Raw genomic sequence first — 55291 nt, 5'->3', positions numbered from 1 at the left:
CCTCGGCCAACTGGTTCCGGCTCGACGTGCCCGGCTGGTTCGGCGGCTGATCGCGGGCGCGGGCGAGACCTCCGGGCCATCCTGCTGGGGTGGCCCGGACCGGGGGCGGGAACGCCTGCGGCTACCCGGCTGAGCGGACGGTCAGTGGGTGCGGGCCAGCTCGACGAAGGCCCGCCACGAGGCCGGGGTGAAGGTCAGCAAATCGCCGTCGCGGTCCTTGGAATCGCGGACGTGCACCCGGCCGGGCAGGTTGTCAGCGACCTCGACGCAGGCGCCAGCGTCATTGCCGCTCCGGGTGGACTTGTGCCAGCGGGCTCCGGTCAGATCCATGGCTTCACGATCTCCTCGAGCAGGTCGATCGACTGCTGCCGGGGCAGCGCGTCACTGCGCAGACTCTCCCACCTTCCGAGCAGCGTCGCCACCTCGTTGATGTCGTCCACGGCGGTGCCACCGGTCTGGTTGTCAAGGAAGCCAAGCCAACTGCCGTCGGCGGTGCGGCCGAGGATGAACGGCCCGAAGAGGCCGGCGTGCAGGCCCACACCCTGCGGCAGCACGTGCACCCTGATGTGCGGGCGGCGGGCGCACGTCACCAGGTGCCGCAGTTGCTCGGCCAGCACCCCGGCGCAGCCCTCCGCGAAGCGCTGCAACGCGGCCTCGTCGATCACGGCGGTGAGCTGCGGCGGGTGCTCCCTGTCGAGGATCGTCTGCCGCTCCAACCGGGCCGCCACCAACTCCTCCACCCGGTCGGCTGTCAGCCCCAGGTCGAGCCGGAACACCGCCCGGGCGTAGTCGGCGGTCTGCAACAGCCCGGGAATCATCGTCGCGCCGAAGCAGCGCAGTTGGGTGGCGACCCGCTCGACCTCCAGCCAGGGGCGGAACCAGACCGGCTCGCCGTCGCGCCGACCCAGCTCCCGCAGTGAGACCAGCAGGCCGCCGGTGTCGAGCACCTCGTCGGCCCGGATCAGGTACGCCTCGTTGGGCGCCGCCTGCCCCAGCTCGACGGCCGACACCATTGACGGCGAGTAGTGCGCGCGTTTGCCGTACTCCTCCTGAGTCAGCCCGGCCGCGAGCCGGGACCGCCGGAGCTGCTCCCGGATCAGCGCCGCCGTGGACACCACTGTGGTCACTGCATCCACCTTCCGCCGCGATCGTCGGGTCGCACGACCCACCTGCCGCACGGTAGCGAGCCCTCGACGCTGCGTCACCCCATGACGCGCATATCGCGGTAACGCGAGCTGCGACCCCGGCTCACCGGCGGCCACCACAAGATCCACCCGGGTTTCAGAAAGTCGCGGTGTCCCGGGCCGCAGGACACCCCGACTTCCTGGAAGCCGAGTGGATCAACGGCCGACCGGGCGCGGGACACCGCCATATCGCCGATCAGGACCGGGTCAAGCCCGGCAGACACATCTCACCGGGCCTGGCCGAACGGCGGGAAGCGGGCGCAGAGTGGCTTCATGTCGGACGCCTACGTCGTCGGCGACCCGGACGGGTTGTCGCCCCTGCTGGTCGAACTTCGTGACGCCGTCGCCCGGGAACTGCACGCCCAACTGGCGATGCGCGGTGAGCGGATCGAGCTGGCCGATCTACCGGAGGTGTCCTACCAGGTCACCATCCAGGTCGAGCGGGCGTTGCGGGCCTGGCAACCCACCCGGTGGACGCGGGCCGCTCACTGACGGAATCCGTGACCGGCCCGCACCGCGTTGCCAGGATCAGTCCAGCCCGCCGTACGAGTGCAGGCCGGTGAAGAAGATGTTCACGCCGAACAGGTTCATCAGCATGGTGAGGAAGCCGAGCACCGCGATCCAGGTGGCCACGTTCCGCTTGACGCTGGGCGTCGCGCGGGCGTGCAGGTAGCCGGCGTACACCACCCAGGAGATGAACGCCCAGGTCTCCTTCGGGTCCCAGCCCCACGGCCGGCCCCAGGCCGCCTCGGCCCAGATGGCACCGGCGATCACCGCGAAGGTGAAGATCGGGAAGGCGAAGGCGTGCAGCGCGAAGGTCAGCCGCTCCAGGCCCGCCGCGCCGGGCAGCCGCTTGGCCAGTGTGTACGGGAAGCTGCGCTTGCCCTGCTCGTACCCGTTGCGCATCAGGAAGCCGACCGCCGGCACCACACCGAGCAGGAAGATGCCGGACGCGAAGACGATCGTCGAGACGTGGATGATGAACCAGTACGAGTTCAGCGCCGGCACCAGCGGCACGATCGGCACGTACAGCACCAGCTCGGCGGTGGCGACCAGCAGCACCATCACCAGGGTGAGGAAGAGCCCGAGCTTGCGCAGCGACTGTCGCTTCCAGAGCACCACCAGCCAGGCGGCCACCCCGATGAACGTCACAGTGAGCACGAACTCGTACATGTTGCCCCAGGGCATCCGGTCCGCAGCGAGCCCACGGGTCACCAGCGCCGCCAGGTGCAGCGCGGCGGCGACAGCCGTGGCGCCCACCCCGATCAGGCCCGCGAGCCGGGCCCGCCCGGCGGAACGGTCGACCGTGGGCGGCGACGGGACCGGCGCGGGCGGCGTCGGGACGACACCGCCACCCGCACCGACCAACTCGCGCACCGGAGCCGCCGTGGCGACCCGGGTACGCACGTTGCCCAGCGCGTACTCGACGGCGTGGCCGATCATCGCGATCAGGTACGCCAGGATCGCGAATGTCACCAGATTGTCGGAGAGTGCGGACATCACTCGGCTCCTTCTCGCACGCCGGCCCGGTCAGCGGAGTCAGCGCCAGCACCAGCCCGTTCGGCACCGCTGACGGCGGCGACCAGCTGGGTGAACTCGTCGGCGAACCCTGGATAGTCGGTACGCGGCAACCCGCCGACCTCCATCAAGCTACTACCGCTCGTCGGAGATCCTTCCCCGGGGTCGGCCGGCACCACCCGGAAGAACACCCGGCGGCGTTTCCCGAACAGCGAACCCATCAACCCGACCAGCAGGACGCCGCAGCTGACCAGCAGCATCGTCGAGCCCGGATCGTGCCGGATGGAGAGGGTGACGTACCGCTCGGTGCCCAGGAACTCGACTGTCGTGCCGTCGTCCAGCTTCCAGGTCTCGCCCTTGCGGAGCAGTTTGGTGCCGACCTCCTTGACCTTGCCGGCCCGCACCTGCCGCTGGTCGAGTTGGTAGACCGAGCCGGGGATACCGGCGTCCAGGCCGAGGTTGCCCCGGTAGGCGACCAGGTTCAGCGCCGGGTTGCGCTCGGTCGGGTACTGCGAGCGGACGAACGGCGCCTGCTCGGGTGCCGTGGGCAGGTAGATGCCGGTGAACGCCATCTGCAGATCCGGTGCGCGCTGACCGGTCGCCGGGTCGACGTTCGCGTCCGGGAAGGCCGCCAACCCTTCGCTGGTCAGGCCCATGTCGCCGGTGGTCAGGAACGGTTCGTCACTGATCTGGCTGTTGCCGAACCGGTCGGTGTAGCGGATCACCGGGGCGTACCCGTGGCCGAGCAGGTAAACGCTCGCGTCGTTGAGGCGCAGCGGCGAGTTCACCGAGAAGTCGGCGCTGCGGGTCGGCTCGTCCGGGCCGTCGACTGTGACAGTGGCGTTGAAGAACTCCGGTTGGCCGGACGCCAGGAACCGGGCCTCGAAGTCGTCCAGCCGCAGGCAGAAGCCGGGCAGGTCGGCGCTGTCCACCTGAGGGCCGAGCTTCGCCTCGGCGTACTGCTGACGGGTGTTGCAGAACGCGTTGTCAGCGCCGGCCACCAGCAGCCGGTTGCCGCTCCAGCCGTACCAGGAGCCGAGCGCCACGCCGATCAGCACCGCGATCAGCGAGGTGTGGAACAGCAGGTTGCCGGTCTCCTTGAGGTAGCCCTTCTCGGCGGAGACCTCGTCGCCGCGCACCTCGACACGCCAGCGGCGCTTGCGCAGCGCCTCCGCGATGGCCGCCGCCCCACCGGGCGGGGCGGGCAGCACTGTGTGCTGCGGCAGCCGGGCCATCCGCTTCGGCGCGGCCGGCGGACGCGAGCGCAGCGTGCGGACGTGGTCACGCAGCCGGGGCGTGATGCAGCCGATCAGGGAGGTGAACAGCAGCAGGTAGATCGCGGAGAACCAGACCGACCCGAAGACCTCGAACGCGCCGATCCGGTCCAGCCGGGGGGCCCAGTCCGGGTGGTCGACGAAGTACTCGTTGACCTTCTCCGGGCTGATCCCGCGCTGCGGCAGCACCGAGCCGGGGATGGCGGCGATCGCGAGCAGGAAGAGCAGGATCAGCGCCGTACGCATGCTGGTGAGCTGCCGCCACGAGTTGCGCAGCAGGGCCAGCAGCCGGTTCGGCCGGCGGCGTGGCGCGGGCGCCGCGGTCTCCGGTCGGTCCTCGACGACAGTCATCAGATGCTCACCTCGCCCACCCCGACGGTGGTCTGCAGCCAGATCACGAAGCTCTGCCATCCGCCGGTGACCAGGGCCAGACCGATCAGGATGAGCAGGGCGCCACCGACCCGGGTGACCCAGCGGCTGTTGCGCCGAACGGCGCGGAAGACCCCGAGCAGGCGTTCGAAGCCCAGCCCGAAGACGATGAACGGTATCCCCAACCCGAGGCAGTACGCCACGGCGAGCACCACGGCTCGGTCGCTCTGGCCGCTTGCGGTGGCCATGCCCATCACCGCGCCGAGCGTGGGGCCGGTGCAGGGCACCCAACTGAGCGCGAAGACCGCCCCGAAGACCGGTGCGCCGAGCAGTCCGGCCGACGGCAACCGGGAGATCCGGAACTCCCGTTGCAGGGCCGGGATCATCCCGAGGTAGCTCAACCCCGCCACGATGATCAGCACGCCGACGCCGATCTGCAACTCGCGCTTGTAGTCGAAGAACACCCGGCCGATGCTGGCGAAGAGGATCGCGGTGGCCACGAAGACGACTGTGAAGCCGCCGATGAAGAGAAGCGTCCCGGCGAGTACCCGACCCTTGACCGCGCCGACCCGCGCGACCCGCTCCTTGACGGCGACACCCCCGCCGGCCGGCGCGGGATCGGCCTCCGGCCGCCGGCCCTCCAGGTCGGCGCCGGCCAGACCGGTCACGTACGACAGGTAACCGGGGACGAGCGGAAGCACGCACGGGGAGAGGAAACTGACCAGGCCGGCGAGCGCCGCCGCGCCGATGGCGAGCAGCAGCGGCCCGCGGAGGGCCAGTTGCTCGAAGGTCTCCCCCATCAGTTCGGGGCCGGCTTCTCGGCGGCGACCCGTTCGACGATCGGCAGCAGCTCGTCCTTCGTCACAGCGCGACGGATCACCACGGCGATCCGGCCGTCGCGGTCGAGGACAACAGTCGCCGGTGTCGAATTGGGCGGGATGTCGAAGTTCAGCGCCTGGCGGCTGGAGGGGTCGAAGATGCTCGGGTAGGTGGCCCGCCCCTGCTCGAAGGCGATCGCCTTGTCCTTGCTGTCCTGCACGTTGACCCCGAGGAAGGTCACCCCGGACGCCTTGGTGGCCTGGTAGGTGTCCTCCAGGTCGTCGGCCTCCGCACGGCAGGGAGCGCACCAGGAACCCCAGAAGTTGACCACCACCACCTGGCCGCGCGCCTGGGAGACGTCGTACTGGCCGCCGGTGAGCAGTTCGCCGATCACCTTGGGGGTCTTCGACCGCTGGTCCGGCGCACAGGTGATCGTGAGGCCATCACTTGTGCAGTCCTTCTCCCCGCCGCCCCCGGACGTGCAGCCGACCAACGCCACCGCGGCGACGGTGGCGAGCAGACCGGCGGTCCACCTCCGGGCGTTCATCAGGCCCCCTTGGCCGTCCGGGCGGTCGCGGAGAGAGCGATCAGGTGCGCGGCCGGCTCGCTGTAGCCGATGCCCGCCACCTTCGCGCCATCGAAGTGGAACGAGGTGAGACTCGCCAGCCCGCACTGCCGCTTGCGCGGGTCGTGCCAGAGCCGCTTGCGCTCGACGTAACGACGCAACGTCCAGATCGGGAGCTGGTGCGACACCAGCACCGCCTCGCGTCCCTCGGCGGCGACCCGGGCGGCGTGCACGGCAGCGAACATCCGCTCCGCGATCACCCGGTACGCCTCACCCCAGGACGGGGTCACCGGGTCGCGCAGCACCCACCAGTTGCGCGGGTCGCGGAACGACCCGTCACCCGGGGAGACCTTCTTGCCCTCGAACCAGTTGGCGCTCTCGATCAGCCGCTCGTCCACCCCCACCGGCAGCCCGAACTGGGCGGCGATCGGCTCGGCGGTCTGCTGGGCGCGCTCCAGCGGGCTCGCCACCACGTGCACGATCTCCCGCTCGGCCAGGCCCTGCGCGGCGGCCTTGGCCATCTGCACACCCAGCTCGGAGAGGCGGAACCCGGGCAGCCGGCCATAGAGGATCTGGTCGGGGTTGTACACCTCGCCGTGCCGAAGCACGTGGACCACCGTCTTGCTCAAGATCTTCTACCCCCCGTGACCGGCCGCTGCCGCCGCGTTCGCCGCCGTGGGCAGCGCGTCGGCGATGTGTTCCAGAGCGGCGTCGTCGAGCGCCGCCGACACGAACCACGACTCGAACGCGCTCGGCGGCAGGTAGACGCCAGCGGCGAGCATCGCGTGGAAGAACGCCTTGAACGCCGGCACCTGCTGGGTGCGCGCGCTGTCGTAGTCGACCACGTCGGCGTCGGTGAAGAAGACCGAGAACATGCTGCCCGCGTACGACAGTCGGTGCGGGACCCCGGCGGCGGCCAACGCGTCGGACGCGAGCTTGCCCACGACGGCGGCCGTCTCGTCGAGGCGCTGGTACAACGCGTCGTCGGCGAGCCGCAGGGTCGCCAGGCCGGCGGCGCAGGCCAGCGGGTTACCGGAGAGGGTGCCGGCCTGGTAGACCGGGCCTGCCGGCGCGAGACGCGCCATGATGTCCGCGCGCCCGCCGAACGCCGCGGCGGGCAGGCCACCCCCCATGACCTTGCCGTACGTCCACAGATCGGCGTCGGAGGCGTCGAGGCCGTGCCACCCGGCGCGGGAGACCCGGAACCCGGTCATCACCTCGTCCACCACCAGCAGGGCACCGTGTGCGTGCGCGATCCGGGCGAGCTGCTGGTTGAAGCCGTCGCGGGGGGCCACCACGCCCATGTTGCCGGCTGCGGCCTCGGTGATCACCGCGGCGATGTGCGGGCCCTCGGCGGCGAAGGCCTCCTCGACGGCCCGGATGTCGTTGTACGGAAGCACTATCGTCTCGCTGGCCGCCGCGCCGGTCACGCCGGGCGAGTCGGGCAGGCCCAGGGTGGCCACGCCGGAGCCGGCGGCGGCGAGCAACGCGTCGACGTGGCCGTGGTAGCAGCCGGCGAACTTGATGATCTTCGAGCGGCCGGTGAAGCCACGGGCCAGCCGGATCGCCGACATGGTCGCCTCGGTGCCGGAGTTGACCAGGCGGACCTGCTCGACCGGGGTCCGGGCGACGATCTCGTCGGCCAGCTCCACCTCACCGGGGGTGGGAGTGCCGAAGCTGGTGCCCCGTGCGGCGGCGGCCTGGACGGCCTCCACCACCTCCGGGTGGGCGTGCCCGAGGATCAACGGACCCCAGGAGCAGACCAGATCGACGTAGCGGCGACCGTCGGCGTCGTACAGCCACGGGCCCTCACCACGGACCATGAAACGTGGGGTGCCGCCGACCGCCTGGAAGGCGCGCACAGGGGAGTTCACCCCGCCCGGCACGATGGCGCGGGCGCGGTCGAACAGGGCCTCGGAGGCCGGCGCGTCGGCTGGGTAGCGGCCGGATCCGGCAGGAAAGATGTCGGTCACGATGCCGCCATTGTGACAGCGCCGGACGGTCAACCAGCAGCCACCCCGTGGCGGGGTTACCCGGCTCACCTGCGACCCGCCTCGGTCAACAGCGCCGAAACGGGGCTTGTGGCCTGGACGGCGACGGCTCGCGGCCTCGACAGGCCAGGTCGGTCGGATCGCGCTAGGCTGACCGGGTGGATCGTGCCGAACTGTCCATCACGCTACACCGGACGGGCGACGAAGCAGTCTTGCGCCTGGCCGGTGAGATCGACATGCTCACGGCGGCCCAGCTCTCCACCGTCGTCAACGAGGTGCTGGCCGACCCGCCGCCGAAGATCGTGCTCGACCTCGGCGGCGTCACCTTCTGCGACTCGCAGGGCCTGGGCACCCTTGTCGTGCTCAGCCGCAAGGCCAGCCACGCGCAGAGCCTGCTGATGCTGACGCACGTGGGCGACTTCCTGATCCGCGTGCTGGACATCACCGGCCTGCGCAGCGCCCTGATGATCCGCAACGACCAGCCCACCGGCTGAGCCGCCCCGCCGCCGTCAGGCGGTGTTGCCCCAACGGGCCTGTTCGAGCAGCCGTACCGCCCGGCCGCGGACCTCCGGGTCGTCCGAACGGAGCTGCGCGGTCGCCTCGTCAACCGCGTCGGTGAGCCGCCGCCACTGCGTGTCGCGCTCCCGGACCAGATCCGACTGGGTTGCGAGCTGCCGGGTCTTCACCCACAGCTCGACGAAGACCGACACCTTGGCCCGGAGCACCCACGGGTCGAACGGCTTGGTGAGGTAGTCCACCGCGCCCACCTGGTAACCCCGAAGGGCGAGCTGGGCGTCCCGGTCGGCGGCGGTGAGGAAGATGATCGGCACGTGCCGGGTCCGCTCGCGGCGCTTGATGTGACTCGCCGTCTCGAAGCCGTCCATGTCCGGCATCTGCGCGTCCAGCAGGATCACCGCGAAGTCGTCCACCAGCAGCTGCTTGAGCGCCGCCTCGCCGCTCTCCACCGCCACCGACTGGACCGGCAGCCCCTGGAGGATCGCCTCCAGGGCTGTCAGGTTCTGCCGCCGGTCGTCCACGAGCAGCGCTTTGGCCATCTGGGTCACGAAGTCTCCTCGGTCCGGCTGCCGTTGATCCAGGACGACATCAGTTCGATCAGGTCGTCCAGGTCGACCGGCTTGGTGATGTAGTCGCTGCCCCCGGCAGCGAGGGCCGACTCACGGTCACCCGGCATCGCCTTCGCGGTCAGGAAGACCACCGGAAGGTCGGCGAACCGGTGGTTGCGGCGAATCTGGCGGGTGGTCTCGTAACCATCCTGGTCGGGCATCATGGCGTCCATCAGCACGATGTCCACCTCCGGATGCTCGGCCAGCAGACGGACACCGTCCGCCCCGTTGTCCGAGTACAGCACGGTCATCCCGTGCAGCTCCAACGCGCTGGTCAAGGCGAAGACGTTGCGGACGTCGTCATCCACGATCAGCACCGTGGCACCGTCCAGTTGACGGGTGGCCGGCGCCTCCGGCCGTTCCGACAGCAGTTCCAGCGGCGGCATCAGCAGCGACGACGGCAGCCCGGCGCGCTGCGGCGACGGAGTCTGCGGCGCGACCACCGCGTCCGGGGCCAGCACCTGCGGCACGAACAGGGTGAAGGTCGAGCCCTGACCGGGCGCGGACGAGACGGTGATGGTGCCGCCGATCAGTCGGGCCAGATCGCGGCTGATCGACAGGCCCAGGCCGGTGCCGCCGTACCGGCGACTGGTAGTGCCGTCGGCCTGCTGGAACGCCTCGAAGATGATCGACAGCTTGTCGTCGGAGATGCCGATCCCGGTGTCGATCACGGTGAACGCGATCACCTGCTGGGCGTTCGTCAGCGCCGGCACGTCGAAGACCGCGTTCTCCGCGGCCGGGGCGATCCGCAACGTCACGGCCCCGTTGTCGGTGAACTTCACAGCATTGGAGAGCAGGTTGCGCAGGATCTGCTGCAACCGCTGCGCGTCGGTCACCAACGCCGGCGGCAGATCCTTGCTGACCCGTACCTGGAAGTCCAGGTTCTTCTCCTCGGCCTGCGGCGCGAACGCCTGCTCCACGTAGCCGCGCAGCTCGGTGAAGCGGATCTCGGTCGGCTCGACGTCCATCCGGCCCGCCTCGATCTTGGACAGGTCGAGGATGTCGTCGATCAGTCGCAGCAGGTCGGAGCCGGACCCGTGGATGGTCCGGGCGAACTCGATCTGCTTCGGGCTGAGGTTCTGCTCCGAGTTCTCGGCCAGCAGACGGGCCAGCAGCAGCAACGAGTTCAGCGGGGTCCGCAGCTCGTGGCTCATGTTGGCCAGGAACTCCGACTTGTACGCCGATGCCCGGGTCAGCTGCTGCGCCTTCTCCTCCAGGCCCAGCCGCGCCAGCTCGATCTCCCGGTTCTTCGTCTCGATGTTGCCCTTCTGCTCGGACAGCAGAGTGGCCTTCTCCTCCAGCTCGGCGTTGGTGCGCTGCAACTCCGCCGACTGCTCCTGCATCTCGTGGGCCAGCCGCTGCGACTGGGCCAGCAGCTCCTCCGTACGCCGGTTGGCCTGGATGGTGTTGACGGCGATGCCGATGGTGAGCACCAACCGCTCCAGGAACGACAGGTGCAGTTCGGAGAAGGCCGACACACTGGCGAACTCGATCACCCCGAGCAGCTCGCCCTCGAACAGGACGGGGAGCACCACCAGGTCGGACGGGGGTGTCTCGGCCAGGCCGGACCGCAGGGTGAGCCGACTGTTCGGGGAGGCGCTGACCCGGATCGTGCGACGGGAGAGCGCTGTCTGCCCGACCAGCCCCTCACCCGGCCCGAAGGTGACGTCGTGCCCCCGCGCCACGTACCCGTACGAGGAGGTCAGCCGCAGCCGCATGCTGCCGTCTGTGTCGTCGGCCAGGAAGAAGGCGCCGAGCTGGGCGTCGACCAGCGGGGTCACCTCCGTCATGATCATGCGGCAGACCTCGCCGAGGTCGCGCTGGCCCTGCAGGAGGCCGCCGATCCGGGCGAGGTTGGAGTCCAGCCAGCCCTGCTCGGCGTTCTTCTTTGTCGTCTCCCGAAGGGTGACGATCATCTGGTTGATGTTGTCCTTCAGCTCGGCGACCTCGCCCTGCGCCTTGACAGCGATCCGCTGGGTCAGGTCGCCCCGGGTCACCGAGGTGGACACCTGGGCGATGGCCCGCAACTGCGTGGTCAGCGTCGAGGCGAGCTGGTTGACGTTCTCGGTGAGGTCGCGCCAGGTGCCGGAGACGCCCTTCACCTGCGCCTGGCCGCCGAGCTTGCCCTCGATACCGACCTCGCGGGCCACCCGGGTCACCTCGTCGGCGAACGACGACAGCTGGTCGACCATCGTGTTGACAGTCGACTTCAGCTCCAGGATCTCGCCCTGGGCGTCCACGGTGATCTTCTGCGACAGGTCACCCTTCGCCACGGCGGTGGTCACCGAGGCGATGTTGCGGACCTGGCTGGTCAGGTTCGACGCCATCGAGTTCACGTTGTCGGTCAGATCCCGCCACGTGCCGGAAACGCCCTTCACCTGCGCCTGACCGCCGAGCTTGCCCTCGGTGCCCACCTCGCGCGCGACCCGGGTCACCTCGTCGGCGAACGACGACAACTGGTCGACCATCGTGTTGACAGTCGACTTCAATTCCAGGATCTCGCCCCGCGCGTCCACCGTGATCTTCTGCGACAGGTCACCCTTCGCCACAGCGGTGGAGACCTGGGCGATGTTGCGGACCTGGGCGGTCAGGTTCGACGCCATCGAGTTCACGTTGTCGGTCAGGTCCCGCCACGTGCCGGCGACCCCGCGCACCTGCGCCTGACCGCCCAACTTGCCCTCGGTGCCCACCTCACGCGCGACCCGGGTCACCTCGTCGGCGAACGACGACAACTGATCGACCATCGTGTTGACAGTCGACTTCAACTCCAGGATCTCGCCCCGCGCGTCCACCGTGATCTTCTGCGACAGGTCACCCTTCGCCACAGCGGTGGTCACCGAGGCGATGTTGCGGACCTGGCTGGTCAGGTTCGACGCCATCGAGTTCACGTTGTCGGTCAGATCCCGCCAGGTGCCCGAGACACCCTTCACCTGCGCCTGACCGCCCAGGTTGCCCTCGGTGCCCACCTCACGGGCCACCCGGGTCACCTCGTCGGCGAACGACGACAACTGGTCGACCATGGTGTTGACGGTGTTCTTCAGCTCCAGGATCTCGCCCTGGGCGTCCACGGTGATCTTCTGCGACAGGTCACCCTTCGCCACGGCGGTGGAGACCTGGGAGATGTTGCGGACCTGGCTGGTCAGGTTGCCGGCCAACTGGTTGACGTTCTCGGTGAGGTCCCGCCAGGTGCCGGAGACGCCGCGCACCTGGGCCTGACCACCCAACTTGCCCTCGATGCCCACCTCACGCGCGACCCGGGTCACCTCGTCGGCGAACGACGACAACTGGTCCACCATCGTGTTGACGGTGTCCTTCAGCTCCAGGATTTCGCCCTGCGCCGCCACCGTGATCTTCTGCGACAGGTCGCCGCGCGCCACAGCAGTGGAGACCTGGGCGATGTTACGGACCTGGGCGGTCAGGTTCGACGCCATCGAGTTGACGCTGTCGGTCAGGTCCTTCCAGGTGCCTGCCACGTTCGGCACCTCGGCCTGGCCGCCCAACTTGCCCTCGGTGCCCACCTCACGGGCCACCCGGGTCACCTGCTCGGCGAAGAGCCGCAGCGTGTCGGTGAGGTAGTTCATCGTGGCGGCCAGCTCGGCCACCTCACCACGCGCGCTGACCGTGATCTTCTGCGACAGGTCACCCTTGGCCACCGCCGTCGCCACCTGCGAGATCGACCGCACCTGGCCGGTCAGGTTCGACGCCATGGTGTTCACCGAGTCGGTGAGGTCCTTCCAGGTGCCGGCGACGCCCCGCACGTCGGCCTGGCCACCCAACTTGCCCTCGGTGCCCACCTCACGGGCCACCCGGGTCACCTCGTTGGAGAACGACGACAGCTGGTCCACCATCGTGTTCACAGTGCGCCCGATGCGCAGGTACTCACCGCGCAGCGGCCGACCGTCGATCTCCAACGCCATGTGCTGGGACAGGTCACCGTCGGCGACCGCCACGATCACCCGGGCGATCTCGGTGGTCGGTCGACCCAGGTCGTCGATCAGCGAGTTGATCGCCCGCTGCCCCTCCGCCCACGAGCCGTCCAACCCCTCGTCGTCGAGCCGCTCGGTGAGCCGGCCGTCGCGACCGACGATCCGGCTGATCCGCCGCAGGTCCAGGTACTGCCGCTCCTGGAGCGAGACCACCTCGTTGAAGGCGTCCGCCACCTCACCGGCCGCGCCGGCCCGGCGGGGAAGCCGGACCTTCAGGTCACCGCGCCCGATCCGTCGCAGTGCCTCGGCCAACTCACCGAGGAGCGCCTCGTGGTCGGACGCGGACGGATCCGCCACCGACTGCTTCGACGTGGTCATCATTCCTCGCTCAACTCGGGGGGCGCCGGTCCGTGCGGGCACACCGGCACCCCATATTGTGCCCGCGCGCGCCGTGGTGCCAGGGTGCGCGACCCGCCAGGTGGCATCGATCGCCCGTCGACCCGCCCGATCAGGGTCGAGCCGGCACGGCGCGCCGCAAACCTCGCCCGACTCCCGGACCGTTCGTTTCGACGCGTCGACCAGCCCCCTGCCGCCGGTGCCGCTGACCGACGCGACAGCCCGCGATCGGTGATCGGCTTGGCACCCGGCAGGGAGACGGTGGAGGATACGGGGGTGTCAGCCGAGGCGGGGCCCGCGACGGCCGGGGCCCGGGACGGGGCCGTCCGGCGTGTGCGGCTGCCCGCCGACCGCCGTACGCCGGCCGCCGCCCGCGCCGTGGTCCGCTCGGTGTTGACCGAGTCACACCTCGACGAACTGGCCAACGAGGCGCTGCTGCTCACCACCGAGCTGACCACCAACGCCGTCGAGCACGCCCGTACCGAACTGGACATCGAGGTCGTCGCGGACGAGATCGGGCTGACCGTCACCGTCTCCGACTTCGCCCCCGGTTCCGGCGACGAGCTGACAGTCGGCGACCGCAACGACTCCACCGAGATCAACGAGGTCTCCGTGCGGGGCCGGGGCCTGTTGCTGGTCGACCACTTCGCCAGCCGCTGGGGCACCACGTACCTGCCCACCGGAAAGGGCGTCTGGTTCCGGCTGGACCGCCCCGGCGCCGGCCCGCCCTCCAGCGGGACCATCGGCGAATCGACACCGGCCAACGCCGGCCCAAGAACGAGCACCGACGGGTCCGCGCCGAGCGCCAGCGCGATGAGCGAACTCATGCAGACAGCCCCCGACCTGTACGGGGACGACCCGTTGCCCGACTTCGCCACCAGCCTGCTCAGCCGGGTCGCCGAGATGGTGGGCGCAGCCGGCGGCACCATCCGCCTGGACCGGGGCGACGGGCAGGGCAGCCAGGTGCTGGCCCGCTTCGGTCGGCCGCCCCGCCCCGGCAGCGACCTGCTCCGGGTGCCACTGACTGTGCACCGCCCGTACGCCGGGGAGTTGGAGTTGGACGCCGCGCCGTCGGCGTACGCCCAACCGTTGGCGGTGCTCACCGCCGAGCGGCTGTCGCTGCACCTGGAGAACGACCGGCTGCGCCGGGCCGACGTCCGCCGGCAGGTGTGGCTTACCTTCCTGGCCGAGGCGAGCGAACTGCTGGCCCAGTCGCTCGACGTCGACCTGACCATGGCGCTGGTGCCGCAGTTGGTGGTGCCGCGACTCGGTCAGTGGTGCGCTGTGCACACCGCCGACGAATGGGGTCGGCTCCGGCTGGCGGCTGCCAGCCACGCCGACGAGTCGATGCTTCCGCAGTTGCACAAGGTGCTGGCGGAGACCGGGCCGGATTCGATCCAGGCCCGTCTCCGCGAGGCGTCCCGCAGCGCGGCGCAGATCCCCCTGGGCGGGCCGATGGAGGGTTTCGCCGTCCCGCTGATCGCCCGCGGGCAGCGGCTCGGGACCCTGGCGGTGGGGCGGCACCAGCGGCACCGGCACGACCCGGACGAGGTGGCCGTGTTGGAGGACGTGGCTCGACGGGCCGCGCTGGCCATCGAGAACGCCCGGATCCACGCCGAACGCCGTCGGGTGGCGCAGACGCTCCAGCAGTCTCTGCTGCCGCCGGTGCTGCCGCTTGTGGACGGGATCGGTTTCGCCGCCGAGTACGTCCCGACCGGCGACGACGCCGAGGTGGGTGGCGACTTCTACGACGTGGTGCCGCTGCCCGACGGGCGCTGGCTGGTGGTGATCGGTGACGTCTCGGGCAAGGGTGTCCAGGCCGCCGCGGTGACCGGGCTGGTCCGGGACGTGATCCGGGTGCTGGTCGGCGACGGCAAACCGTTACCCGAGGCGCTGGCGCGGCTCAACGAGACGCTTGTCGAGCGCGGTGGCGGTCGCTACTGCACGCTGGCCCTGGCAGCGGTCGGGCGCGAGGGTGACCAGTTGGACGTCTCACTGCACCTCGCCGGGCACGACCGGCCGGTGCTGCTCGCCGCAGCGGGCGGCGCCGGGTTCGTCGGCACCGGCGGCACCGCGCTCGGCCTGCTCGACACGATCACCTCGCCGACGGCGGAGATCACGCTCGCACCGGGCGATTCGCTGATCTTCTACACCGATGGCGTCACCGAGCGGAGGCGCGGCCGGGAGCTGTTCGGCACCGACCGGCTGCGGGACGCCGCCGCTCCCCTGGCCGGATATTCGGCCGACGTGGTGGCCGCCCGGCTGCGCGCCGCGGCGATCAACTTCTCGGTCGAGCCACCCCGGGACGACATCGCCGTCCTGGTGCTCCGCAACGACGCGACCTGACCGCAGCGCGGCCAACGGCTATCGGGTCCGCTCGGTAGATTGACGACCATGTCGAGTGCCGCGCAGGTCACGTCGTACTCCCGGCCGTTTGTCCGGGCCCTGATCGTCGCGCAGTTCGCGACCATCGGCGGGTTCCTCGCCGTGCTGCTGCTCTACGTCGGTCAGATGGCGAGCGCCGGCGTCGGCCCGGCCGAGATGCTGACCGGCGCGTACGACCCGAAGGACATGGCCTTCTTCGGGCTGCTCCACCCCGTGGTGGCGGTGCTCTACCTGACGGGTGCTGTGCTCGGGCTGCCGTTGGCGATCGTCGCGGTGGCGCTGGTCGTCCGGGAGCGCGAGGCCCTGCCCCGGGCAACCCGGTCACTGCTGCTGGCCGGGGCGGCCGGCAGCCTGCTGGTGCTGGTGGCCCGCCTCACCCCGCCGCTGCTGGACATGCACCGGTGGTGGCTGGACTGAGCACGGCCGGCCGGGCCTCACAGGCCGCCGGGGAGCCGCCCGGGCGCGAGCCGGTGCTCCGGATCGAGGTGCCGCTTCGCGGCCCGCAACTGGGCCAGGCCGGCCAACTCGCCCCAGAGGTCGACCGCCTGGCGGACCGCCGCCGGAGCGGAGACCACCACGCAGCGGCCCTGCCGGGCCAGCAGCACCCCTCGGACGGCGGCCAGGATGGACGCCACCCGGTCGGCTGCCAGCGCCCCGGGCAACGCCGCGTGCACCACGCCCAGCCCGGCGGACCCACGTATCGGCACCGGCGCTCCGGCCGCGTCGCGTAGCGCGTAGACGGCGGCGTGCAGGTCGCCGATCGGCACCTCCAGGCGCAGCGCCGTGTCACCCGGCGCGAACGGGTAGCGGCGCCACCACGTCGGCGCGGAGTGCGCGATCGTGGCCTCCCCGTGCAGCAGGCCGACAAGCCGCTCGGCACGCTCGGTGACGTCGGCGGGGCCGCCTTCCAGCAGCACCACCAGGCTGCCGGCCCGGGACGGGACGCCGGCCCGGCCGGACATCGACGGATGGCGCTCCCGGGCGGTGGCCGCCGGGTGACCGGGCGGGTACGGCGTACGTGGGCGGGGGGTGCCTCCGGGCAGGTCCAGCTCGATGGCCGCCGGCTCCAGCCGAGCGGCGAGGATCGTCCGGACCAGGTCGTGCACCTCCAACGGCGTCCACACCGGGCGGGACACCCAGAGCCTGCTCGCCGGCACCGGCTGCACCCGCAGGCTCGCCGACACCAGCACGCCGAGCGCGCCCTGGGAGCCGCAGAGCAGGCGGGCCAGGTCGAGCCCGGGCGCGCCACCGCCGACGCTGGTCAGCTCGCCGTCGGCGGCGAGGTAACGCACACCGAGAAGTTGGTCGCAGGGGCTGCCGTGGCGGTGGCGCAGCGGGCCGGCCTCGCCGGCGGCGAGCACGCCGCCCACTGTCGCGCCGGGTGAGGGGGCGTCCATCGCGAGCCGCTGGCCGGTGCGCTCCAGGGTGGCCTGCACCGCCCGCAGTGGAGTGCCGGCCCCCACCTCGGTCACCAGCGAGTCGACCGGCTCGTGACCGATGCCGGCCAGTCGGCCGGTGTCGAGCAGGATGTCGACCTGAACGGGGGCGGCACCCCAGTCGATCTTCGTGCCCGCGCCTCGGGGCACCACCGCCAGATCGTGCACGGCGGCCAGCCGCAGCACCTCGGCGGCGGCGTGCGGGCCACCCGGGACGGCCACCCAACGCGCCGGTCGCCCCGCCACCTCGTCGGCCGGCCCGGCCAGCCGGGAGAACGGTGGACCGCAGATCGCCGCCAACCGCCGGGTGATCTCAAGGGCTCCGGACCGGCCGAGGGAACTCGCTGCTGCCGCCATGCCGGCCATCGTACATGTGTTCTAAAGTCGCGGTGGCGAGTATCGGGATGCCGCTGGTCCGGCGCGCTGCGGCTGCCGGCCGGTAACGTGGCCGCCGTGACCACCGAGACTGCCCCGCCCGCGGCGAAGCGGGTGCCCAGCGAGCGCACCCACCACGGCGACACCGTCGTCGACGAGTACGCCTGGCTCGCCGCCAAGGACGACCCGGAGACGATCGCCTACCTGACCGCCGAGAACGAGTACACCGACGCGCGCACCGCACACCTGGCCGACCTGCGCGCCGACCTGTTCGAGGAGACTCGCCGACGCACCCAGGAGACCGACCTGTCCGTGCCGACCCGCAAGGGCGGGCACTGGTACTACACCCGGACGGTCGAGGGGCAACAGTACGGAGTGCAGTGTCGCCGGGCAGTCCGCGACGGTGAGACCGACCCGCCGGTCAGCGCGGACGGCGCCCCGCTCGACGGCGAGGAGGTGCTGCTCGACGGCAACCTGCTGGCCGAGGGGCACGACTTCCTCTCGCTCGGCGCGTTCGACGTCAGCCCGGACGGACGCTGGCTGGCCTACTCCACCGACTTCTCCGGTGACGAACGCTTCACCCTGCGGGTGAAGGACCTGACCACCGGCGAGCTGCTGCCGGACGAGGTGCCGGACACCTTCTACGGCACCGCCTGGTCGTCCGACGCCTCGGTGCTGTTCTACGTGACAGTGGACGACGCCTGGCGGCCGAACCGGGTCTGGCGGCACACCATCGGCTCCGCAGCAGCCGACGACGTGGTCGTCCACCAGGAGGACGACGAGCGGTTCTGGGTGGGGGTGGAGCTGACCCGGTCGGAGAAGTTCATCCTCATCGACGTGCACAGCAAGGTGACCAGCGAGGTGCTGGTGATCCCCGCCGGCAACCCGACCGGCGCGCCGGCCGTGATCGCCCCCCGCCGACAGGGCGTCGAATACACGGTCGAGCACCACGGCCACCGTTTCCTGATCCTGCACAACGACGGCGCGGAGGACTTCGCGCTGGCGTTCACCTCGGCGGACGTACCAGGCGACTGGGTTCCGCTGATCGAGCACACCCCCGGCACCCGACTGGAAGCCGTCGACGCCTTCGCCAACCACCTGGTGGTGTCGCTGCGCACCGAGGGGCTCACCGGGCTGCGGGTGCTGCCGGTGGGCAGTGACGACGGGTACGACATCGACTTCCCCGAGCCGCTGTACAGCGTCGGGTTGGACGCCAACCCGGAGTACCGCACCGGCCAGGTCCGGCTGCGCTACTCCTCGCTGATCACCCCCGACTCGGTGTACGACTACGACCTGGTCACCCGGCAGATGGTGCTGCTCAAGCAGAAGCCGGTGCTGCCCGGTCCGGACGGGCGACCGTACGACCCGGCCGAGTACGAGCAGCACCGCGACTGGGCACTCGCCGACGACGGCACCCGGGTGCCGATCTCACTGGTCTGCCGCGTCGGCACCCCCCGGGACGGCTCGGCGCCCTGCGAGTTGTACGGCTACGGCTCGTACGAGGCCAGCATGGACCCGTGGTTCTCGGTGGCCCGACTGTCCCTGTTGGACCGGGGTGTGGTCTTCGCCGTGGCGCACATCCGGGGCGGCGGCGAGCTGGGCCGGCGGTGGTACGACCAGGGCAAGCTGCTGGCCAAGAAGAACACCTTCACCGATTTCGTGGCATGCGCCCAGCACCTCGTCAAGGCCGGCTGGACGTCCAGCGACCGGCTGGTCGCCCGGGGCGCCTCGGCCGGTGGCCTGCTGATGGGCGCTGTGGCCAACCTCGCGCCGGAAGCGTTCACCGGGATCGTGGCGCAGGTGCCGTTCGTGGACGCGCTCACGTCGATCCTCGACCCGTCGCTGCCGCTGACAGTCACCGAGTGGGAGGAGTGGGGCAACCCCCTCGACGACCCCGAGGTGTACGCGTACATGAAGTCCTACACGCCGTACGAGAACGTGGCCGCCGTGGACTATCCAGCGATCCTCGCGGTGACCAGCCTCAACGACACCCGGGTGCTCTACTCGGAGCCGGCGAAGTGGATCGCCCGACTGCGGGCGGTGGCACCGAGCGGCGACTACCTGCTGAAGACCGAGATGGGTGCCGGGCACGGCGGCCCGAGCGGTCGCTACGACTCCTGGCGCGAGGAGGCGTTCATCAACGCCTGGATCCTGGACCGCATCGGCCGGGCCTGACCCGTTGGGTCGCGGTGATCGCGCCCGATCCCGGAGGTGGTCCGTCCCCTCGGTCGTCGAGAGGGCGCCACTTCCCTGATCGGGCGCGATCACCGGCGGGTCGCGGGTGGCGGGCGCCGCGCGCCCGGTGTTCCCGGGTCGCAGCGGATGTCGCGGCCTAGACTTCCGGGGTGACCGGGGCTACGGATGGTGACGGCGGGGCCGCCGAGGAGGGCCGCCGTCCGAGCGTGGCGGCGGTGGCGCGGGATCGCCGGGTCTGGCTGATCCTCGCTGTGGTCGCCGGCCTGCTGGTCTGCTGTTGTTCGGCAGTGGTCGGCACCTTTATCGCACTCTCCTCCGGCCTGCTCGCCGCCTGACCCGGCCGGGCGGCGGGTTCGGCTCGACTCAGGTCGTCCGCAGCTCGTCCAGGGCGGTGCTGACGCGCAGGAAGAGCAGGCCGACGCCGATCGTCACCAGCACCGCGGCCAACGCGCCGGCGCCGAGCCACGCCAGGTGCTCCAGAGGTACGGGAACGGCGCGCTGCACCTCGGGAATGTGCACGATCCGGTTGTACTGTGCGCTGGTGGCAGGGTCCGCACAGAGCGCTGCCGTGGCCTCGCAGATCATCGCCGACCCGCCGCCCGCCGACACCTCCGCCGCGGCAAGCCCTCGGCCGAGCAGCGTGCCCACTGTGAGCGCGAGCAGGATCGCCGGTACGGCCGGCGCCAACGCCTGCCAGGCCACCGAACGGCTCAGCGTGGCGCGGGGCACCCCGGTGGCGACCAACGCGGCGTAGGCGCGTCGGCGGGCGACGATCCCCTCGACCAGCGCGACGATCAGCCCGCCCGTCGCGATCAGGATGGCCACGGCAATCGCGCCATCGACGTAATCCATTGTGGACAGGTAGAAGGGGTTGGTGCCACCGTCCAACCCGGCGACCCGGTTCTGCTCCCGCTCAAGCTGGTCCTTGGCCCCGAAGTAGGCCCGCTGGGCGGCCGCACCCCCGCCGAAGATCAGGGCGGCGAGCAGCGCCGCGAACGTGCGGCTACCCGCCCACGGGTCGGCCATCAGCCGGCCCGCCGCGAGCAGGACAGCCGGACCCCTGGCGTGCCGGCGCAACAACCGCCCGCAGTGGTACGACAGCCAGCCGGTGCCGATCACCACCCCGACCATCGCCGCGAGCGCACCCCCCGCGAACAACAGCGGCACCAGCCAGGTCAGCCCTCCGTCGTCGTCGATCGAATTCACCACCGGGCGGATCACCGCGAACGAGGCCACGCCGAACCCGATCAGGAGCCCCGCCCACGGACCCGGACCACGCTCGCGGGCGGCCTTGCGGGTCACCCCGAGCGGGCTGGTGGTGACAGTACGAAGCATCAGGACGGTGGCCAGCGCCGCCACAACCGGCAGACCGAGCACCACTCCGGCCAGCGCGCCGGTCGACGGCAGGACGTCGGTGGGCAGGGCCAGTCGACCTTGCGCGTCCGGGCGGTGCAGCAGATCGCGGCCGACCAGATAGACACCCAGCCCGACGAGCGTGCCGAGCAGAGCGGCCACGCCGGTCTCCAGCACCACCAGCCGGGTGACCTGCCCGGGCGTGGCGCCGGCCAACCGGAGCGCGGCCAACCGGCGGTCCCGTGCCGGTGCGCCGAGCCGGGCGCACTGACCGGCCAGCGCCAGCACCGGGATCATCAGCATCAGCAGCGCGAACGCCGTGCCACCGCGCAACCCGGGCTCGCGCAGCAGCGCGTTGCGGTACTGCTCCGACTGGGCCCAGGCGTCGCCGGCGGGCTTCTCGATGGCCAACACGGTGAGCGCCGTGAGCCCGGCCAGGGTCGCCAGCAGGGCGCTGAGCGCGGTGAGGACCACCCGGGCGGTGTCGGTGCGGGTGCCGGCGAGCGCGAGGCGGAGCAGAGTCGTCGGTCTCAACGGGCACCGCCGGCCAGCGGCACGTCGAGCCCCAGGCCGGTGTGGTCCACCAGGCCGTCGCGCAGCACGATCTCCCGATCCGCGTACGCGGCGATCCGCGGCTCGTGGGTGACCAGCACGACGGCGGTGCGCTGCTCGCGGGCGAGCCGGACCAGTTGGGTGAGGACCTGCTCGCCGGCGAGCGTGTCCAGTGCGCCGGTCGGCTCGTCGGCGAAGAGCACCCGAGGCTCGGTCACCAGCGCCCGCGCCGTGGCGCAGCGTTGCTGCTGACCCCCGGACATCTCACCCGGCCGGACGTCGGCCACCTCGGCCACCCCGAACCGCTCCAGCCAGGTGAGCGCCGCCGTCCGTGCCTCTCGCCGCCCCGTGCCGGCGAGGAGCAGGGGCAGGGCGACGTTCTCGGCAGCGGTCAACTCGGCCACCAGTTGACCGAACTGGAACAGCACCCCGAACTCGGTGCGCCGCAGCCGGGACCGGGCCGACTCCGACCAGGTGTCGATGCGGTGCCCACGCCAGGTGACCTCGCCGACGTCCGGCCGGAGAATCCCGGCCAGGCAGTGCAGCAGGGTCGACTTGCCGCAGCCACTCGGCCCGGTGACGGCGACGATCTCGCCCTCCGCCACCTCGAGCGTCACGCCGCGCAGCGCCGGCGTCGGGCCGTACGCCCGAACCACGCCGCGAGCCTGGAGTTGCGTCACGGATGCACCTCCCGGTGCCAGTCGGCGACCCGGCCCAGGGTGGCGTGCAGCCACCGCAGATCCGCGTCGAGGTGGGCGATCGCGAAATCGGCTGCTACCACGTCGCTGAGGGTGGCGGCCGGGTCACCCTTGACCGTGGTCAGCTCACGCAGCCGTGCGGTGTGCGCGGCCCGCTGGGCGACCAGGTACGACCGGGCCCGATCGACATCGGCGACCAGCAGCGCCACGACCACCTTGGCGAAGAGCGTGCTGGCCACGTACGGCATTGGTGCTTCCACAGTGGACAGCCACTGGTCCAGTGCGTCCCGCCCCTGGTCGGTCAGCGCGTACGCGGTGCGATCCGGCCCGCCCACCCGGTCCTGCCCGGCGGAAGCCACCAGCCCGTCACGTTCGAGGCGGCCGAGAGTGGCGTAGACCTGCCCGAAGGCCAGCGGCCGAGCCCTCGGCAGCCGCTCGTCGTGCGCACGCTTCAGCTCGTACCCGTGCCGGCTGCCCCCAGCGAGCAGCCCGAGCAGAACATGCGGCGTGGACACCCCGCCCACTATTCACCCAGCGAATACCCAAGTCAACAACCCCCACCCCACCCACCCCTCCCGCTGTTGATCATGAAGTTATTGCGCCGACACGCCGCGACAGATGGCAATAACTTCATGATCAACGGAGTGGGGTTGGGGGTGGGGGGGTGGGGTTAGGGGGTTTGGGGCCAGGTGGGGGTGCGGCCGGTTTGGGTTAGGAGGTGGGTCAGGTCGGGGGGCAGGTCGGGGGTTGGGATGGGGGTGGGTAGTGGGTCGGCGAAGACGCCCATCTTGCGGGCGGTGGGACCCAACCGCTCCACCAGCGCGTGCAGCTCGGCCACCGCCTCCGGAGCTGGGTGGTACGGCTGGCCGGTGGCGACCGCGAGATCCCAGCCGTGCACTGTCAGGTCCAGCAGGGCCATGCCGCCGATGACTGGTTGCGGCATACCCATGCCCGGTGACACGCCCTCCAGTGTGGACGGGTCCGACCAGGCGGTCACCAACCGGCCGACCTCCACCTCGAAGCGGTCCCGCCAGCCGTCACCCAGGTGGTCGGGCTTCTCGGCCCACTCCACCTGACGCTTCTCGGCCAGGTCCTGAAAGTTGACCACCACCTGGAAGAGGTGATTGAGCAGATCACGGACCAGGTAGTCGCTGCACGGGGTGGGCAGGTCCAGTTGGTCGTCGGAGACACCCCGTACGACATCGACGGTTCGCGGCGCGGCGGCCGCCAGCAGCTCGCTAGTCTGAGTGGACATAGGGCCAGCGTATGAGGGTGGTCTTGAACAAATGCGACAGCGACCGCGTGGCGACAGCCGGGGGATTCTCGACCCCGGGCGCCTGTTGCGCGAGATGCGCTTCCGCCGACACCTGCCGGCTAAGTCGCTACGCCAGTGGGTCGAGCACTACTGGTTGATCGACTGGGCGTTGAGCGCGCCGTTCGAGCAGCGGGTCGTGCCGCACCCGGCGGTGAACGTCGTGTTCCGACGGGACGACGACGGGCCCGAGTCCGGCGAGGTGGCCGGGGTGGGCCGCGATCTGTTCCGGATCACGCTCAGTGGCACCGGCCGGGTGTCCGGTGTGCAGTTCCGCCCCGGCGGCTTCCACCCGTTCTGGCGGCGCGCGGTCAGTGAGCTGACCGGCCGTAGGGTGCCGCTGCCCGCCGGCCGGCTGACCCACCCCGACGTCCCGGTGGGCGCGGGCACGTCCCCGGGAGCACCCACCTCGGCGGCCGGCGACGACGAGCGCTGCCGGGCGCTGGACACCCTCCTCACCGCCTGGCAACCGGAGCCGGACCCGATGGCCGAGGAGGCTGTCCGACTGGCCGAGGCGATCCGTACCGACCGGACGGTGCTGCGCGTCGACGACTTCGCCGCGCGGCACGACGTTCCGGTCCGCCGGTTGCAGCGGCTCTTCATCGAGTACGTGGGGGTCGGGCCGAAGTGGGTGATCCGCCGCTACCGGCTCCAGGAGGCTGTCGAACAGGCCGCTGGTGGCCCCCTGAGCTGGGCTGACCTCGCCGCCGACCTCGGCTACAGCGACCAGGCCCACCTGGTCCGCGACTTCACCGCCGTCGCCGGGGTGTCCCCCGCCGCGTACGCCCGCTCGGTGCGCTGAGCAAGCCGAGGAGCTGACAGCGCCGGCAGCGCTGGCAGATCAGCGCCGCCGCAGGACGACCACGGCGACGTCGTCCTGGATCTCCGGTGGGGCCAGTTCCACCAGCAGCCGGGCGCAGAACTGGTCCAGGTCACCGTCGACGGTCGCGGCGACCCCGGCCAGTGCGGCAAGCCCCTCGTCGATGGTGGCGTCCCGCCGCTCGATCAGCCCGTCGGTGTAGAAGACCAGCGTGGCCCCGGCCGGCACCACGAACTCCAGGTCTGCCGGGCGCGGGGCACGGACGCCGAGCAGCGGCGCTGAATGCTGCACGAACTCGACCTTGCCGTCCTGGATCAGCAGCGGTGGCAGGTGCCCGGCACTGGCCAGCCGGACCCGTCCGGTCGGCGGGTGCATCAGCAGTACGCAGAGCGTCGCCACCTCGTTCGGCAGCAGTGTGCGCATCAGCTCGTTGACCCGGTGCAGGATCTCGCCGGGCTGGTGGCCCTCGACCGCGTACGCCCGCACCGCGTGCCGCAGCTCGGCCATCACTGTGGCCGCGTGCAGTGAGTGCCCGGCGACGTCCCCGATCGCGAGCAGCAGGTGACCATCGAGCATCACCAGCTCGTAGAAGTCGCCGCCCACCTCGGTCTGCGCGCTGGCCGGCTCGTAGCGCACCGCGAGGTCGAGGCCCGCCACGGTGGGCAGTCCGCGCGGGAGCAGGCTGCGTTGGAGGGTGACAGCGATGCGGTGCTCCTCGTCGAACGAGCGCTGCCCCTCCACTGCCGCCGCCACCGCCTGAGCCAGTTGCTTGAGCACCGGGGTCCGCGCGGTCTGGGTAGCGGTCGGGACCACCACGTACAGCGGGGCCCGGTCCTCGCGCAGTCGGGCGGCGGCGACGGTCACCGTGTCGTCCGCCGGCCACTCGACGAGCGCCCAGTTCGCCGGGGTCTCCACTCGCACTGTGGCACCGGTCGGCACCCCGGTGTCGTCGACGACCCATGGCACCACGGCGGCCACCTCGCCGGGACCGGCGCAGACACCCGCGAGGCAGTCGCCGTCGAAGGTCTCGGCGATCACCGCGGCCGGGCTCTTGAAGATCTGGGCGGCGCCCTCGGCGGCGGCCTCCAGCAGGCGCGCGAAGGTCGGCGCGGCGTGCACCGCCACCGTCGTGTCGGCCAACCCGAGCAGCCGCTCGGCGAGCAGTTCGGCGCGCTGCCGAGCCTGGTAGTAGCGCAGCACCGCCCGGGTGGTGGCGATCAGCTCCTCGGGCTCGATCGGCTCGGTCAGGTACGCGTCAGCGCCCCGGGTCAGCCCCTGGGCGCGGTCGGCCACGTCCACTGCGTGCGCAGACACGTGGACCACCGGCATCGCCGGGTGCCGTGCCTTGATCTGCTCGCAGACCTCGTAGCCACTCAGGTCGGGCAGCCGGACGTCGAGAACCACCAGGTCGATCCGTTCCACCTCGACCCGAGCCAACGCATCGGCGCCGTTCTCGGCCTCCAGCACTGTGAAGCCGGCCCGGGTCAGCCAACTGACCAGCAGGTAACGCTTGGTACGACTGTCGTCGACCACCAGGATGGTTGTCGGTACGCCGTCCACGCCGTCACGCCCCGCCGACGGGTAGGGAGACGGTGAACGTGCTGCCTTCGCCGGGCGTGCTGGTCAGCTCCAGTGACCCGCCGAGCAGCGTCACCAACCGCCGGGCGTACGGCAGACCGAGGCCGGTGCCGCCGACCCGGGTGGCTCCGGGGATCTGGTAAAACTCCTCGAAGATCCGGTCGCGCAGCTCAGGAGCGATGCCCGGCCCGGTGTCGCTGACCTCGAACTGCCAGCGGTCGCCGTGGTGGCTGGCCCGCAGTCGCACCTCGCCGCGCTCGGTGAACTTCAACCCGTTGTGCAGCAGGTTGCGCAGCACCTGACCGAGCAGCACCTCGTCGGTGCGCAGCACTGCCGGCCCGCTGGGCTCCTCCACGACCAGCTCCACCTCCGGGCGGGTGGCCAGCGCGCGCAGGGTGCCGCGCAGTTGCCCGAAGACCGGCCGCAGGTCGACCTCGGCCAGCTCCGGCTCGATCCGGCCGGATTCCGCCTTGGCCAGGTCGAGGAGTTCGTTCACCAGGTTGAGCAGATCTGCCGCCGACGAGCGGATCAGATCGACCTGGCGGCCCTGCTCGTCGGTGAGCGGGTCGGAGGCGGAGTCGGTGAGCAGCCGCCCCAGGCCGATGATCGCGGTGACCGGGGCGCGCAGCTCGTGGCTCACGTTGGCCAGGAACCGGCTCTTCGACTCACTTGCCGCCCGGAGCTGGGCCGACTTTTCGTCCAGCTCGGCGTAGAGGGCGACGACACCGCGGTTGGTCTCCTCCAACTCCTCGGTGAGCTGGTTGTAGAGCGCCAGCACGCCGCGGTTGGTCTCGGCCAGCTCCTCGTTCAGCACGGCCAGCTCGTCGCGCTGACTGCGCACCTCGTCGAGTGCGGAGATGAGCTGCCCGTTCTGCACGGTCAGCTCATCCAGCGCACTGGCCGGCGCGGTACGGCCGAGTTCGGCACGGAACTCGGCGAGCCGCTCCAGGGTCGGCGTCGGCGCGTTCGCCGGGACTCGTCGGGACATCCGTACGACCGTAACCCCCTCGACGGCCGACACGCTGAGTGTGTCGACCAGTCGGGACACCGCGCCGGACTGCGGTTGGTAGCGGCCGTCCGGCAGCGGGGACATCGGGGCCAGGTCGGCGCGCAGGTGAAACCGGCCGTCGGCGGCTGTGTCGACGTGGAAGGAGACGTCGGCACCGCCGGTCGTCCGCAGCAGATCGCGGGCGACCTCGCTGAGCGCGGTGGCGATCCGCACCTGGTCCTGGTGTTCGAGGCCGACCACAGCGGCCACCTCGCGCCCCCGCTGACGGATCACGAAGATGTCCTGCTCGACCCGCAGCGCCATCTGGAGCAGCGGCAGCGCTGCCGGCTGCCCGCTCACGCCCACGACCTCGCGACAAGTACGCAGGCGTCGTCGCGTCGCACACCGGCGTCACGGAGCAGGGTCGCCGCCATCACCAGCGGGGATCGCTCCGCCAGGCCCGGGTAGTCGGTCATCCGCCACCGGTCGACCACCCCGTCGCTGTGCATCACCAGCCGGGCGCCGGGACCGAACGGGTAGTCGTACTCCCGGATCGTGGGCCGTTGGTGGCCGGCGATGCCGGGCAGCGACACCAGCCCTCGACGGCGGCCGTCACCCTCGACGACCACGCCGGAGATGTTGCCCAGGCCGGCGTAGTGCAGCACGCCGGCCTCCGGCATCAGCTCTCCGACGGCGAGCGCGGCACCCCGGGTGTGCGACATGCTCCGGTGCAGGTGACCGACCACCACCGCCGGTGGGCCGGCCGGGGCGTCACGGAACGCGGCCAGCGCGGCTTCGGTGGCGGCGTTTGCCAGCGGGCCGTGCCCCAACCCGTCGCTCACCAGCACCTGGTGCCGCCCGTCGACGACCCGGACGGCGTAGCCGTCGCCGCTGACCGTCTCGCCGGTCAGGGGTCGGGTGAGGGCGCCGGCCCAGGACGGCCGCGCCGCCTCGGCCGGCCAGACCTGCACGGCGAGGACGGTGCCCCGGCCGGGCAGCGAGTATCCGTCGAACCAGCTGGCCTGCCGGACGATGGCACCCAGACCGATGCCGAGTGTGCCGGTGGTCGAGTGCCCGTCCTGGGACGAGACGGTCAGGTCGGCCATGCCAGGCCCGGAGTCGATCGCCACCAACTCCACCCCGGCCTGCCCGGCGCGGCGTACCGGCCGGAGCAGCAGGACACCCTCGTCGGCGTGCTTGACCAGGTTGCTGGTCAGCTCGGCCGCCACGATGGCCAGGTCGGCGATGCGCGCCGCCCCCATCTCCACCTGCGCGCCGAGGCGCTCGGCGGCGCGCCGGACGGCGCTCGCCGCGCTGCTGGCCTCCACCCGGAACCAGATGCCGCTGTCGGTGACCGCGTCGGCGTTCACCTGGACCACTTGGTGACCGTGATTCGCGTACCGCTCTCCGCCGACGTCTCGATCTGGAACTCGTCGACCAGCCGGCGGGACCCGCTGAGCCCGAGGCCGAGGCCGCCGCCGCTGGTGTAGCCGTCGGTCATGGCCAGGTCGAGGTCGGCGATGCCCGGCCCGGAGTCGGCGAACACTATCTGCACGCCATTGCGTCGGCCGTTGTTGACCACCGTCACCTCGACCGACCCGCCACCGCCGTACACCAGGGTGTTTCGGGCCAACTCGCTCGCCGCGGTGACCACCTTGGTCTGGTCGACGAGGGACAGCTTGACGGACACCGCCACGGCGCGGACCAACTGCCGGACGCGCACCACGTCCTCATCGCTGCGAACCGACTGAGCCTGCGGCTGGCCCAGGTCGACGCCCGTGGTCACGGCGTGGCCGTCTCGGCGTCCGGTTCGTCGTCGAGCTGGTAGTCGAGCTCGTCGGCGTGGGCCGCCGCGATCAGCTCCATGCCGCGCTCCACGTTCAGCGCGGTACGGATGCCGTTCAGCGACAGCCCGAGTTCGACAAGGGTGATGGCGACGGCTGGACGCATCCCGACCACCACCGTCTCCGCGTCGAGCACCTTGGAGATCGACGCGATGGTGGAGAGCATCCGCCCGACGAACGAGTCGACGATGTCCAGCGCTGTGATGTCGATGATGACGCCGTGGCAGCCGGTGTCGACGATCCGCTGGGCCAGATCCTCCTGGAGCGCGACCGCCGTCTGGTCGGACATGTCCAGTTGGATGGAGACGAGCAGGATGTCCCCGATCTTGAGGATCGGCACCCGCTCCATCAGATGTCCCGGCGCGGCTGGCGGCGGGCGGTCTCTACCCCGTTGAGCCGCAGCACGTGGCGCAGCGCGTCGGCGAGGCTCGCCTTGGTGGCGATGTCGCCGAACTCGATGCCGAGCGCCACGATGGTCTGCGCGATCTGCGGGCGGATGCCGGAGATGATGCAGTCGGCGCCCATCAGCCGGGCGGCCACCACGGTCTTCAGGATGTGCTGGGCGACCTGGGTGTCCACCGCCGGCACGCCGGTGATGTCGATGATCGCGTACGGCGAGCCGGTGTCGACGAGGGTCTGCAACAGCCGTTCCATGACGACCTGGGCCCGGGCCGAGTCCAGGGTGCCGACCAGCGGGACGGCGACGACACCCTCCCAGAGCTTGACCACCGGCGTGGAGAGTTCGAGCAGTTGCTCGGCCTGGTCCGCGATCAGGCTCTCGCGGGTGCGGACGAAGCTCTCGAAGGTGAACAGGCCCATCTCGTCGACAAGCTTCGAGAAGGCGACGTAGTCCTTCAGCGCGTCAGTGCCACCGGCCTCCTGCACCAGCTCGGCCAGCACGTCCTTCAGCGCGAAGACGCTGATGGTGGTCTCGGTGGCGGAGAAGCCCTGCCGGGCCCGGCCACGGGACAGCTCGGAGAGCGCGGCGCGCAGTTCGGCGGCGCTGTCGGCGGACAGATCGATGGTGCCCTGCTCGCCGCTGGCGACGATGGCACGGTGCAGGTCCTGGACCTGTCGGCGCAGCTCCGCCTGGCTCAGCCGGCCTCGCAACGAACTGGTGACGATCTCGGTCCACCGAGTCGTGACCCGTTCGTCCTGCCCGTTGAGCAGCGCGACGAGCCGACCACTTTCTTCGGTGCTCAACGCCATTTCGAACCCCCTTGACCTGGACCGGGCGGACTCTATCACCGGGGCCTGACCAACTACTTGCCCCGTAGCAACGGAATGACGATGGCCACCGGATGACGGCTCCCGTTCTACCTCCGGGGGTGGTCGTGGGATACCGTTCCCCCGATAACAGGAGGTCTGGCGAATGTCGTTGACGGTGCACACGGAACAGCGCGGCGACGTGGTCGTCGTGTCGGTCGCGGGCGAGCTGGACATGGCCACCGCACCGCAGCTACAGGACCAGATCACCGACCTGCTCGACAAGGGCCGCAACCGGCTGGTGTTCGACCTGGCGGAGGTCTCGTTCTGCGACTCGACCGGTCTGTCGGTCTTTGTCCGCGCCAAGAACAGCTGCGACGAGGCCGGCGGCGTGGTCCGGCTGGCCGCACCGCAGCGCGGTGTGCTGCGCATCCTTGAGGTGAGCGGGCTGGTCGAGGTGCTGCACACCTACCCGACGGTGGATGAGGCAGTCGCCGGCGAATCGACGCCGGCGTCCTCCTGACCGTCGGCGTTCGTCACTCGTCCTCGACGTAACGGGGACGAGCGATAGCCATGCCCGCCGTCGTCTGCACGGCGAGGGCACCCAGCAGGAACCCGATCGGCGCGGTCCAGCCGCCGGTGGCCTCGTAGAGGATGCCGACCATCAGCGGGCCGAGGGCGGCGATCACGTACCCGGTGCTCTGCGCGAACGCGGAGAGCGCGACAGTGCCCTCGGCGGTGCGGGCGCGTAGGCCGATGGCGGTCAGGATCATCGGGAACGCGCCCTGACCGATCGCCAGCAGGGCGACCCAGAGCAGCGCGGCGCCGTGCGGCGCGAGCGCCAACCCCAGGTAGGCCAGTGCCGACGCGGTGGTGAGCCCGAGCACCAGCGGCCGCAGGCTGCCGAGCCGACCGGCCAGGGTGGGCATCAGCAGCGCGATCGGCACCCCGAGCGCGGTCACCCCCGCGAGCAGCAGCCCGGCCGACTCCGGCTGGTAACCGGCGTCGCGGAACAGTTGGGCCAGCCAGCCCATGATCGCGTACCCACTGAGCGACTGCGCCCCGAAGTAGACCGCCATCGCCCAGCCCAGCCGGGTCCGCGCCGGCCGGACCCGCGTCGGCGTGGCGACGACCGCCGTCGGGGTCGCCCGCCGCGCCGCGGCGCGGGTCCGCAGTGCCAGCGGCACCCACGGGAGTACGGCCACCGCGGCCATCGCAGCCCAGACGCCGAGCCCGGCCCGCCAGGACCCGAAGGCGTGCGCGATCGGCACCGCGGAGGCGGCGGCCACCGTCGTGCCCACTGTCAACGCCATCGTGTACGCCCCGGTGACCAGGCCGGTGCGGTGCGGGAAGTGCTGCTTGACCAGCATCGGCAGCAGGATGTTGGCGACCGCGATGCCGGACAGCGCCAGCGCGCTGGTGAGCACGAAGATCAAGGCCGAGTCGGTGGCGACCCGGAGCACCTGGCCCACGGCGAGGGCGAACATGGCGACCACCAGCACCCGGGCCGGCGCCACCCGGCGTACCAGCCACGGGGTGAGCGCGCCGAGGCCGGCGAACGCGATGGTCGGCAGGGTGGTGACCAGGCCAGCGGTGACGCCGGAGAGGCCGAGCCCGTCGCGGACCTCGTCGAGCAGTGCGCCGAGGCTGGTCACCACGGCGCGCAGGTTGAGCGCGACCAGCAGCATCCCGACCAGCACCAGCGCGCCACCGGTCGCCGGGTGCGTCCGCCGGCCGGTGCCGGGGTCCCGCGTCGGGCGAGGATCGACGGCGACGGGGGCGGGCAGCGCCGGAGCGGCTGTTGGTGGCGGGGTCATGACCGTTAACCTACAATCATGGGATGAATTTGGGACCGGTGATGTAACCAGTGCCACCGTCGGTTGAATTCCCCTCCGCGCCGCCGGCGCCGCCCCTCGGCCAGCCCGCCGTGCCGCCCCGCGGCCACCGGGTCCGGCAGACCACCGAGCAACTCCGCGCCCGGATCCTCGGTGGCGAATGGCCCGTCGGCGGGCGCATCCCCACCGAGCCGCAACTGGTCGCCGCGCTGGGCGTCGGGCGCAACACGGTCCGCGAGGCCGTCCGCGCCCTGGTGCACGCCGGGGTGCTGGAGTGCCGGCAGGGCTCCGGCACCTACGTGGTGTCCACCGACGAACTGGCACCGGTGGTCGCCCGCCGACTCGGCGACGACCGGATGACCGAGGTCATCGAGGTACGCCGCGCCTTCGAGGTGGAGGCCGCCCGGCTCGCCGCGTTACGGCGTACCCCGCAGGACCTGGCAGCGCTCGACGGCGCGCTCGCCCAACGCGAGGCCGCCTGGCACGGCGGCCGGGTCGACGCGTTCGTCGAGGCCGACGCGGCACTGCACACGGCGGTGGTCGCCGCGGCGCACAACGCCATGCTCGCCGAGCTGTACGCCTCGGTGGGCACCGCCCTGCGCAGCACCGTCGCCCAGGCCATGGGCGGGGAGCTCACCCCCGAGCGCTACGTCGACCACACCCGGCTGGTCGAGGCGATCCGGGCCGGCGATCCCGGCCGGGCGGCGCTCGAAGCCGGCGCTTTTCTGGAACCCGCCGAACGGGCATAGGTTGTGCCCGACAGAAAAGCGGACACCTCGGGAGTACGAATGCTCAAGGGCTTCAAAGACTTCATCATGCGCGGCAACGTCGTCGACCTGGCGGTCGGTGTCGTCATCGGCGCCGCGTTCACAGGCTTGGTCACCCAGCTCACCAAGTCGTTCCTCGAACCACTGATCAAGGCAGTCGGCGGGGGCAGTGGCCTGTCGGCCGGGACGTGGGAGATCACCAAGGGCAACAACATGGACTGGGCGGGGTTCATCAACGCCCTGATCACCTTCCTGCTCACCGCGGCGGTGCTCTACTTCTTCGTGGTGTTCCCGATGAACAAGCTGGCCGAGCGGCGGCGTCGGGGCGAGGAGCCGCCGCCGGCGGCGCCGAGCGAAGAGGTCAAGCTGCTCACCGAGATCCGGGACGCCCTGGTCTCTGCCGGTCACACCACCCCCGGCCAGCAGCGTGGGGCGCTGGACGACGTGCTGGGCCGCCGCCCGGAGCCGCCGACGCAGCGCTGACCCGAACGGATGCACATCGGCCCCTGTGGGATTCCCGCAGGGGCCGCACCTTCTCGTACGTGTGTTCGATAGAGTCCCGCCATGGAGCAGCGAAAGCACTGGTGGAACGGGAAGTGGGGGCGGCTGGCCCGGCGGGACGTCTTCCTCCGGGTGGACGCCGACCGGTGGCACGTCGAGCAGCGGGCCGGCGGCGCCGAGGGCATCTCCCGTTTCTACGAGTACGGCAGTGTGGACGAGGCCGAGGAGACTGTCCGGGCGCTGCTCGACGGCCCGGACACCTGGCGGGAGCTGTCCCCCCGCCAGCCCGGCGGCTGGACCCTCCCGAACAGCTGAGTGGACGGGCCGTCGAGGCGGTATTGCTTTCGACGGTGATGACTCTGAGTCATAGCTATGACTCAGAGTCATCACGCTCTCCGGACCATTGCCTCCGGGCCTCCAAGCCGCCGCGCTGGAACGCCGCTGCGCTAGAACGCCGCCGCTGCTCTGGGACGCCGCCGCTCTGGGACGCCGCTGCTCTGGGCCAAGGTGCCGACCCACACCGCGGCCGAGGCTACGGCTGCCGCCGCTGCGGCTGCGGCTGCGGCTGCGGCTGAGCGGCTGAGCGGCTGAGCGGCTGAGCGGCTGGGCGGGTGAGCGTCTGGGCGGGTGGAGCCGGGCCGAACGGCGGGCGGGCGGGCCGAGGCGTGCGGAGCCGGCCGAACGGCGGGCGGGCAGGCGCGGGCGCGGCCGGCGTTTAGCGGCGCGCCGCCCCGGGAACCGCAGCGGGATGGACCAGCAGGACGAGCAGCAGGCGACCATCTCGCGGATCACCACCGGGATGCCGGTGATCGACTCAGCTGGCACCGAGGTCGGCACGGTGGACCTCGTCCAGCGGGGTGACCCGAACGCGGTGACGGTCCAGACACCGACCGCAGACCCAGGCAGCAGCCTGGACGAACTGATCGAGGCGACCGCTGTCGAGGAGCCGGACGTCCCGGCCGACCTGGCGGCGCGGCTGCTGCACAGCGGCTATCTGAAGGTCTCGACCGACCTGACCCGCACCGGCGCTGTCTACGTACCGGCCGACCGGATCGGGTCGGTGGCCGATGGCCGGGTCCTCCTGGCCGTCGGGGTGGCCGATCTGCCGCCCGAGGAGTGACCCAACCGCCCTGATCGACTCGGGTTTCATGAAATCGGGGCGTCCGGAGCCTCAGGACAGCCCAACTTCATGAAACCCGAGTCGATCTCCCCTGCGCCTCGGCGGCAGCCTGACCCGGCGCGGCAGGCTGACCCGGCGCGGCAGGTTGATCCGGCGCCGTGAGGGCGGGCTGACCCGGCGCGGCGGGTCGATCGGGTGCCGTGAGGGCGGGTTGGTCGGGCGCGGCGGGCTGGTCGGGCGCGGCGGGCTGGTCGGGCGCGGCGGGCTGGTCGGGCGCGTCGGGCTGGTCGGGCGCGGCGGGCTGGTCGGGCGTGGCGGGTCGGCGGCGGTGGAAGAGCAGCAGCATCAGGCAGCCCGCGACCAGGCCCCAGAACGCGCCGCCCACGCCGATCAGCGTCACCCCGGACGCGGTCACCACGAAGGTGATCACGGCGGCCTCGCGGGTCGCCGGGTCGGTCACCGCCGAGGCGAGCGCTGTGGCGAGGGCGCCCAGTAGCGCCAGCCCGGCGACCGCCTCGATGAGGATCGGTGGGGCGACCGCCACCAGCGTGGTGGCCACGCCGGCGCCCAGTCCGAGCACTGCCAGCCCAGCGCCCGCGGTGACCGAGGCGATCCACCGGCGTTCCGGGTCGGGGTGCGCGTCGGGGCCGGCGGCCAGCGCGGCGGTGATCGCCGCGAGGTTCACCGCGTGCCCGCCGGCCGGGGCGGCGAGCAGACTGGCCAGGCCGGTGGTCCGCAGCGCGGCGCCGAACGGCGGGCGGTAGCCGTAGCCGACCAGCACCGCCATGCCGGGTACGTTCTGCGCGGCCATGGTGACCAGGAACAGCGGCAGGGCCAACCCGACCAGTGCGGACGCATTCCAGGCCGGCGTGGTCAGCGTGACCGACGGGATCAGCGCGGCCCCGGTCAGGCCGGTCGGCGGTGCGGTCAGTGCGATCGCCGCCACGGCCACCACCAGCGCACCGGGCACCGCCCAGCGTCGGGCGAACCGGTGCAGCAGCAGCCAACCGACCACCACCGACCCGGCCACCACCGGCAGCTCGACCAGCGCGCGGACCGGGGCGGTGCACAGCGGCAGCAGCACCCCGGCGAGCATGGCGCCGGCCACCGGCTTGGGGATGGCGGCCACCGCACGGCCGAGCGGTGGGAACAACCCGGCCGCGACGATCAGCACACCGGAGACGAGGAAGGCGCCCACCGCCACCGGCCATCCGCCCGGCGGTGGCCCGGTCGCTACCAGCAGCGCAGCGCCCGGAGTGGACCAGGCCGCGCTCATCGGTATCCGGTACCGCCAGCCAAGCCAGGCGGCGACGAACCCACTCGCCACACAGAGAGCGAGCAGGCCGGAGGCGGCCTGCGCGTCCGACGCGCCCGCCGCTCGGAGCCCGGCCAGCACGACTGTGAACGAGCTGGCGAAGCCGACCAGCGCGGTCACCACCCCGGCCAGCACCGGTTGCACGCGTCCGGCCACCCCATCCTCCCAACTGTTCCGTTTACGGAACGGAAGCGTGTAGCACGATAGCCGGGTGCCGCACCCACCACCAGCCCCGCGCCCGGGCCTCGACGTGGATCCCGCCGTCGTCGGTCGCCGGGTCCGTGCCCTGCGCGAGGAGCAGGGGATCTCGCTGTCCACACTCGCCCGGCTCGCCGGTGTCGGAAAGGCCACCCTCTCCGGCCTGGAGCACGGCACCCGCAATCCGACCCTGGAGACGCTCTGGGCGGTCACCGCGCAGCTCGGCGTACCGCTGACGGCGGTACTGGCGGAGCCGGCCGCCGGGCCCACAGTGCACGGCACCGCTGTCACCGCCACCCTGCTGGAGGTCTTCACCGACACCGACGCGACCTACGAGCTGTACCGGATGCGGGTGACGCCCGGCCCCGGCCAGCTCTCCCCCGCCCACCCGGCGGGAGTCACCGAGCACGTCACAGTGTTCGCCGGGGTGCTGCGCGCCGGGCCGGCCGACGCGCCGCTGACCGCCCCGGCCGGCGGTCACCTCCGCTGGGTGTCGGACGTGCCACACAGCTACGCGGCGGTGGGTGACGAGGAGGTCGCCGCGAGCCTGCTACTGCGCTACCCGCGCCGCTGAGACCCCGCCGATCGGTTACGGACCGTCGGCCTCGTCGACGAAAATCGCAATCATTTCTCGACCTAGGTAGGAGGCGTAGAGACGAATGCGGGTTGTTCTTGGCAAGCTTGACCCCATGACGCTGATCCTCCGCTCGGTCATCCTCAACGACATCGGCTTGGTGCGCACCAACAACGAGGACTCCGCCCTCGCCGGTGACCGCCTGATCGCCGTCGCCGACGGCATGGGTGGGCTGCCTGCGGGCGAGGTGGCGAGCGAGATCGTGATCCGGATCCTGGACGAGCTGGCTCCGCCCACCGACCCCGACGGCGCCGCCGACGCGCTGCGTGCCGTGGTCAGCACTGCCAACCAGCGCATCCACGCCGCGATCACCGTCGACCCGAGCCGGGACGGCATGGGTACGACGCTCACCGCGGCCCTGCTGGCCGGGGAGACACTGGTGCTGGCCCAGGTGGGCGACTCCCGCTGCTACCTGCTGCGCGACGGGGAGCTGACCCAGCTCACCCGGGACGACACGTTCGTGCAGGCGCTTGTCGATCAGGGCACCCTCTCTCCCGAGCAGGCCCGCCACCACCCACAGCGGTCCCTGGTGACCCGGGCCGTGCAGGGCGCCGACACCCCACCCGCGGTCGGGGTGCTCACAGTGGTCCCTGGTGACCGGCTGCTGCTGTGCAGCGACGGGCTCTCCGACTACGTCGAGGACGAGGCCATCGCCGCGGCCCTGGGCATGTACGCCGACCGCCAGCAGTGCGGTGAGCAGCTGGTGAAGCTGGCCCACCACGCCGGCGCGCCGGACAACGTCACAGTCGTGGTCTCCGACGTCGTCGCCCGCTGACCCGTAGGGCTCACTCGGCGGCTCACCCGGACCGACTGGTTCGGGTTCCGCTGCCACAGTAGGTGGTTGTGCCATCTAGCTTGCGCCGCTACTGTCCGACGCGTGGATTCCGACCGGCGCGGGCAGTGGCTGCGGGGGGTGCTCGACATCTGCGTCCTGGCCCTGCTGTCCGAAGGCGAGTCCTACGGCTATCAGCTCGCCCAGGCGCTCGACGTGGCGGGCGTCGGGCCGATCCAGGGCGGCACGCTCTATCCCGTGCTGCTGCGCCTGCAGAAGACCGGCCTGGTGACCGCGCAGTGGCGGGAGGGCAGCGCCGGGCCGGCCCGCAAGTACTACCGGCTCACCGACGACGGGCACGCGGCGCTCCGCGTCGGCGGCAGCGCCTGGCTCAGCTTCGTCCGGCCGGTGAACGACATCGTCACGAAGGGGGTCACCCGGTGAACGCCGACGATTGGCTGCGTACGCTCACAGCCGAGCTGCACCAGCGCCGGGTCGCGGCGGACGCGGCACGGCACGTGGTCGCCGAGGCCGCCACCCACCTGCGCGAGGGCGGCGGCGACCCCTGGGTCGTCTTCGGCCCACCCCAGCAGTACGCGGGCGCGGTCGTGGAGAGCATCGGCACCGCGCCCGGACCGCGCCCCGGGCCGGTCCGGCTGCACGCGGCGGGCATCACCAAGAGGTACGGCCGGCGAACCGTGCTGCGCGACGCCACGCTGACCGTCCGGGCCGGACAAATCGCCGCCGTCGTCGGCGCGAACGGCTGCGGCAAGAGCACCTTCCTCCGGATCTGCGCCGGACTCATGTCACCCGACGCCGGCGAGGTGGCCGTCTCCGGGCGGCTCGGCTACTGCCCGCAGTCCGGCGGGACCGCCGACTTCCTGCTCGCCGACGAGCACTTCGTGCTGGTCGGCGCCGGTCAGGGTGTGGCCCGGGGCCCGGCCCGCCGCGCCGGTCGGGCGGCGGCGCGGCAGCTCGGTTGGGAGGCGGGCGGCGACGTGCAGGCCCGCCATCTCTCCGGCGGCACCCGACAGAAGCTCAACCTGACAATGTCCACACTCAGCGCCCCCGACGTGCTGCTGCTCGACGAGCCGTACCAGGGCTTCGACCAGGGCACGTACGTCAACTTCTGGGACCAGCTCAGCAGGTTGCGCGACGCCGGCACGGCCATCGTCGTGGTGACCCACCTGCTCAACCAACTCGACCGGGTGGACATCGTGCTCGACCTGACCCCGGCACGTGAGACCGTGCGGCACGCGCCCGACAGCCAGGGAGGCCGCCAGTGAACCGGCTCGTCACCGTCGCCGAGATGACAGTGCGGGAGCTGCTGCGACGTCGGGGCGTACTCCTGCTGTTGTTGTTGATGCCGTTGACCTTCTACCTGATCCGGCGGGACGCCTACCTCGGGCAGTCGGTTCGCTCGCTGCTGCTCGGCGTGGGCTGGGCGGTGAGCACCGCCGCGCTGTTCGCCACGACCGCGGCCCGCGAACTGGAGCCGAGGCTGCGGCTGGCCGGGTACCGCCCACACCATCTCTATCTCGGTCGGATGCTCGGCCTGTGGACGGTGGGGCTGGTCATCTCCGTACCCTTCTTCCTGCTCCCGATGATCGACGGCGCGGACCTGCGGTACGGCGGCCTGGCGGCGGCGCTGCTCTGTTCAGTGGCGGTGGCGGCGCCGTTCGGGATGCTGATCGGTGCGCTGCTGCCCCGCGAGTTGGAGGGCACGCTGCTGCTGCTCACAGTGGTGACGGTGCAGATGCTGATCGACCCGGCCGGGTCCGGGGCGAGGTTGACGCCGTTCTGGTCGAGTCGGGAGATCGCCACCTGGACGGTCGACAACACCGACCAGGGCTACCTCTCCCGTGGTCTGCTGCACGGGCTCGCCGTCACCGCCCTGCTGGCAGTGGGCGTGGCCGCGGTGGCCAGCGTCCGCCTGCGCCGCCGTCGCCACCTGCGGCACCTGCCGGTCGGCTGACCGCCGTGCCGGCCGCGGATCGGGCCAATCCGGTTGCTGCGACCCGCGCGGCGGGTTGAGATGGGCGAATGACCATCCGCCGGGTGACCGACGACGACCGTCTCACCACCAGCTTCCCGCTGGCCGCGTACGCCTTCGAGTCCTCGCCGCTCAGCGCCACCCGGACCGCGGAGTTCCGGGACTACCTGCCCTACAACCAGGGCAACCGGACGTTGATCGCCGAGGAGGACGGCACCACGTTGGCCGCCGTCTCGGCCATCCCGATGCGACAGAACCTGCGCGGGGTGGTGCTGCCGATGGCCGGTGTCGCCGGGGTGGCGACCCATCCGCTGGCCCGCCGGCAGGGGCACGTCCGGACGTTGCTGCACCAACTCCTCGACGAGATGCGCGACGAGGGCCACCCGCTCAGCGCGCTCTACCCGTTCCGGCCCAGCTTCTACGCCCGGTTCGGCTACATCGGGCTACCCAAGCCGCGCCGGGTCACCTTCACCCCGGCCAACCTGGGCTCGCTGCTCCGGGTGGACCTGCCCGGCGAGGTCGGCTGGGAACGCGTCGCCGCCGGCTATCCGGCGTGGCGGGCGTTCACCGAGCGCAACCTCCAGGAACGACACGGCTTCGCGATCTTCCCGGACTACCGGGCGGTCGGAATGCGTGACCGTGACGAGTACTGGCTGCTCACCGCCCGGGTCGACGGGGCGGTCACCGGCGCGGTGACGTACCGGATCGACGAACACGGCGGCACGCTGCACGGCAACGAACTGCTTGTCACCGACCCGCTCGCGCGGACGCTGCTGTTGCAGTTCTTCGCCCGGCACGTCGACCAGATCGAGCGGATCAGCGTTCAGGTTCCGCCGGACGAGTTGCCCGAGCTGTGGCTGACCGACCTGGACGTACACGTCGAGGCCCGTACGGCAGTGCCGGGTGCGTCAGCGCCGATGGCCCGACTGCTGTCGCTGGACGCGTTGAGCGGGCTACCCGCCGGCCCTGGTCGGGTGCGGATCGAGCTGACCGGGGACCGCTGGCTGGCCGGCACCCACCTGCTCGACGGCACTACCGGCGCGCTGGAGCTGGTCGACGACACCACCGGCCGCACGCCGACGGCCACGCTCACCGCCGCCGGGCTCTCCGCACTCGCGTACGGGGTGCTGGACCCGGCCGAGCTGCCGCTACGCGGTCTGGGCGAGGTGCCGGTGGACGCCGCCACGGAACTGCGCGGCCTCTTCCCCCGCCGGGTGCCGTACCTCTTCGCCGACTTCTGAGCCCTCCTCACAAACGGGTTTGTCGCCTCGGCGGCAGTGGGTACGGTCCCGCGAATGCCGGAGTGGTTACAGGCGGGTGGATGGGGGTTGCTGGCCGGGTCGGCTCTGCTGGTCGGGGCGGCGGTCGGCTGGTTCGCCCGGGTGCCGCAGCGCGTCATCGCGTCGATCATGGCGTTCGGTGCGGGGGTGCTGCTCTCCGCCGTGTCGTTCGAGTTGATCGCCGAGGCGCATGCGCAGGGTGGGCTGCTGCCCACCGCTCTCGGCGCTGCCACCGGTGCGGTGACCTACACCCTCGCCAACCTGGCACTCGGCCGGCACGGCGCCCGGCACCGGAAGCGGTCCGGCGACCAGCAACCCTCGGAGAGCGAGCAGCCCGGTTCCGGCTCGGCGCTCGCCGTCGGCGCGCTGCTCGACGGCGTACCGGAATCGGTGGTGATCGGCGCCAGCCTGCTCGGCGGCGGCACCGTCAGCCTGGTCACCGTGGCGGCGGTGTTCCTCAGCAACGTTCCGGAAGGACTGTCCAGCGCGGCCGGCATGCGCCAGGCCGGCCGCAGCCGACGGTACGTGTTCCTGCTCTGGACCGGGATCGCGCTGATCAGTGGCGTCGCCGCGCTGGTCGGCAACACGCTGCTCGGTGGCGCGCCGCCGGAGGTAATGGCCGCCATCACCGCGTTGGCCGCCGGGGCGATCCTCGCGATGATCACCGACACCATGGTCCCGGAGGCGTTCGAGAACGCGCACCTGCTCGTCGGTCTGATCACGGTCGCAGGCTTCCTGACCGCCTTCGCCCTCTCCCACACCTGACCACCGGTCACGCCGCCACAACCGGCGCGGCGGTCTGCGGGCGGCCGGCGACGGGCGGCGGCGGGCGGCGGCGGCGGGCGGCGACGGCGAGCGGCGGCGGCGAGCGGCGACGGCGAGCGGCGACGGCGAGCGGCGACGGCGAGCGGCGAGCGGCGAGCGGCGACGGCGAGCGGCGAGCGGCGACGGGCGCGGCTTAGCTGCGCATTAAACCGGCCCGGCGGATTCGTCGCGATGCCGTCGCGGCTCCTAGCATCACTGGGTGCGCATGACGTCGCTTGCCGCTCTCCTCGTCCTCGGTGTCGCCACCGCGACCCTGCCCGCCTGCGCGCCAAACGACCCGGCTCCCGCCTTCGAGGCCGGCTCGACCGCCTCGCCGACGGCCCTGCCCACCGGCGGTCAGGGCGACGCGCCGGGGGCGCGGGACGGCCTCGGCGGCCCGGGGGCCAGCGCCAGCGCCAGCCCGAAGCCCGCCAACAAGGTGCTCACCGCCGGCAACCCGAACGGCACTGCCACAGTGCCGGCCGAGGCGCGGGCGGTGGACACCTCGAAGCCGACCCGGACCATCGGCTCCGGCACCCCGGCGAGCTGCACCTCCGCCGCGGTAGTGAAGGCCGTCGCGGCCGGCGGTGTCATCACGTTCAACTGTGGACCGGCCCCGGTGACGATCAAGATGGCCGCCACCGCGAAGGTCCGCAACGCCAACGGGCCGAAGATCGTGCTGGACGGCGGCGGCACCGTCACGCTGAGCGGCCAGGGGCAGCGCCGCATCCTCTACATGAACACCTGCGACGAGGCCCAGGGCTTCACCACCTCGCACTGCCAGAACCAGGATCACCCGCAGCTCACAGTGCAGAACCTCACCTTCGCCGACGGCAACTCCACAGGCGAGAAGGCCGAGGGCGGCGGCGGTGGGGCGATCTTCGTACGCGGCGGGCGGCTGAAGGTGGTCAACTCGCGCTTCGTCCGCAACCGCTGCGACCGCACCGGCCCCGACCTGGGTGGCGCGGCCGTCCGGGTACTGAGCCAGTACGAGAACAAGCCGGTGTACGTGGTGGGCAGCACCTTCGACGGCGGTTCCTGCTCCAACGGAGGGGCGCTGAGCAGCATCGGCGTGTCGTGGGTGGTGCTGAACAGCCTGCTCAGGAACAACGAGGCGATCGGCAGCGGCGCCAACCCGGCCAAGTCCGGTACGCCCGGCGGCGGCAGCGGCGGCGCGATCTACTGCGACGGCAACGAGTTCACCGTACGGATCGCCGGCACGATCATCGAGAACAACACTGCCAACGAGGGTGGCGGCGCGGTCTTCTTCGTGAGCAACAACCGCACCGGCACGATGAGGATCGAAAACTCGACTTTGCGCCGCAACCCCAGCGCCAAGTTCGAGACCCGCGGCTACCCCGGCATCTTCTTCCTGGGCGCCCGCAACCCCACGCTGACCAACTCCAAACTGAGCTGAGGCCGCGTACCTCAGTAGGGGTTTCCCTGGCCTGGGGGGCGGGCGTGGAGGAGGGCGGCGGGGCGGCCGGGCAGGTCCCGTGCGCCGGACATGGGCGGGCTCGGCGTGTGGTCGCCGTCGGCCATTCCGGCGAAGAGTTCCTTGAGCGCCGTCAGCGCACTGATCTTGGGCTGCCAGCCCAGCTCGGTCTCCGCGCGCTCGCTGGACATCAGCGGGGCGTTCAGACCCAGCTCCACCCAGCCCGCGTCGACAGGTTGCAGCCGCGCCCGCCAGGTCAGCGCCGCCGCCACCCGCAGCACCGGCGCGGCGACCGGCACCGTCCAACCATGGAAGTGCCGGGCCACCAGCTCCGGAGTGAGCACCGGGTCCGCGGCGACGTTGAAGGCGCCGCGCGCATCACCCAACACCGCCCGGGCGTACGCGTCGGCCACGTCATCGGCGTGCACCGCCTGCATCCGCAACCGGCGGTTCGTCGGCACCAGCGGGATCCGGCCGAAGCGCAGCAGCCGCACCGGTGCCAACGGGCCGAGGAAATACCGCGTGATCTCCGCACCTGCGGCCCGCTGGAAGATCAACCCGGGTCGCATCCGTACCACCCTCAGCGTCGGCTGATCCCGTTCGACAGCGTCCAGCAGCGCTTCCACCTCCGCCTTGTGCTCGCTGTACGACGATCCGGGCACGCCGGTGGCGGGCCACCGCTCACTGATCGGGTGGTCCTTCGGGCCGGGCGCGTAGGTGCCGACCGACGAGGCGTACACCAGGGCCGGAACACCGGCCTGGACCACCGCGTTGATCACCGCCCGGCTGCCCTCGACGTTGGTCCGGCGCAACACCCGCTGGTCGTGGCTGGGCTGGATCTGCCAGGCCAGGTGCACCACCGCGTCCGCACCCGCGAACACCTCGGCGAGCTGCCCGACCGCGCTCGGCGCGCCGATGTCGCAGGAGTGCCACTCCACCTGGTCGTACGGTTCGCCGGCATCCGGGCCGGGCAACCGTCGCACGACCCCGGCCAGCTCCACGCCCCGCTCCCGGCGCAGCCGCCGCAGCAGCGCCGTACCGACGTTGCCGCTCGCCCCCACCACCACGATCCGCATGCCCGACCCCGTACCCGCCCAGCAGCAGCTCAACCACCCACGGCTCGCGGCCCGCGCGGCGTGATCCACTCGGCTTCCCGAAAGTCGCGGCATCCGCGCGCGCAGGACAGCCCGACTTCCTGAATCCCGAGTCGATCAAGGGCGAGGAGACTCCCGTACCCAGCCGTGCTTCTCCTTGCCCCGCCTACCGGCGGTGGCCGCCAGGCAGCGTGGGCAGATCCAGCCCACCGCGTCCGCCTCGGTGAGCACATCGGTGCCCGAGTAGTCGAAGCGCACATGCGGGAAGCGACGCAGGCGGGTCCGACTCAGCGCCAGCCCACAGACCGTCTGGTTCTGGCCGGGCAACCAGGCGTGCACCTCCCCACCCGGCTGGCGTACGCCATCGCGCCCAATTTCCTCCCCGGAGGCCGCCACGGCCGGCCCGCTGCTTGATCCCATGCCGGTCCTGGTTCCCCACCGACCCACACCCATGCACCGCCGCGCGACCTCGCTCGATTCACCCCAGCTCACCGACCCAGCGCCTCGGACCCTCCGCGTCGCCCCCGACAGGTGATGATCAACTGCGGCGGACACCGGCCGGCCGCAGCCATCGACGGCCGGCCGGAAGCCGAGAGCCGTCGACGCTCACCGTCGGGTAACCTGAGCGCGCGGGCCGCTAGCTCAATGGCAGAGCTGTGGACTTTTAATCCATAGGTTCAGGGTTCGAGTCCCTGGCGGCCCACCACAGAACCCTTCTGAGCTCAGCAGCCGGGGGGATCAGCGCAGACGCGCCGTAGGTTCAGGGTCCGAGTTCCTGGCGACCCATCGACCGCACCGTTGTGCGAACCGGGGCACTCCTCAGATGCCCCCACCCGCGCCGGGCAGGGGCATCGTCGCCGCGAGGGACCTTGAACACGGGCACGACTACCTGGACCTGGCGCTGCCCGACCGAGGCATCTCGGCCGGGCGTACTGCGGTCTTATTCGCGCAGGTCCGAGCCTCCTCGGCGCCAGCAATACGAATCGCGGCTACCGAACAACCGCGGTCGCGTCGGAGTTGGTGACGTTGGCGGCAAGTGCCTCCGCCTTGGCCAAGCTCTTCGACAGGGAGAACGTGTTTTTGATGCCATGGAAAGCGCGTGAGAAACCACCGTCGCCGAGTGCCTCCAGGTGGATCTCACGACGTTGGCCGTGATCCGTCAGGTAGACCCGAACGCCCCATGCTCCCATCGCGCCTTTTCGGGATGCCAACAATGCCATGTCGGGCTGATGGCGTAACTGATCAAGTGGATTGTTGCTGACCATCAATGGCTCGATGGTGGCCTTGTACCCGGCCAGGGCTGCGTTGAGTATCGCTGCCACCTCGGCTAGCGGGATTGCGGTCTCCACGATGACGGACTCGGTTTGCATGATGCGCCACGCCTCCTTCTGGACGGTCTCACGAGATCGGCGACGGCGTGGCGAGCGACTTTGCCCGCTTTCGCTGCCCGGCGCCGAGACTCGACGAGAAGTACGTTCCCCGGTCTTCCGCTTCTTTCTTGCGAAGGCGATGCTGCTGCTCCGCGCACTTTTTCTGATCAGCTGCCTTGCAGATCTTGGAGTGGTTTCGGCTGAGTGCCCGGGGGGTCGGTTGATTGAATTGGATGCCATCGGATGCCTGCGGAGAAGAGACTGAGGGGCCAGCCGGGTTCGAACTCCTCTGCTCACCCGACGATGACCGCGGCAGCGGAAGCCACCAGCAGGACGGCGAGCGCGATGCTGATCGCGTTCAGCAGGCGAGCCGCCACTATCGGCCCCGGCGTCCGGCCGGCCACCTGCCGCACCACCGGACCGCCCAACGTCGCGAGGATGTCCACCGAGCGAGCCACGATGTGCCCTTCACGGCTGCCTGCGCTGTGCACGCGCGCCACGTCGCCGGGCCTCAGCGAGTCCGGGTCGATCTCGCCGTCGATCACGACACGAACGGTGCGCCCGTCGGCCGGCTGGAGACGGAAACGGTGCCCCGGCGCGCTGAGCTCACCGCCACTGCGAGTCAGGCGCCGTGCCAGCCAGACGCCGGCGACCGGCACTACCGGCATGATCACCAGTACGAACGGGACACCGCCCATGAGAAACCGACCGAGCATTGGCGCGACCGTCAGGCCTGCTGCGACGATCAGCACGACGAAGCCGGAGTACGAGCGCCGTGATCGGGTCTGTTCGACTGGACCGATCACCACGCCTATGTGCGGGTCGGTGGCAGTTGCGGGGGCGTCGTGCGCCTGTGCGGCCTGCTGGGGCATCGGTGGGGGGCGGCGGCCCGGAGGCGGTGCGAGGCCGCCGGGCGGTACTCGGAGCGGCGCCGCTTCGCCGGAGCGGCCGGGTCCCTCGGTACGAACCCGGCGCACGGTACGCGGCACATCGCTCGCCGAGAACGACCGCGGCCCGGAGTCGCCTGGGCGCGAGGCGCCGCCCGGAAACAGCAACGGGTCCCCGTCCGTCGCCTGGGTGGGGAACAGAGGCGGCGACTCCGGCTCCGGCTCCGGATCGGGCTCGGGCTCGGGCTCGGGCTCGGGCGCCGACTCCACCCGGATCGGGACGGCCTCCCGTTCCACGGACACGTCGGCCGGGCGGGGGCGGGCCCAGGGCGGCAGGGGTTCGGTCATGGGGCCGGCGCCAACGTGCGGACGGCGCACTGGTTCCCCAGTTCTGCGCCGGACATTTGCGGAAATCTGTTCCCGCACCAGGCGAGCACGTCGTCGCGGTTCGCGAAGTCGCCGAGGGCGAACGTGACCCACAGGGCCTCGCCGTTGTAAACCTGCCGCTTGCCGTAGTCGGTGCTCTTCAGCAACACCACGGCGGTGCCGTCGGTGGTGCCCTCGCGCAGAGCCTGATGCTCCTCGAGGATGTCGGTCGCCTGAAAGATGTGCGAGCCCGACCTGTTGGTCTGGTAGGGGTCGCTGATCCCCAGGGTCTTCGACGCCAACTGGGCCGCGTACTGGCCGTGGAACGAGACCGTCGGGAGGTCCTGGTCGTGCTGCGCGTTGAGCGCGTTCAGCGCAGCCTGCTCGGGGTCGATCGTCTCCTCGATCGTCGTCTCCGCCGGGGCGGTGTAGTCCGGCGTCTGCTCGGGCTCGACCGTCGGGTACGGCGCGATCGGCTGCTCAGCGGTCGGCATCACGGAAGAGGTGTCGTCGGTTGCGGCGTTCACACTGGCTACGGTCGCTCCGAGCGCCAGGAGGACGGCCGCCGCGCTGCCGACCACGATCATCAGTCGCCGGCGGTGAAGTCCGCTGGATGGAGCCGAGGCAACGGTGGGCGGCGGTGGAATCCATGGCGACGCCGTCTGCTGCTGGCTCCGCGGCGACGCAGGTTCCGGTCGAGACGGCACCGCAAGGTCCGACGAGGGCTGCGAGGCCGGCGGCGCCTGCGAGGCTGACGGCTCAGCGTCACCCGTGATCAGGGCTGAAAGGTTCCACAACCCGCCCGACGTCTCACGATCGGTCATGTCAGATCCCCCCTGTCAGTCGCCGAAGACGACGACGCGCCTGCCATGACTCGGGCCCGCTCCGACGGTGGCCCCCGCGATCGGACGGCCGGCGGGTACCGCGCGATCGCGTCCCCAGCCTCGGATCTCCTCGATCTGCTCCGGGTTCGTCCGACTCAGCGGGGACATGTTGACGAATATGTCCACCACGAACTCGGGCCGGAGGTTCGCGGCGCCACCGTTGAGGTGCACCTCCTCACCGACCTCGTGCAGCGCCGACTCGAGATCCGACCCGGCGAAGCCCTCGGACAGGCCGACCAACTTGTCGACCAGTTCGGTGGCGGGCTCCTGACCGACGTAGCGGCGGTAGTACATGTTGATGATCTCCTCACGATCGTCGGCATCAGGAAGGTCCACGAAGAACAATTCGTCGAACCGACCCTTGCGCAGCAGCTCCGGCGGCAGTGAGCGGACGTCGTTCGAGGTGGCGACCACGAAAACCCGATGCCGGGACTCCTGCAGCCAGAACAAGAACTGGCCGATCAGCCGGCGGCTCACGCCGGTGGTGTCGTTCTGCCCGGCCAGGCCCTTCTCGATCTCGTCGATCCACAGCACGCACGGTGCCACCCGGTCCGCGGTGTCCAGCGCCTCGCGAAAACGGGTCTCCGACTGGCCCACGTACTGGCCCATGATCGCGGCCAGGTCGAGCCGGTAGAGCGGCAACCGCCACTCCGCCGAGATCGCCTTGGCCGAGAGCGACTTGCCGCAGCCGGGGACTCCGACCAGCAGGACGCCACGAGGCGGACGGAGCTCCGTTCCGCGGAGGTCTGCCGCCATGACCTTCTGCTTCTTGCGCAGCCAGGTGCGGAGGTTCGTCAAGCCGCCCACCTGACGATCCGAGTCCCTGAGCTTGACCCGCTCCAGACCGGACAGCGAGCTGAAGTGCTTGTCCTTGAACTCGGCCAGATGCCCGACGTCGTCCCTCCCCACCGAGCCCTTGGCGACGAGGGTGGCCATCACGTTGACCGCTGTGCCTTCCGGCACTCCGACCAGGAACTCCGCGGCCCGCCGGGCGTCGTTCTCGGTCCATGCGATGGGCACGATGCCGTGATGGTCGCGAAGGAACTCGACGATGACGTCGTACATCTCGTCGGCGTCCGGCAGGTCCAACGCCACGCTCATGCCGAGCCGTTCCAAACCGCTCCACAGCGGCGTGTCGGTGATGATGATCATGCTGCCTGAGTTGGCGTCCGCCAGTCGGGCCAGCTCGGCGACGTGCCGAGCTGCGGTGTTGTCGTCACTCAGGTTCTCTGGATCCACGAACACGACCGTGGCCTGCGCACGAGTGGTGAACTGCTGGGCGGCGAAATCCATCGCGCCGGTCAGCGACTTGTCCTCCGCGACCGACGAGTTGGTGCGCAGGTCGCGCAGACCGGTGGCTCGGGTGTAGACCCAGAACGGGAGGTTGGACCGCTTGGGGACCGCCGCGACCTGCCGGACCAGGCGGAGGGCCCGGACCTGTTCGATGCTGTGTACGCCGATCAGCGGGACGCGCGCGGAGATGTAGCTGTCGAGGTCCCTCAGCGATTCGGCATAGTTCGACATGGGTCTTCCTTCTCGGGACGGTCAATCGACGATGACGCGGCGTCGCGGCGTCGCCAGCGGGTCGGCGGCCCAGGCGTCACGCGCGACGTGGCCGTTGGAACGTTCGGTCACTGCTGTCAGCGGGTTGCCGCGGATGGTGCGCAGCCGGGCCTCGACCGCAGCCCGGGGCGCTCCCGACCGACGTAAACGCTCGACCGACTCGTCCAGCTGCCGCTGGCCGCTGCGGATCTGGGCGTCGACCATCTCGGTGAGCCTGGCCCGTACCTCCTCAGGCAGGGCCTGCGCGCCCGCCAGCGCCCGGATCGAGACGAGTGACCACCGCGCGTGGTTCAGCGCCCTGGCCGCCGCGAACTCGTCCGGGTTGCCGAGCTCCCGGGTCAGCGCTTCGCTCCAGGTCTTCAGCCGCCGTACGAGCGCATCGAAGATCCGACCGCTGAGCCGCTCCCAGCTGTCCGCATGGAAGTCCGCCGGTTCGAGCGCCGGCAGGATCGCCGGCTCCAACGACTCGCCCGCACCCCACCGCTCGAGGAAATCGGCCCACGCGGCGTAATGTCCGCCTTGGACGTACATCGATCAGTCCGACCGGTGTCGCTGGACGTAGATCTCGCCGGGCGGCAGCGGCTCCCACGACGGCAGGCCTTGCACCATGTGCCGTCGCCGGTCGGTCCGATGCTCTACTGGGGTGCTGGCCTGCTGTGCCCACGGCACTACGACCGCTGCGTCGCCGTTTTCATTCCGGGCGTCGCCCTCGCTGGCAGACATGGTCAGGCTCCTGTCGCTACGCGTCGTTCGTACGGGGTCGGGGCGTTGCCCAACTGGGCAAGGTCGGCAATCAGCGTCCGTACCTCCGGCTCTCGGGTGTCGGCATCGCGGTAGGCGGTGGTCCAGTCGAGGAGCTCGGCACCGGCCCCTCGCAGCTGGGCAATCGAATCCTGCTTTCCGCGCTCGACCAGGGCCCTGGCATCCTGCTGACGCTTCGCCGCCGTCTGCGCCTTACCGTTCAGAACCAAGAACCAGATGCCACCGCCGATCAGCGCGGCGAAGACCCACACCAGGGCGAGGGCAGACGAAACTCCCGCGCAGAGGAGACCAAAGAGAACGGCCGCGCCGATGACCACGCCGGGTACGACAGCCTCCTTGCGCCAGTTGAAGGTCATGCTGTCGATGAAGGGCCGCCCGTGTCGGTCCCAATGCTCGGCCAGCGATCGCTCCAGGTGCTCGATCGGGTCGGTGAAGGACCCGGTCCACCGGGGCAGGTTGAAGACGACGCCGGCACCGGTGTGGTTGCCCTCGAAGACGGCCTCCACGTCAGTGGGAAGCCCGAGCCGGTAGTCGCGGCTGAACGCTGCGTGCGCCCGGCCGAACCAGTCGTGGCAGGACGAGACGGCCATTCGTTGGGTGGCGCGAGACACCCCGATCTTGCTGGGATTCAGTGCCGATTCCGACTGGATGGTCAGGTAGTCCAACCTGGTCTCCAGGGCGACCAGGTCGTTCGGCAGGTCCCGTTGCGAGGCGGCCATGTCGCCGTCGTTGCGGATGATCGCCTGGTTCAGCGCGTGCTCGCGGCGCAGCGGAAGCTCCTCGTCGTCGAACTCGGCGACGAGCCGGTCGAGAATGTCGTCGACCGCGTCCTCGATGCGATCCTGGCTCGGGTGCTCCTCGGCGGCCATTGCCGTGTACTTCGTGATCAGTGAGCCGTGCGCGTTGGCATGCGCGAGTGCGCGATCCAGCGCCGGCCACTGAGGTGACACCGCGGACAGGCGCGGGAACGATGCCTGAGAGGAGCCGCCGACGTGGACATCCACCTCACCGCGCCAGCGGTTCACCTGGGCCTGCTGCTTGGCGTCGTCGTTCAGCAGTTGGGCACGCCAGGAGTTGAGGCGTTCCTGCACCAGCTCCAGGCCAGCCGGCCCGAACGCGCCCTGCGACACGCACTCCAGAATCATCGCGAAGTCGCGGCCCAGCGTGTTCGGGTCCAGGGCGGCGAGGTACTGCCGCAGCCAGCGCACCGAGGCTTCCCGCCGGCCCTGCCGGCGCAGCACGAGGGCCAGGAACAGCGACGTACGACTCGGCGACCGACCATAGCCCGTCTGGATTGCCCGGTCGCACAACTCCCGGTCGTCCTCGGCCCAGGCGCCCAGGGCGACCAGCACCGGCGCCAACCAGTAGCGCGGAGTCTGCACCATCAGCTGCTCGCTGACGCTGCGCACGGTCTCCTGAGAGACCAGACCGGAGTCGAAACCCTGAAGGACGCCGGTGGCGAAGCGCCGGACCAACTTGTAGTGGCCGAACTGGTTCTCCAGCTGTGCCTCGACGATGCCGGTCCTGGTCTCGGCGCGCTGCACGTTGGCGGTGCGCTGCGCGATCATGACGAAGGTCTCGAAGTCGGCGGCGAGCTTCTGTAGCCGGTCGCGGGTCTCCTCAGTACGTTGGCCGACCTGGGAGACCTGGTTGCTGACCTGCGTGAGCCCCTGATCCAGCTGCACGACCATGCCCGCGACGTGGTCGACCTTGTTACGCAAGGTGTAATCGATATCGCTCATGGCACTCCTTACGGCTAGGCGACGACCGTGCCGTCTACAAGAACGGGGATGGTCTGGCCGCTCGCATAGACCTCGACGTAGTCGTAGGCACCGGAACGCACAAGGGTCCGCGCCTCCGCGAACTGCGGCGGCACGGTGTCCGCCCGGGTGTAGTGCTCGACGATCGACTGCCACAGGTCGAGGCGGTGGTCGACGTACGGTGGACCAAGGTGGCACTGTGCGAAGAGGCCCAGCGGGACGTCGCCGTACTCGCGCTCGTACTCGTCGCGGATCCACCGGCCGAGCTCGGCGCGCATCGCCGGGTCCAAGCTGGTGTCGATGCGATGGATCGCCTCAAAGATCCCCGCGTGCCGGGGCTTGCGAACGTTGCGCTGCGCCGGCCGCAGCAGGCCCTGCTCATTTGACGAGGCCGCCAGCCCCGAATCCAGATGCGATTCAAGGCGCCGCCGCTCTGTGAATTCCATAGTCTCCCGACCATGTGACCCGACTCATGAATGGTGCCCGAACAACGGGAGCGTAACCGCAGACCGACGTCCCACGCCAGACTCCATGTCCACCAGGCCGAGACGCTTTACGGCAATTTGACGGCACCAAGGTTCAACGCGCCCGACGGATCGTTCCATCAATAACGATGATCGAGGATTCAGGCTGACCGAACGTCCATAGTGGTTCTCCCTATCGTCTGGAGAGGCTGGGCGATCGCCCCGCCGGACGCCGATGAGCCTGCCACGGCAGGAGGTTGGGGATCCCGTCGTTGTGCGGAATCTCGCTCACAAGATGTCGATCTTGAATGGGCCCGTGTCGCTCGGAAATCGCATCCTTGTCGAAGTGAAGAGCACCGTGTAAGACTGCACCGGCCCCGGCAGGCATTCGCGGAGGTCAAATGATGGAGGAATTCCTACGTGCGGACGAGATACTCGACCGACGCGATCTGGTATCGCCGGAGTTGCGCGGCGACAACGCATACCGTTTCGGCGTCACCTGTGGCCGTCCCTTGTTGTATTCGGTGCCGCCGGCCGCGTTACCGCAACCGCTTCGCAGTCGCGCCGAGGCGAGCGGCAATGCATACACCGGCGCGATGTTCAGCTTCGACCTCGACGAGGCGCCGCCCGGCCACCGGTACGCCGCCGCCCGCTTCACCGTCGAGCTCGACGACGATCGGGTGATCGCCGCCACCGTGCACGGCGACGGCGGCCAGTTCGGGCTGACTCTCGACGACGCTTCGAGCCCGCTGTCCGCCGAGACCCGCGGCGCGGTGGGCGGCCTACTGCGCCGCCTGATCGTGCGAATCGACCGGCCGAGTGCGCGAACGATCGGCACCCAGAGTCACCGCTTCGGTTGGGTCTACACGGGCCAACGATCGGCGCCGATCCTGCCGCGCACCTACGGTGTGCACGCGCTGCTGGAGTCCCCACCCGGTGTCCCCTCACTACACGGCGCACTCGCGGTGGACGTGGATCTGGCGGGTCCGGGCCGACGTCGTGCATCCCTGGCCGATCGGGTGCCGTTCAGCGTGACGATGCCCCAGGTTCAGGGACCGGGCCAGCGTTCCGCTGCCGTACGGCTGTGCATGGCGGCGGATGTGGCCGGGTACAGCCGGCATGGCAACGCGGTGGCGGAGAGGTTGCAGCGCGACCTGGTGTCGGTGCTGGCCGCGGCCCGGCGGGCGGCCGGGATCGACGAGCATGCCGTGACGCCGCAACCGCAGGGAGACGGGCAGTTCACCGTGCTACCGATCGGCATTGACGAGTCGGTGGTCATTCCGCGGCTCGTTCGGGGCCTGGCCGAGGCCCTCGCCACCCGTGAAACCGGCGGTTCCACCGGCCCGATGCGGTTACGGTTCGCGCTGCACCGTGGGCTAGTCAAAGAGGCCGACAACGGCTGGGTCGGACGGGCCGCGGTGGCCGTACACCGGCTCTTGGACTCGCTCCCGCTCCGCACGGCTCTGACCGACCACCCGCAGGCCGGGTTCGTCCTGGCCGTGCCGGACGTGCTCTTCCTGGACGTGATCGCGCACAGCGAGGAACCACCCGCGCCCAGCGAGTTCACGTCCGTGACCGTCGAGCTGCCCGCGAAGGGCTTCCAGGAACGGGCCTGGCTGTACGTCGCAGAGTCGGAGAAGACCGCATGAACACCGTGTACGCACTGATCGTCGGCATCGACTCGTACCTCGCGGTTTCTCCGCTGCGCGGCTGCCGTAGGGACGCTGCCGCGATGCTGGGTGCGCTGCGAGTGCGTACCCACGGTTCGAGCACCCTTTCCGAGCTGGAGTTGTACGACCGAAAGGCGACTCGTGCAGCGATCATCGACGGCCTGCGGCACCACCTGACCCTGGCCGGCCCGGGTGACACGGCACTGTTCTACTTCGCCGGGCACGGCTCGACCTCCCCGGTGCCCCCGGAACTCTGGCACCTGGAAAGCATGGCGATGTCACAGACCCTGGTCTGCGCGGACAGCCGGCATGACGGTGTTCCGGACCTGTGGGACAAGGAACTGTCCGTCTTGCTGGACCAGGTCGCCGAGAACGGTTGCCACGTCGCCGTGGTGCTGGATTCGTGTCATTCCGACGGCGCCACCCGCGGGTCGGACCCGCTCGTCCGGAACCGCTCCGTGCCGCCCGGCCCGGCGCCTCGCGCCGAGACGCTGCTGCCCGAACTCTCGGCGGGATACGACAACCTACCGGAGCGCACCCGGCACATCGCCCTGGCCGCTTGCCGGTCCACCGAATACGCCCGCGAGATGCCGGACGCCGAAGGTGTGCCGCGCGGCGTCTTCACGGTGGCCCTGCTGCGGGCACTGGCCGAACTCGGCCCGGCGGCCACCTACCGGGAAGTGCTGGGCGATGCCCAGTGCGCGGTCGAGGATCGTGTGCTGCACCAGCGCCCGCAGTTGTCAGGCGCGCCGAGGCTGGCCGATCAGCCGTTTCTCGGTGGCGACGTCACCACACCCGCGTCCGCTATGGTCATGCGGCACGTGCGCGACGCCTGGGAGATCGACGTAGGCCACTGCCATGGTCTACCCTCCGCCGATGGCGGGGAGTTGCGGGTCGGGGTGAGCGGAAGCCGGCCGGTGCGACTGGCCGAGGTGGTCTCCGTGCACGCCGAGCGGAGCACTGTGCAGCCGGTGGGCTGGGTCCCGGACGCGACCCGGCAGTACCCGGTCGTGGTGACGGATCTGCCGCAGCCACTGGCCACGGCGGACATCTCCTACGACCGGGCATCCTCCGACACCGCCGGAGCGATCACCGAGTTGCTCAGGGCGTCGCCTTTCGTCCGCATGGCCGACCCGCTCAGCGCCGTACGCGCCGACCTGAGTGTCCGGGTGGCGGGGCCCGGCCTGGTGATGGTGTGCACGTCAGAGGGCGACAGAGTGGCCGACGACATCACCGGTGTGCCTGCGGACTGCGCCCGCCGGACCGTCGCCACCCTTGAGCACATCGCCCGGTGGCGAGAGGTGAAGGCGTTGAGTAACCCACGGTCCGCGCTCGCCGGGGCGGTCCGGATCCAGGTCGTCGAGGCGTTGCCGGGTGAGAAGACCGCGCCGCTCGCCCGGGCCGCCCTGCGCCCCGACGACGAGGGCGTGATCCGGCTCGCGTATCACTCCGCCCGGCCGCCGACCGTGTTCCTGCGTCTGCGGAATACGTCGGAACAGCCGCTCTACTGCGTCCTTCTCGACCTCACCGACTCGTACCGGATCCACGCCGGACTGTTTCCAGGTGCCTTCGTAGCGCCGGGGCACAGCGGCGCGGCGTTGGAGGGACGGCCGGTACAGATGCGCCTGCCGGCCGGAGTGGCCGCGGCGCCCGGCGCCTCGGTTCGCGACTGGATCAAGCTGATCGTGGCGGAGGAGGAGTTCAGTTGCCGGCCGTTCGAGCTGGGCCGGCTGGACGCCCGCGTACCCGCCACCGAACGGGGGCCCGTGGGGCTGGGCGGCATACTGGACCGGCTGGGCCGGATCGCCGTGCACCGCGACGCGGGCTCGGCCGAGCCGCACGCGGCGTACGACTGGAGCACGGCCATGGTGCGCATCCGCACCTCCGTCGATGATTGACGTCCCGCAT

Annotated in this window: 56 protein-coding genes and 1 tRNA gene (2 of these 57 running past the window's edge); 25 read left to right on the top strand and 32 right to left on the bottom strand. The window is 70.9% G+C overall.

The window, feature by feature from the left end; genetic code table 11:
• A protein-coding gene (locus tag AB0K35_RS11725; protein WP_238668698.1) for a MarR family winged helix-turn-helix transcriptional regulator crosses the window boundary here: on the top strand, positions 1-50 show its 3' portion. Its footprint begins 427 nt before the window's first position; 50 of the gene's 477 nt are visible here — the last part of the coding sequence; its start codon lies off the left edge, out of view; the stop codon is at positions 48-50.
• Positions 51-141: 91 nt separating this feature from the next.
• On the opposite strand, the gene AB0K35_RS11720 is transcribed toward AB0K35_RS11725, so the two are convergent.
• Both AB0K35_RS11720 and AB0K35_RS11715 read right to left on the bottom strand, forming a co-directional pair.
• Entirely contained in the window at positions 142-330 is a 189-nt protein-coding gene (locus tag AB0K35_RS11720; protein ID WP_238668697.1) for a DUF397 domain-containing protein, read from the bottom strand.
• Positions 321-1127, bottom strand: coding sequence for a helix-turn-helix transcriptional regulator (locus AB0K35_RS11715; RefSeq protein ID WP_238668696.1), 807 nt, complete (start codon positions 1125-1127; stop codon positions 321-323). The genes AB0K35_RS11720 and AB0K35_RS11715 overlap by 10 nt, the downstream gene beginning before the upstream one ends.
• Before the next feature lie 330 nt (positions 1128-1457).
• On the opposite strand from AB0K35_RS11715, the gene AB0K35_RS11710 reads away from it, so the two are divergent.
• Positions 1458-1676, top strand: coding sequence for a hypothetical protein (locus tag AB0K35_RS11710; protein ID WP_124774705.1), 219 nt, complete (start codon positions 1458-1460; stop codon positions 1674-1676).
• Between the two features lie 36 nt (positions 1677-1712).
• Here AB0K35_RS11710 and ccsB read toward each other — a convergent pair whose 3' ends face one another.
• Genes ccsB through hemL form a run of 6 tightly spaced genes read right to left on the bottom strand, consistent with a single transcriptional unit; the run spans position 1713 to position 7702 of the window.
• On the bottom strand, positions 1713-2684 hold the full coding sequence (ccsB, locus tag AB0K35_RS11705) for a c-type cytochrome biogenesis protein CcsB (protein WP_238668695.1): 972 nt from the start codon (positions 2682-2684) through the stop codon (positions 1713-1715).
• Complete coding sequence (locus AB0K35_RS11700; protein ID WP_238668694.1) at positions 2684-4327, bottom strand: cytochrome c biogenesis protein ResB; 1644 nt, start codon at positions 4325-4327, stop codon at positions 2684-2686. The genes ccsB and AB0K35_RS11700 overlap by 1 nt, the downstream gene beginning before the upstream one ends.
• Complete coding sequence (locus AB0K35_RS11695) at positions 4327-5145, bottom strand: cytochrome c biogenesis protein CcdA (protein ID WP_238668693.1); 819 nt, start codon at positions 5143-5145, stop codon at positions 4327-4329. Before AB0K35_RS11695 ends, AB0K35_RS11700 begins: the two co-directional genes overlap by 1 nt.
• A complete protein-coding gene (locus AB0K35_RS11690; protein ID WP_238668692.1) occupies positions 5145-5711 on the bottom strand; it encodes a TlpA disulfide reductase family protein in 567 nt (188 codons plus the stop codon). Before AB0K35_RS11690 ends, AB0K35_RS11695 begins: the two co-directional genes overlap by 1 nt.
• Entirely contained in the window at positions 5711-6358 is a 648-nt protein-coding gene (locus AB0K35_RS11685) for a histidine phosphatase family protein (RefSeq protein ID WP_091395739.1), read from the bottom strand. Before AB0K35_RS11685 ends, AB0K35_RS11690 begins: the two co-directional genes overlap by 1 nt.
• A 6-nt stretch (positions 6359-6364) precedes the next feature.
• A complete protein-coding gene (gene hemL, locus AB0K35_RS11680; protein WP_238668691.1) occupies positions 6365-7702 on the bottom strand; it encodes a glutamate-1-semialdehyde 2,1-aminomutase in 1338 nt (445 codons plus the stop codon).
• Positions 7703-7878: 176 nt separating this feature from the next.
• Here hemL and AB0K35_RS11675 point away from each other — a divergent pair, with 176 nt between their 5' ends.
• On the top strand, positions 7879-8214 hold the full coding sequence (locus tag AB0K35_RS11675) for an STAS domain-containing protein (RefSeq protein ID WP_088951070.1): 336 nt from the start codon (positions 7879-7881) through the stop codon (positions 8212-8214).
• A gap of 15 nt (positions 8215-8229) precedes the next feature.
• Here the strand turns inward: AB0K35_RS11675 and AB0K35_RS11670 are convergent, their stop codons facing one another.
• Both AB0K35_RS11670 and AB0K35_RS11665 read right to left on the bottom strand, forming a co-directional pair.
• Positions 8230-8784 (bottom strand): response regulator, encoded by a 555-nt coding sequence (locus AB0K35_RS11670; RefSeq protein WP_363885072.1) that lies wholly within the window; start codon positions 8782-8784, stop codon positions 8230-8232.
• Positions 8781-13148, bottom strand: coding sequence for a HAMP domain-containing protein (locus AB0K35_RS11665; protein ID WP_238668690.1), 4368 nt, complete (start codon positions 13146-13148; stop codon positions 8781-8783). The genes AB0K35_RS11670 and AB0K35_RS11665 overlap by 4 nt, the downstream gene beginning before the upstream one ends.
• Positions 13149-13442: 294 nt before the next feature.
• On the opposite strand from AB0K35_RS11665, the gene AB0K35_RS11660 reads away from it, so the two are divergent.
• Together AB0K35_RS11660 and AB0K35_RS11655 are read left to right on the top strand one after the other, a co-directional pair.
• Positions 13443-15512, top strand: coding sequence for a SpoIIE family protein phosphatase (locus tag AB0K35_RS11660; RefSeq protein ID WP_363885069.1), 2070 nt, complete (start codon positions 13443-13445; stop codon positions 15510-15512).
• A gap of 48 nt (positions 15513-15560) precedes the next feature.
• The gene (locus AB0K35_RS11655; protein WP_363885066.1) at positions 15561-15968 is read left to right on the top strand and encodes a hypothetical protein; all 408 of its coding nucleotides are present in this window, start codon (positions 15561-15563) and stop codon (positions 15966-15968) included.
• Between the two features lie 17 nt (positions 15969-15985).
• On the opposite strand, the gene AB0K35_RS11650 is transcribed toward AB0K35_RS11655, so the two are convergent.
• On the bottom strand, positions 15986-17344 hold the full coding sequence (locus AB0K35_RS11650) for an FAD-binding oxidoreductase (RefSeq protein WP_363885063.1): 1359 nt from the start codon (positions 17342-17344) through the stop codon (positions 15986-15988).
• A 96-nt stretch (positions 17345-17440) separates the two neighbouring features.
• Here AB0K35_RS11650 and AB0K35_RS11645 point away from each other — a divergent pair, with 96 nt between their 5' ends.
• Positions 17441-19537 (top strand): S9 family peptidase, encoded by a 2097-nt coding sequence (locus AB0K35_RS11645; RefSeq protein WP_238668686.1) that lies wholly within the window; start codon positions 17441-17443, stop codon positions 19535-19537.
• 170 nt (positions 19538-19707) lie between these two features.
• Entirely contained in the window at positions 19708-19893 is a 186-nt protein-coding gene (locus tag AB0K35_RS11640; RefSeq protein ID WP_238668685.1) for a hypothetical protein, read from the top strand.
• Between the two features lie 28 nt (positions 19894-19921).
• Here the strand turns inward: AB0K35_RS11640 and AB0K35_RS11635 are convergent, their stop codons facing one another.
• The 4 genes from AB0K35_RS11635 to AB0K35_RS11620 all read right to left on the bottom strand — a co-directional run bounded on the left by AB0K35_RS11635 (position 19922) and on the right by AB0K35_RS11620 (position 23416).
• Positions 19922-21445 (bottom strand): FtsX-like permease family protein, encoded by a 1524-nt coding sequence (locus tag AB0K35_RS11635; protein ID WP_363885060.1) that lies wholly within the window; start codon positions 21443-21445, stop codon positions 19922-19924.
• Positions 21442-22143, bottom strand: coding sequence for an ABC transporter ATP-binding protein (locus AB0K35_RS11630; RefSeq protein ID WP_363885057.1), 702 nt, complete (start codon positions 22141-22143; stop codon positions 21442-21444). Before AB0K35_RS11630 ends, AB0K35_RS11635 begins: the two co-directional genes overlap by 4 nt.
• Complete coding sequence (locus tag AB0K35_RS11625; RefSeq protein ID WP_238668682.1) at positions 22140-22676, bottom strand: PadR family transcriptional regulator; 537 nt, start codon at positions 22674-22676, stop codon at positions 22140-22142. Before AB0K35_RS11625 ends, AB0K35_RS11630 begins: the two co-directional genes overlap by 4 nt.
• Positions 22677-22831: 155 nt before the next feature.
• Positions 22832-23416, bottom strand: coding sequence for a TIGR03086 family metal-binding protein (locus AB0K35_RS11620; RefSeq protein WP_363885055.1), 585 nt, complete (start codon positions 23414-23416; stop codon positions 22832-22834).
• Positions 23417-23447: 31 nt separating this feature from the next.
• Between AB0K35_RS11620 and AB0K35_RS11615 the strand changes: the two genes are divergently transcribed.
• Entirely contained in the window at positions 23448-24275 is an 828-nt protein-coding gene (locus AB0K35_RS11615; RefSeq protein ID WP_238668681.1) for an AraC family transcriptional regulator, read from the top strand.
• A gap of 39 nt (positions 24276-24314) precedes the next feature.
• Here AB0K35_RS11615 and AB0K35_RS11610 read toward each other — a convergent pair whose 3' ends face one another.
• From AB0K35_RS11610 to AB0K35_RS11585, 6 genes are read right to left on the bottom strand one after another with little or no spacing between them, the layout of a single operon-like run.
• Positions 24315-25853 (bottom strand): SpoIIE family protein phosphatase, encoded by a 1539-nt coding sequence (locus tag AB0K35_RS11610; protein ID WP_238668680.1) that lies wholly within the window; start codon positions 25851-25853, stop codon positions 24315-24317.
• Positions 25854-25857: 4 nt separating this feature from the next.
• A complete protein-coding gene (locus AB0K35_RS11605) occupies positions 25858-27183 on the bottom strand; it encodes a sensor histidine kinase (protein WP_363885275.1) in 1326 nt (441 codons plus the stop codon).
• Positions 27184-27215: 32 nt separating this feature from the next.
• Positions 27216-28229: a SpoIIE family protein phosphatase gene (locus AB0K35_RS11600; protein WP_238668899.1), complete on the bottom strand. Its 1014-nt coding sequence runs from the start codon at positions 28227-28229 to the stop codon at positions 27216-27218.
• Positions 28226-28645: an anti-sigma regulatory factor gene (locus tag AB0K35_RS11595; RefSeq protein ID WP_238668679.1), complete on the bottom strand. Its 420-nt coding sequence runs from the start codon at positions 28643-28645 to the stop codon at positions 28226-28228. Before AB0K35_RS11595 ends, AB0K35_RS11600 begins: the two co-directional genes overlap by 4 nt.
• Positions 28642-29052: an STAS domain-containing protein gene (locus tag AB0K35_RS11590; RefSeq protein ID WP_124854579.1), complete on the bottom strand. Its 411-nt coding sequence runs from the start codon at positions 29050-29052 to the stop codon at positions 28642-28644. Before AB0K35_RS11590 ends, AB0K35_RS11595 begins: the two co-directional genes overlap by 4 nt.
• Positions 29052-29912 (bottom strand): STAS domain-containing protein, encoded by an 861-nt coding sequence (locus tag AB0K35_RS11585; protein WP_238668678.1) that lies wholly within the window; start codon positions 29910-29912, stop codon positions 29052-29054. Before AB0K35_RS11585 ends, AB0K35_RS11590 begins: the two co-directional genes overlap by 1 nt.
• A 163-nt stretch (positions 29913-30075) precedes the next feature.
• Here AB0K35_RS11585 and AB0K35_RS11580 point away from each other — a divergent pair, with 163 nt between their 5' ends.
• On the top strand, positions 30076-30432 hold the full coding sequence (locus tag AB0K35_RS11580) for an STAS domain-containing protein (RefSeq protein ID WP_238668677.1): 357 nt from the start codon (positions 30076-30078) through the stop codon (positions 30430-30432).
• Positions 30433-30445: 13 nt separating this feature from the next.
• Here the strand turns inward: AB0K35_RS11580 and AB0K35_RS11575 are convergent, their stop codons facing one another.
• Positions 30446-31597 carry an MFS transporter gene (locus tag AB0K35_RS11575; protein WP_247683451.1) on the bottom strand — a complete coding sequence of 384 codons (1152 nt, stop codon included), beginning with the start codon at positions 31595-31597 and terminating at the stop codon, positions 30446-30448.
• 179 nt (positions 31598-31776) lie between these two features.
• Between AB0K35_RS11575 and AB0K35_RS11570 the strand changes: the two genes are divergently transcribed.
• From AB0K35_RS11570 to AB0K35_RS11555, 4 genes are all read left to right on the top strand, one after another.
• Positions 31777-32493, top strand: coding sequence for a FadR/GntR family transcriptional regulator (locus AB0K35_RS11570; protein WP_363885049.1), 717 nt, complete (start codon positions 31777-31779; stop codon positions 32491-32493).
• Positions 32494-32532: 39 nt separating this feature from the next.
• Positions 32533-32994: a large conductance mechanosensitive channel protein MscL gene (mscL, locus tag AB0K35_RS11565; RefSeq protein WP_363885046.1), complete on the top strand. Its 462-nt coding sequence runs from the start codon at positions 32533-32535 to the stop codon at positions 32992-32994.
• A gap of 81 nt (positions 32995-33075) precedes the next feature.
• On the top strand, positions 33076-33327 hold the full coding sequence (locus AB0K35_RS11560) for a hypothetical protein (RefSeq protein WP_238668674.1): 252 nt from the start codon (positions 33076-33078) through the stop codon (positions 33325-33327).
• Positions 33328-33760: 433 nt separating this feature from the next.
• A complete protein-coding gene (locus AB0K35_RS11555) occupies positions 33761-34132 on the top strand; it encodes a hypothetical protein (RefSeq protein WP_091395802.1) in 372 nt (123 codons plus the stop codon).
• A 67-nt stretch (positions 34133-34199) separates the two neighbouring features.
• Here the strand turns inward: AB0K35_RS11555 and AB0K35_RS11550 are convergent, their stop codons facing one another.
• Positions 34200-35603, bottom strand: a complete 1404-nt coding sequence (locus AB0K35_RS11550) for a benzoate/H(+) symporter BenE family transporter (protein WP_363885042.1) — start codon at positions 35601-35603, stop codon at positions 34200-34202.
• A 55-nt stretch (positions 35604-35658) separates the two neighbouring features.
• On the opposite strand from AB0K35_RS11550, the gene AB0K35_RS11545 reads away from it, so the two are divergent.
• The 8 genes from AB0K35_RS11545 to AB0K35_RS11510 all read left to right on the top strand — a co-directional run bounded on the left by AB0K35_RS11545 (position 35659) and on the right by AB0K35_RS11510 (position 42545).
• A complete protein-coding gene (locus AB0K35_RS11545) occupies positions 35659-36219 on the top strand; it encodes an XRE family transcriptional regulator (protein WP_238668672.1) in 561 nt (186 codons plus the stop codon).
• Between the two features lie 115 nt (positions 36220-36334).
• Positions 36335-37054, top strand: a complete 720-nt coding sequence (locus tag AB0K35_RS11540) for a protein phosphatase 2C domain-containing protein (protein ID WP_124770664.1) — start codon at positions 36335-36337, stop codon at positions 37052-37054.
• A gap of 102 nt (positions 37055-37156) precedes the next feature.
• Positions 37157-37495 (top strand): PadR family transcriptional regulator, encoded by a 339-nt coding sequence (locus AB0K35_RS11535; protein WP_363885039.1) that lies wholly within the window; start codon positions 37157-37159, stop codon positions 37493-37495.
• A complete protein-coding gene (locus AB0K35_RS11530; protein WP_363885036.1) occupies positions 37492-38337 on the top strand; it encodes an ATP-binding cassette domain-containing protein in 846 nt (281 codons plus the stop codon). The genes AB0K35_RS11535 and AB0K35_RS11530 overlap by 4 nt, the downstream gene beginning before the upstream one ends.
• Positions 38334-39026: an ABC transporter permease gene (locus AB0K35_RS11525; protein WP_238668669.1), complete on the top strand. Its 693-nt coding sequence runs from the start codon at positions 38334-38336 to the stop codon at positions 39024-39026. The genes AB0K35_RS11530 and AB0K35_RS11525 overlap by 4 nt, the downstream gene beginning before the upstream one ends.
• A gap of 83 nt (positions 39027-39109) precedes the next feature.
• On the top strand, positions 39110-40285 hold the full coding sequence (locus AB0K35_RS11520; RefSeq protein ID WP_363885032.1) for a GNAT family N-acetyltransferase: 1176 nt from the start codon (positions 39110-39112) through the stop codon (positions 40283-40285).
• 54 nt (positions 40286-40339) lie between these two features.
• The gene (locus tag AB0K35_RS11515) at positions 40340-41089 is read left to right on the top strand and encodes a ZIP family zinc transporter (RefSeq protein WP_363885029.1); all 750 of its coding nucleotides are present in this window, start codon (positions 40340-40342) and stop codon (positions 41087-41089) included.
• Between the two features lie 265 nt (positions 41090-41354).
• A complete protein-coding gene (locus AB0K35_RS11510) occupies positions 41355-42545 on the top strand; it encodes a hypothetical protein (RefSeq protein WP_363885273.1) in 1191 nt (396 codons plus the stop codon).
• A gap of 11 nt (positions 42546-42556) precedes the next feature.
• Here the strand turns inward: AB0K35_RS11510 and AB0K35_RS11505 are convergent, their stop codons facing one another.
• Together AB0K35_RS11505 and AB0K35_RS11500 are read right to left on the bottom strand one after the other, a co-directional pair.
• Entirely contained in the window at positions 42557-43639 is a 1083-nt protein-coding gene (locus AB0K35_RS11505) for an NAD-dependent epimerase/dehydratase family protein (RefSeq protein WP_363885027.1), read from the bottom strand.
• Between the two features lie 135 nt (positions 43640-43774).
• On the bottom strand, positions 43775-44077 hold the full coding sequence (locus AB0K35_RS11500; protein WP_363885025.1) for a hypothetical protein: 303 nt from the start codon (positions 44075-44077) through the stop codon (positions 43775-43777).
• A 211-nt stretch (positions 44078-44288) separates the two neighbouring features.
• Here AB0K35_RS11500 and AB0K35_RS11495 point away from each other — a divergent pair.
• Positions 44289-44363 (top strand) — tRNA-Lys (locus tag AB0K35_RS11495).
• Positions 44364-44646: 283 nt separating this feature from the next.
• Here the strand turns inward: AB0K35_RS11495 and AB0K35_RS11490 are convergent.
• The 7 genes from AB0K35_RS11490 to AB0K35_RS11460 form a co-directional block, all read right to left on the bottom strand.
• The gene (locus AB0K35_RS11490) at positions 44647-45027 is read right to left on the bottom strand and encodes a hypothetical protein (protein WP_238672837.1); all 381 of its coding nucleotides are present in this window, start codon (positions 45025-45027) and stop codon (positions 44647-44649) included.
• A 293-nt stretch (positions 45028-45320) separates the two neighbouring features.
• Positions 45321-45779 (bottom strand): hypothetical protein, encoded by a 459-nt coding sequence (locus tag AB0K35_RS11485; RefSeq protein WP_363885023.1) that lies wholly within the window; start codon positions 45777-45779, stop codon positions 45321-45323.
• Between the two features lie 479 nt (positions 45780-46258).
• Positions 46259-47104, bottom strand: coding sequence for a hypothetical protein (locus tag AB0K35_RS11480; RefSeq protein ID WP_363885021.1), 846 nt, complete (start codon positions 47102-47104; stop codon positions 46259-46261).
• Positions 47105-47119: 15 nt separating this feature from the next.
• Positions 47120-48688 (bottom strand): AAA family ATPase, encoded by a 1569-nt coding sequence (locus tag AB0K35_RS11475; protein WP_363885019.1) that lies wholly within the window; start codon positions 48686-48688, stop codon positions 47120-47122.
• A 21-nt stretch (positions 48689-48709) separates the two neighbouring features.
• On the bottom strand, positions 48710-49258 hold the full coding sequence (locus AB0K35_RS11470) for a hypothetical protein (protein WP_363885017.1): 549 nt from the start codon (positions 49256-49258) through the stop codon (positions 48710-48712).
• A 194-nt stretch (positions 49259-49452) separates the two neighbouring features.
• Positions 49453-51231 carry a hypothetical protein gene (locus AB0K35_RS11465; protein WP_363885015.1) on the bottom strand — a complete coding sequence of 593 codons (1779 nt, stop codon included), beginning with the start codon at positions 51229-51231 and terminating at the stop codon, positions 49453-49455.
• A 14-nt stretch (positions 51232-51245) separates the two neighbouring features.
• Positions 51246-51695: a hypothetical protein gene (locus AB0K35_RS11460; protein ID WP_238672830.1), complete on the bottom strand. Its 450-nt coding sequence runs from the start codon at positions 51693-51695 to the stop codon at positions 51246-51248.
• Between the two features lie 419 nt (positions 51696-52114).
• Between AB0K35_RS11460 and AB0K35_RS11455 the strand changes: the two genes are divergently transcribed.
• The 3 genes in view from AB0K35_RS11455 to AB0K35_RS11445 are tightly spaced (each overlapping or abutting the next) and all read left to right on the top strand, a layout consistent with a single transcriptional unit that may run on beyond the window.
• Positions 52115-53362 carry a hypothetical protein gene (locus AB0K35_RS11455; protein WP_363885013.1) on the top strand — a complete coding sequence of 416 codons (1248 nt, stop codon included), beginning with the start codon at positions 52115-52117 and terminating at the stop codon, positions 53360-53362.
• On the top strand, positions 53359-55281 hold the full coding sequence (locus AB0K35_RS11450) for a caspase family protein (RefSeq protein ID WP_363885011.1): 1923 nt from the start codon (positions 53359-53361) through the stop codon (positions 55279-55281). The genes AB0K35_RS11455 and AB0K35_RS11450 overlap by 4 nt, the downstream gene beginning before the upstream one ends.
• A protein-coding gene (locus AB0K35_RS11445) for a CHAT domain-containing protein (protein ID WP_363885009.1) crosses the window boundary here: on the top strand, positions 55274-55291 show its start. Its footprint extends 3723 nt past the window's final position; 18 of the gene's 3741 nt are visible here — the first part of the coding sequence; its start codon is at positions 55274-55276; its stop codon lies beyond the right edge, outside the window. The genes AB0K35_RS11450 and AB0K35_RS11445 overlap by 8 nt, the downstream gene beginning before the upstream one ends.

The sequence above is a fragment of the Micromonospora sp. NPDC053740 genome (assembly GCF_040677775.1).
Lineage (GTDB): Bacteria > Actinomycetota > Actinomycetes > Mycobacteriales > Micromonosporaceae > Micromonospora > Micromonospora alfalfae.
This window is presented reverse-complemented; position numbering and strand designations above follow the sequence as displayed.

Coding starts and splice junctions, on each gene's coding strand:
- AB0K35_RS11575 (WP_247683451.1), bottom strand. CDS start 31,597: ATGCTGCTGGTCGCGCTCAACCTGCGCGCCGTGGTGACCAGCCTCGGC.
- ccsB (WP_238668695.1), bottom strand. CDS start 2,684: ATGTCCGCACTCTCCGACAATCTGGTGACATTCGCGATCCTGGCGTAC.
- AB0K35_RS11615 (WP_238668681.1), top strand. CDS start 23,448: ATGCGACAGCGACCGCGTGGCGACAGCCGGGGGATTCTCGACCCCGGG.
- AB0K35_RS11620 (WP_363885055.1), bottom strand. CDS start 23,416: ATGTCCACTCAGACTAGCGAGCTGCTGGCGGCCGCCGCGCCGCGAACC.
- AB0K35_RS11605 (WP_363885275.1), bottom strand. CDS start 27,183: ATGGCGCTGCGGGTCGAGCAGGACATCTTCGTGATCCGTCAGCGGGGG.
- AB0K35_RS11455 (WP_363885013.1), top strand. CDS start 52,115: ATGATGGAGGAATTCCTACGTGCGGACGAGATACTCGACCGACGCGAT.
- AB0K35_RS11665 (WP_238668690.1), bottom strand. CDS start 13,148: ATGACCACGTCGAAGCAGTCGGTGGCGGATCCGTCCGCGTCCGACCAC.
- AB0K35_RS11655 (WP_363885066.1), top strand. CDS start 15,561: ATGTCGAGTGCCGCGCAGGTCACGTCGTACTCCCGGCCGTTTGTCCGG.
- AB0K35_RS11515 (WP_363885029.1), top strand. CDS start 40,340: ATGCCGGAGTGGTTACAGGCGGGTGGATGGGGGTTGCTGGCCGGGTCG.
- AB0K35_RS11560 (WP_238668674.1), top strand. CDS start 33,076: ATGGAGCAGCGAAAGCACTGGTGGAACGGGAAGTGGGGGCGGCTGGCC.
- AB0K35_RS11490 (WP_238672837.1), bottom strand. CDS start 45,027: ATGCAAACCGAGTCCGTCATCGTGGAGACCGCAATCCCGCTAGCCGAG.
- AB0K35_RS11555 (WP_091395802.1), top strand. CDS start 33,761: ATGGACCAGCAGGACGAGCAGCAGGCGACCATCTCGCGGATCACCACC.
- AB0K35_RS11700 (WP_238668694.1), bottom strand. CDS start 4,327: ATGACTGTCGTCGAGGACCGACCGGAGACCGCGGCGCCCGCGCCACGC.
- AB0K35_RS11460 (WP_238672830.1), bottom strand. CDS start 51,695: ATGGAATTCACAGAGCGGCGGCGCCTTGAATCGCATCTGGATTCGGGG.
- mscL (WP_363885046.1), top strand. CDS start 32,533: ATGCTCAAGGGCTTCAAAGACTTCATCATGCGCGGCAACGTCGTCGAC.
- AB0K35_RS11470 (WP_363885017.1), bottom strand. CDS start 49,258: ATGTACGTCCAAGGCGGACATTACGCCGCGTGGGCCGATTTCCTCGAG.
- AB0K35_RS11720 (WP_238668697.1), bottom strand. CDS start 330: ATGGATCTGACCGGAGCCCGCTGGCACAAGTCCACCCGGAGCGGCAAT.
- AB0K35_RS11590 (WP_124854579.1), bottom strand. CDS start 29,052: ATGGAGCGGGTGCCGATCCTCAAGATCGGGGACATCCTGCTCGTCTCC.
- AB0K35_RS11710 (WP_124774705.1), top strand. CDS start 1,458: ATGTCGGACGCCTACGTCGTCGGCGACCCGGACGGGTTGTCGCCCCTG.
- AB0K35_RS11505 (WP_363885027.1), bottom strand. CDS start 43,639: ATGCGGATCGTGGTGGTGGGGGCGAGCGGCAACGTCGGTACGGCGCTG.
- AB0K35_RS11450 (WP_363885011.1), top strand. CDS start 53,359: ATGAACACCGTGTACGCACTGATCGTCGGCATCGACTCGTACCTCGCG.
- AB0K35_RS11585 (WP_238668678.1), bottom strand. CDS start 29,912: ATGGCGTTGAGCACCGAAGAAAGTGGTCGGCTCGTCGCGCTGCTCAAC.
- AB0K35_RS11510 (WP_363885273.1), top strand. CDS start 41,355: ATGACGTCGCTTGCCGCTCTCCTCGTCCTCGGTGTCGCCACCGCGACC.
- AB0K35_RS11695 (WP_238668693.1), bottom strand. CDS start 5,145: ATGGGGGAGACCTTCGAGCAACTGGCCCTCCGCGGGCCGCTGCTGCTC.
- AB0K35_RS11480 (WP_363885021.1), bottom strand. CDS start 47,104: ATGACCGATCGTGAGACGTCGGGCGGGTTGTGGAACCTTTCAGCCCTG.
- AB0K35_RS11690 (WP_238668692.1), bottom strand. CDS start 5,711: ATGAACGCCCGGAGGTGGACCGCCGGTCTGCTCGCCACCGTCGCCGCG.
- AB0K35_RS11580 (WP_238668677.1), top strand. CDS start 30,076: ATGTCGTTGACGGTGCACACGGAACAGCGCGGCGACGTGGTCGTCGTG.
- AB0K35_RS11465 (WP_363885015.1), bottom strand. CDS start 51,231: ATGAGCGATATCGATTACACCTTGCGTAACAAGGTCGACCACGTCGCG.
- AB0K35_RS11500 (WP_363885025.1), bottom strand. CDS start 44,077: ATGGGATCAAGCAGCGGGCCGGCCGTGGCGGCCTCCGGGGAGGAAATT.
- AB0K35_RS11650 (WP_363885063.1), bottom strand. CDS start 17,344: ATGGCGGCAGCAGCGAGTTCCCTCGGCCGGTCCGGAGCCCTTGAGATC.
- AB0K35_RS11540 (WP_124770664.1), top strand. CDS start 36,335: ATGACGCTGATCCTCCGCTCGGTCATCCTCAACGACATCGGCTTGGTG.
- AB0K35_RS11475 (WP_363885019.1), bottom strand. CDS start 48,688: ATGTCGAACTATGCCGAATCGCTGAGGGACCTCGACAGCTACATCTCC.